Annotated in this window: 48 protein-coding genes (2 of these 48 only partly in view); 23 read left to right on the top strand and 25 right to left on the bottom strand. The window is 36.5% G+C overall.

Features of this window, described 5'->3' with window-relative positions:
* The 14 genes from DF185_RS06215 to DF185_RS06150 form a co-directional block, all read right to left on the bottom strand.
* On the bottom strand, positions 1-84 hold the beginning of the coding sequence (locus DF185_RS06215) for a V-type ATP synthase subunit D (protein ID WP_110359872.1). Its footprint begins 525 nt before the window's first position; only the first 84 of its 609 coding nucleotides appear in the window; its start codon is at positions 82-84; its stop codon lies beyond the left edge, outside the window.
* Positions 84-575: a hypothetical protein gene (locus tag DF185_RS06210; RefSeq protein WP_133249973.1), complete on the bottom strand. Its 492-nt coding sequence runs from the start codon at positions 573-575 to the stop codon at positions 84-86. The genes DF185_RS06215 and DF185_RS06210 overlap by 1 nt, the downstream gene beginning before the upstream one ends.
* Positions 576-586: 11 nt before the next feature.
* Positions 587-1,192 carry a hypothetical protein gene (locus DF185_RS06205; protein WP_110359870.1) on the bottom strand — a complete coding sequence of 202 codons (606 nt, stop codon included), beginning with the start codon at positions 1,190-1,192 and terminating at the stop codon, positions 587-589.
* A gap of 21 nt (positions 1,193-1,213) precedes the next feature.
* Positions 1,214-2,521, bottom strand: coding sequence for a V-type ATP synthase subunit B (locus DF185_RS06200; protein WP_110359869.1), 1,308 nt, complete (start codon positions 2,519-2,521; stop codon positions 1,214-1,216).
* A complete protein-coding gene (locus DF185_RS06195; protein ID WP_165835959.1) occupies positions 2,518-4,284 on the bottom strand; it encodes a V-type ATP synthase subunit A in 1,767 nt (588 codons plus the stop codon). The genes DF185_RS06200 and DF185_RS06195 overlap by 4 nt, the downstream gene beginning before the upstream one ends.
* A gap of 481 nt (positions 4,285-4,765) precedes the next feature.
* On the bottom strand, positions 4,766-6,562 hold the full coding sequence (locus tag DF185_RS06190; RefSeq protein WP_110359867.1) for an ABC transporter ATP-binding protein: 1,797 nt from the start codon (positions 6,560-6,562) through the stop codon (positions 4,766-4,768).
* Positions 6,563-6,759: 197 nt separating this feature from the next.
* Entirely contained in the window at positions 6,760-7,380 is a 621-nt protein-coding gene (locus DF185_RS06185; protein WP_110359866.1) for a hypothetical protein, read from the bottom strand.
* A 165-nt stretch (positions 7,381-7,545) separates the two neighbouring features.
* Positions 7,546-7,992 carry a CPBP family intramembrane glutamic endopeptidase gene (locus DF185_RS06180; protein WP_165835958.1) on the bottom strand — a complete coding sequence of 149 codons (447 nt, stop codon included), beginning with the start codon at positions 7,990-7,992 and terminating at the stop codon, positions 7,546-7,548.
* Positions 7,993-8,113: 121 nt separating this feature from the next.
* Complete coding sequence (locus tag DF185_RS06175) at positions 8,114-8,833, bottom strand: suppressor of fused domain protein (protein ID WP_110359864.1); 720 nt, start codon at positions 8,831-8,833, stop codon at positions 8,114-8,116.
* 189 nt (positions 8,834-9,022) lie between these two features.
* The gene (locus tag DF185_RS06170) at positions 9,023-9,538 is read right to left on the bottom strand and encodes a hypothetical protein (RefSeq protein ID WP_110359863.1); all 516 of its coding nucleotides are present in this window, start codon (positions 9,536-9,538) and stop codon (positions 9,023-9,025) included.
* A gap of 120 nt (positions 9,539-9,658) precedes the next feature.
* On the bottom strand, positions 9,659-10,264 hold the full coding sequence (locus tag DF185_RS06165) for an SUKH-4 family immunity protein (protein WP_110359862.1): 606 nt from the start codon (positions 10,262-10,264) through the stop codon (positions 9,659-9,661).
* Positions 10,265-10,531: 267 nt separating this feature from the next.
* A complete protein-coding gene (locus tag DF185_RS06160; protein ID WP_110359861.1) occupies positions 10,532-16,606 on the bottom strand; it encodes an NACHT domain-containing protein in 6,075 nt (2,024 codons plus the stop codon).
* A gap of 411 nt (positions 16,607-17,017) precedes the next feature.
* Positions 17,018-17,587: a hypothetical protein gene (locus tag DF185_RS06155; RefSeq protein ID WP_110359860.1), complete on the bottom strand. Its 570-nt coding sequence runs from the start codon at positions 17,585-17,587 to the stop codon at positions 17,018-17,020.
* Positions 17,588-18,303: 716 nt separating this feature from the next.
* Positions 18,304-20,346 (bottom strand): hypothetical protein, encoded by a 2,043-nt coding sequence (locus DF185_RS06150; RefSeq protein WP_207784592.1) that lies wholly within the window; start codon positions 20,344-20,346, stop codon positions 18,304-18,306.
* Between the two features lie 296 nt (positions 20,347-20,642).
* On the opposite strand from DF185_RS06150, the gene DF185_RS06145 reads away from it, so the two are divergent.
* From DF185_RS06145 to DF185_RS06060, 18 genes are all read left to right on the top strand, one after another.
* Entirely contained in the window at positions 20,643-21,350 is a 708-nt protein-coding gene (locus DF185_RS06145; protein WP_110359859.1) for a YebC/PmpR family DNA-binding transcriptional regulator, read from the top strand.
* A 238-nt stretch (positions 21,351-21,588) separates the two neighbouring features.
* Positions 21,589-22,362 carry an enoyl-CoA hydratase/isomerase family protein gene (locus DF185_RS06140; protein ID WP_110359858.1) on the top strand — a complete coding sequence of 258 codons (774 nt, stop codon included), beginning with the start codon at positions 21,589-21,591 and terminating at the stop codon, positions 22,360-22,362.
* A 133-nt stretch (positions 22,363-22,495) separates the two neighbouring features.
* Positions 22,496-23,824, top strand: a complete 1,329-nt coding sequence (locus DF185_RS06135; RefSeq protein ID WP_110359857.1) for a 3-hydroxyacyl-CoA dehydrogenase family protein — start codon at positions 22,496-22,498, stop codon at positions 23,822-23,824.
* Positions 23,825-23,845: 21 nt separating this feature from the next.
* Positions 23,846-25,090 (top strand): thiolase C-terminal domain-containing protein, encoded by a 1,245-nt coding sequence (locus DF185_RS06130; RefSeq protein ID WP_110359856.1) that lies wholly within the window; start codon positions 23,846-23,848, stop codon positions 25,088-25,090.
* 100 nt (positions 25,091-25,190) lie between these two features.
* Positions 25,191-26,330 (top strand): acyl-CoA dehydrogenase, encoded by a 1,140-nt coding sequence (locus DF185_RS06125; RefSeq protein ID WP_110359855.1) that lies wholly within the window; start codon positions 25,191-25,193, stop codon positions 26,328-26,330.
* A 68-nt stretch (positions 26,331-26,398) separates the two neighbouring features.
* Complete coding sequence (locus DF185_RS06120; RefSeq protein WP_110359854.1) at positions 26,399-27,148, top strand: electron transfer flavoprotein subunit beta/FixA family protein; 750 nt, start codon at positions 26,399-26,401, stop codon at positions 27,146-27,148.
* A 98-nt stretch (positions 27,149-27,246) separates the two neighbouring features.
* A complete protein-coding gene (locus DF185_RS06115) occupies positions 27,247-28,215 on the top strand; it encodes an electron transfer flavoprotein subunit alpha/FixB family protein (RefSeq protein WP_110359853.1) in 969 nt (322 codons plus the stop codon).
* Positions 28,216-28,237: 22 nt separating this feature from the next.
* A complete protein-coding gene (locus DF185_RS06110) occupies positions 28,238-29,500 on the top strand; it encodes a 4Fe-4S dicluster domain-containing protein (protein ID WP_110359852.1) in 1,263 nt (420 codons plus the stop codon).
* A 66-nt stretch (positions 29,501-29,566) separates the two neighbouring features.
* Positions 29,567-30,361, top strand: coding sequence for a (Fe-S)-binding protein (locus tag DF185_RS06105; RefSeq protein WP_110359851.1), 795 nt, complete (start codon positions 29,567-29,569; stop codon positions 30,359-30,361).
* A gap of 12 nt (positions 30,362-30,373) precedes the next feature.
* Positions 30,374-33,724, top strand: coding sequence for a methylmalonyl-CoA mutase family protein (locus tag DF185_RS06100; RefSeq protein ID WP_110359850.1), 3,351 nt, complete (start codon positions 30,374-30,376; stop codon positions 33,722-33,724).
* 54 nt (positions 33,725-33,778) lie between these two features.
* Complete coding sequence (locus DF185_RS06095) at positions 33,779-35,386, top strand: carboxyl transferase domain-containing protein (protein WP_110359849.1); 1,608 nt, start codon at positions 33,779-33,781, stop codon at positions 35,384-35,386.
* 42 nt (positions 35,387-35,428) lie between these two features.
* The gene (locus DF185_RS06090) at positions 35,429-36,229 is read left to right on the top strand and encodes an enoyl-CoA hydratase-related protein (RefSeq protein ID WP_110359848.1); all 801 of its coding nucleotides are present in this window, start codon (positions 35,429-35,431) and stop codon (positions 36,227-36,229) included.
* A 158-nt stretch (positions 36,230-36,387) separates the two neighbouring features.
* A complete protein-coding gene (locus DF185_RS06085; protein WP_110359847.1) occupies positions 36,388-38,367 on the top strand; it encodes an acetyl/propionyl/methylcrotonyl-CoA carboxylase subunit alpha in 1,980 nt (659 codons plus the stop codon).
* Positions 38,368-38,580: 213 nt separating this feature from the next.
* On the top strand, positions 38,581-38,745 hold the full coding sequence (locus DF185_RS23550; RefSeq protein WP_165835957.1) for a hypothetical protein: 165 nt from the start codon (positions 38,581-38,583) through the stop codon (positions 38,743-38,745).
* Between the two features lie 84 nt (positions 38,746-38,829).
* On the top strand, positions 38,830-40,647 hold the full coding sequence (locus DF185_RS06075; RefSeq protein ID WP_110359845.1) for an acyclic terpene utilization AtuA family protein: 1,818 nt from the start codon (positions 38,830-38,832) through the stop codon (positions 40,645-40,647).
* A gap of 137 nt (positions 40,648-40,784) precedes the next feature.
* On the top strand, positions 40,785-41,933 hold the full coding sequence (locus tag DF185_RS06070) for an acyl-CoA dehydrogenase family protein (protein WP_110359844.1): 1,149 nt from the start codon (positions 40,785-40,787) through the stop codon (positions 41,931-41,933).
* Between the two features lie 68 nt (positions 41,934-42,001).
* A complete protein-coding gene (buk, locus tag DF185_RS06065; RefSeq protein ID WP_110359843.1) occupies positions 42,002-43,078 on the top strand; it encodes a butyrate kinase in 1,077 nt (358 codons plus the stop codon).
* A 306-nt stretch (positions 43,079-43,384) separates the two neighbouring features.
* On the top strand, positions 43,385-44,437 hold the full coding sequence (locus tag DF185_RS06060; protein WP_110359842.1) for a hypothetical protein: 1,053 nt from the start codon (positions 43,385-43,387) through the stop codon (positions 44,435-44,437).
* Positions 44,438-44,505: 68 nt separating this feature from the next.
* Here DF185_RS06060 and DF185_RS06055 read toward each other — a convergent pair whose 3' ends face one another.
* From DF185_RS06055 to DF185_RS06020, 8 genes are all read right to left on the bottom strand, one after another.
* A complete protein-coding gene (locus tag DF185_RS06055) occupies positions 44,506-44,820 on the bottom strand; it encodes a heavy-metal-associated domain-containing protein (RefSeq protein ID WP_110359841.1) in 315 nt (104 codons plus the stop codon).
* A 39-nt stretch (positions 44,821-44,859) separates the two neighbouring features.
* Positions 44,860-47,085: a TonB-dependent receptor gene (locus DF185_RS06050; protein ID WP_110359840.1), complete on the bottom strand. Its 2,226-nt coding sequence runs from the start codon at positions 47,083-47,085 to the stop codon at positions 44,860-44,862.
* Between the two features lie 145 nt (positions 47,086-47,230).
* On the bottom strand, positions 47,231-47,674 hold the full coding sequence (locus tag DF185_RS06045) for a hypothetical protein (RefSeq protein ID WP_133249972.1): 444 nt from the start codon (positions 47,672-47,674) through the stop codon (positions 47,231-47,233).
* Between the two features lie 186 nt (positions 47,675-47,860).
* A complete protein-coding gene (locus tag DF185_RS06040) occupies positions 47,861-48,475 on the bottom strand; it encodes a cytochrome b/b6 domain-containing protein (protein WP_110359838.1) in 615 nt (204 codons plus the stop codon).
* Between the two features lie 2 nt (positions 48,476-48,477).
* Positions 48,478-49,410 (bottom strand): cytochrome c3 family protein, encoded by a 933-nt coding sequence (locus tag DF185_RS06035; protein ID WP_110359837.1) that lies wholly within the window; start codon positions 49,408-49,410, stop codon positions 48,478-48,480.
* A 95-nt stretch (positions 49,411-49,505) separates the two neighbouring features.
* Complete coding sequence (locus DF185_RS06030; RefSeq protein WP_110359836.1) at positions 49,506-49,910, bottom strand: c-type cytochrome; 405 nt, start codon at positions 49,908-49,910, stop codon at positions 49,506-49,508.
* A 25-nt stretch (positions 49,911-49,935) separates the two neighbouring features.
* Entirely contained in the window at positions 49,936-50,844 is a 909-nt protein-coding gene (locus DF185_RS06025; protein ID WP_110359835.1) for a DUF5777 family beta-barrel protein, read from the bottom strand.
* A gap of 12 nt (positions 50,845-50,856) precedes the next feature.
* On the bottom strand, positions 50,857-51,228 hold the full coding sequence (locus DF185_RS06020) for a hypothetical protein (protein WP_110359834.1): 372 nt from the start codon (positions 51,226-51,228) through the stop codon (positions 50,857-50,859).
* Positions 51,229-51,509: 281 nt separating this feature from the next.
* Between DF185_RS06020 and DF185_RS06015 the strand changes: the two genes are divergently transcribed.
* Positions 51,510-52,214 (top strand): Crp/Fnr family transcriptional regulator, encoded by a 705-nt coding sequence (locus tag DF185_RS06015; protein WP_110359833.1) that lies wholly within the window; start codon positions 51,510-51,512, stop codon positions 52,212-52,214.
* A 27-nt stretch (positions 52,215-52,241) separates the two neighbouring features.
* On the opposite strand, the gene DF185_RS06010 is transcribed toward DF185_RS06015, so the two are convergent.
* Positions 52,242-53,210, bottom strand: coding sequence for a CobW family GTP-binding protein (locus DF185_RS06010; protein WP_110359832.1), 969 nt, complete (start codon positions 53,208-53,210; stop codon positions 52,242-52,244).
* Between the two features lie 3 nt (positions 53,211-53,213).
* Positions 53,214-53,729, bottom strand: a complete 516-nt coding sequence (locus DF185_RS06005; protein WP_110359831.1) for a nitroreductase family protein — start codon at positions 53,727-53,729, stop codon at positions 53,214-53,216.
* 148 nt (positions 53,730-53,877) lie between these two features.
* Between DF185_RS06005 and DF185_RS06000 the strand changes: the two genes are divergently transcribed.
* Genes DF185_RS06000 through DF185_RS05990 form a run of 3 tightly spaced genes read left to right on the top strand, consistent with a single transcriptional unit; the run spans position 53,878 to position 56,363 of the window.
* On the top strand, positions 53,878-55,020 hold the full coding sequence (locus DF185_RS06000) for an MFS transporter (RefSeq protein ID WP_110359830.1): 1,143 nt from the start codon (positions 53,878-53,880) through the stop codon (positions 55,018-55,020).
* A complete protein-coding gene (locus tag DF185_RS05995) occupies positions 55,021-55,875 on the top strand; it encodes a hypothetical protein (RefSeq protein ID WP_110359829.1) in 855 nt (284 codons plus the stop codon).
* 2 nt (positions 55,876-55,877) lie between these two features.
* Positions 55,878-56,363: a YchJ family protein gene (locus DF185_RS05990; protein ID WP_110359828.1), complete on the top strand. Its 486-nt coding sequence runs from the start codon at positions 55,878-55,880 to the stop codon at positions 56,361-56,363.
* 165 nt (positions 56,364-56,528) lie between these two features.
* On the opposite strand, the gene DF185_RS05985 is transcribed toward DF185_RS05990, so the two are convergent.
* Complete coding sequence (locus DF185_RS05985) at positions 56,529-57,188, bottom strand: aspartate kinase (RefSeq protein WP_110359827.1); 660 nt, start codon at positions 57,186-57,188, stop codon at positions 56,529-56,531.
* 286 nt (positions 57,189-57,474) lie between these two features.
* Here DF185_RS05985 and dapA point away from each other — a divergent pair, with 286 nt between their 5' ends.
* Positions 57,475-57,671, top strand: partial view of a 4-hydroxy-tetrahydrodipicolinate synthase gene (gene dapA, locus DF185_RS05980; RefSeq protein WP_165835956.1) — the 5' portion only. It continues 718 nt past the right edge of the window; only the first 197 of its 915 coding nucleotides appear in the window; the start codon lies at positions 57,475-57,477; its stop codon lies off the right edge, out of view.

The raw sequence follows: 57,671 nt of genomic DNA, 5'->3' as shown, positions 1-57,671 counted from the left end.
GGGCAGCATCCTTAAGGAAACTTTTAAAATCTTTTTCTGACGAGCCTGCTCCGTTTTTGTATATTTAATTTTAATACCTGCCATTACGAATTGTCCTCCTTCATTTTTGGGTTAACCACACTTTCAAGCACCTGTCTGCCTTTTTCCACCTGAAATGATTCCAGCCTGCTCAAAATTTGTAGTTTGAGCTTGTAAATCAGAATCTCAGTAAAAGTGAAATTTTCTCCTGCCTCAAGAGAAGAAAGCTCGTCCCACTGCCATTTCATGATCGACTTTTCACACTCCAATGGATTTTTTGAAACCAGATCGTTTGATAGAATCATTAAGCCAGGTGTTCGATTCTCTGCTTTGGCTTTTCGGATTTCTTTAAGATCATCGCGGTACTGAAGCATAATTTTATCGAAGCCTTTCAAATCTTTATTGAAAGTATCCACTTCTTTAAAATCTAGACTTTCCAGCTTTTGAAATCTTCCCGAACCCAACTGTGCTTTGGCATCCGATAAAAATTCTTCCATTGTAATGGGAGGGTGTTGATCAAAACTTAAGGATGGCAGACTGCTTAATAAATAGATCATGTTTGCCATGATTATTCCTCCCCATTTTGTCTTAATAATTCTACTAAATCCTTATTCAATAGTGAGAACAGGCCATTTTCTATGTCTTGCGAGCTCACCACATACTGCATTCCCTTCTCCTTTTTTGGATGAATCTCAATTTTAGTCTCACTCGTTTGTAAAGGTTTTAGCTTAATCTCCTCCTGAAGCGATTGATCAATCAGGTAGTTTTCCATGTTTTGAGCAACTTGAGCGGGTACTGCTACCTCTTTATCACCGGGAATACTTTTAACAGCAGCATTCAATATTTCTTGTATGTATTGTTCCTGAGTGAATAAATTGTCACACTGTTTTCCAAATATCTCTTTTAGGTGTTCCAACACCGATACTTTTGTCGCTTCTACCATATCTCTAGAAGCTTGCTTTAAAGCAGCTTGGGTGTTTTGTTCTAAAAGGGCCGCATCGTTCTGCGCTTTTCTAAGTATATTATCTCTTTCTAATTTTGCAATTGAGATTAAATCATCAGCCTGTTGTTTTGCATTTTCAATGATTTGTTTCTTTTCCGATTCGCCAGCTTCAACTCCTTGTTCCTTTAGTTTTAAAACAATGCCTTCAAGATTTTCTATATTGTTGTTCATTTTTGAGATTTTTAGTTGATTTTACTTGTTCCAGTACTGATCGATTAGCTTTTTACTTAAGCCAGTTTCTGCTGCATCAAAGTGCTCACGCAAAATGTCCCAACACAGATCCAAAGCCTCCTCAAGTTGTAATGGTTTGCCAAATGGCTCTTCTACTTTCTCGATGAAATCTTTTCTATAGCGAAGTAATTTCTGAGAGAATGGATCGTTGGCAGCTCCAACTTCAGCTGCTTCATAAGCTTTTTCAGCCTCAGCCAAAAGAGAAGCCATGGCCGTCATAATGGCACGATGATCATTTCTGGTATCGCCATTTACTTGTTGTTTCAATCGTGATAGGGAACGGGCAAGTTTTAATTTTCCATTTTCAAGGAAGAACTGTCCCTCGGTAATGTATCCAGTGTTATCTGGTACAGGATCTTCAAGCGATTCCAAGGTTGTAGCTCCAATAATGGTGATGGAACCGGCGCCTTCGATATCGGCAGCAACCTCGTATCTTTTGGCCAGCTCAGAATATAAGGATCCCGGATATCCCTGAAGGGAAGGAATCATATCCTGATAGTTGGCAACATTTCTTAAAATGTTCGACCAGTTGGTCATATCGGTAAGCAAAACCAAAACATCTTTTCCTTGATCGGCAAATTCGCGGGCTACACTCAAGGCAACATCTGGCAACATCAAACCCTTGATCTGTGATTCACCCGCCAGATGCGAGAACATGATGGTTTTGTCCATATTACCTGACTTTGACAGCTCATTTTTAAAGTATTGGTATTCGTCGAACTTCAGGCCGATTCCTGCAAATATGATCACATCAGCCTTGGCACCTTGTGCAATCTGCGATAGTAGCTTGTTGTAAGGTTCGGTAGGACCAGCAAAAATTGGAATTTTCTGTGATTTTACCAGAGTGTTGAATACATCAATCATTGGAATACCTGTCCACAAAGCTTGCTTTGGCACCAATCGAACAGTTGGGTTCAGGGTATCCAAACGAGTAGACAATTGCTTCTCGTAAATGATTTCCGGACCACCATCGTTCACTTCTCCAATTCCATCGAATGATCTGCCAAGCATATTTTTCGAAAATCCTGCTGTTAGCGGACGTTCATGAATTCTGATTTTTGTTTTTGTACTTAAGCCTTGTGTACCATTAAATACCTGGAATCTTGTTGAATCTTCGCTAATGTTAATTGCTTTGGCAAAAGACAGACTTTGATTCGAATCTGCATTTAATAATTCAACCACATGATTCAATGCAACTCCCGGATTTCCTTCAACAGAAATCAAAGCTTTTCCAACCTCACTAATTTTATTTATCTCTTTTCTTATCATGATGCGTATTCTTCTTGTAAAATAAATTGATCGATTTTGATAGCTAGCGTTTCGATTTGTTCTTCATCTTGAGCATAAGTGTTCCATTCTTTCCACCATTGACGAAGATTATCAAACTTCGATTTAATCATCTCTTTCACCTCTTCGTCATCCATTCCTTCGGTTGAATATTGCATTGGTTGGTCAATCAATTTTTGAACTGCTTGATTGATAATTTGCAAACGTTCAGGTCGTGTACAGGCATCCAAATCATGAAATGCATCTTGTTGCAATACACAAAAATCTATGGTTTGTCCCTTTTGATACAACTCATATTTCTCAACAGGAACTTTTTTAAGGCCTATGGTACTAATGGTCTGATCAATTCCATTTGCTTCATTTAAAACTTGTAAAATCTTTTCTCGGTCTTCCCACGAGATAAAGCTGTCGTATACCGAAGTAGTATAAACCAAAGGATCAATTGCCGGATATTTCTTGGCATCAGCTCGGTCTTGCGATAATCCCCAGAATCCACCTGTTGCATCCATGGTTGCCTGGGTTACCGGTTCCTGAAAGTTACCCCCTGCAGGTGATACCGTTCCAATAAAGGTTAATGATCCTCCTGTTGCCGAATCAGCTCCAGCTCTTTGATACATTCCTTTGATCTGATCAGGAATATCCATTGGAAAAGCCTCTGGCCCTGGAATATCTCCCTGACGACCACTTCGTTCACGAAGAGCCTGTGCCCATCTCGAAGTAGAATCCGCCAATAGAATTACATTGTATCCCTGATAGCGGTAATATTCACCAACAGTTAAGGCAATAAATACACTAGCTTCACGAGCAGCAACCGGCATCGAACTGGTATTTCCAAATATGCACATTCGGTTCATCAAGGATTCTCCGGTTGATGGATCAGATAGCTCTGCAAAATCTTTAAACACCTCTACCGCTTCACCGGCACGTTCACCACAGGCAGCCATAATAATAATATCAGCTAAAGCATATTTACACAAAGAGTGTTGCATTACTGTTTTTCCTGCACCAAATGGTCCTGGATTACCTACAGTTCCTCCATAACTTACAGGAGCCAGTAAATCAATAACCCTTACACCAGTAGAAATGGTTTTATTGGGAATGGCTCTTTCCTGAAAGGGGATCGGGCTTTTTACTGCCTGTCTGAATACCAATTTTAATTCGTGTCGAGTGCCTTGTTCATCATTTATGACAGCCACTACCTCTTTGATATTAACCGCCTGTTTCTCTATAATGCTTTCTAAAACGCACTTGCCAATGGTGAATGGTACAAGAATTTTGTGTTCAAAGCGACCTTCCATAACCCATCCAATGGCATCTCCACCTTTTAAAGCATCACCAACTTTAGCACTAGGTGTAAACTCCCACAGTTTTTCTTCATCTAATGCTGGTGCTTTTAATCCTGGTTTCAGATAGGAATCCTGTTCACTTAAAGGATACAAAGAGTTTTGCAATCCATCCCAAATGCTGGTCAATAATCCCGGTCCTAGTAATACTGATAAAGCATCATGCTTGAATTCAACCTCATCGCCAATTTTTGCACCTGTTAAATCTTCAAATACTTGCATCTCTGCAATCCCTGCATCCTCTTTTTTAGGATCTGGGGTAATCTGTAATACCTCAGCTTGCAGCATTTTACCATCCACAGCTATTTCTGCGGTTTCTCCCATAATAACATCTCCATAGAATCGTGCTTTTACCAACGAATCTTGTATAGAGATTAGAGTTCCTGTTCGTTTATTCTTCATCATATTGGATTTGAAATAAATTTTCATTTATATTACATATCAAAATAGACTCAAATAGTTCGTTTGGTTCAAAAAATGAACAAAAAATGAACTTCCTTCTTTGAAGCATTTCAATTTTCAATAATGTTATACCTAGTTATTCTTGCTTACTGTATGGAGAAAGTGTGGGAGGAAATCTCTATAAGTAACTGTAAGCATTCTTACGTCGCCAATTGAATTTTGACATAGACAAATATAATTGGATAGATGAAATGGAGATAAAAATTACAATAAGTTTAGTACTTTTTCAGGCTTTTTAACATTTGTTATGGAATCATTCGAATCAGAAAAAAATGTTATGTGCAGATTATCAGATGCTAAATCGTTTGCGAGAATTTAAGAGGAATGAGTATTTATATAAAACAATTTTTAACACAACTAACTGGGGGATCACTTTAAATGACCTTGTTATAAGTAGAATGACTGCTAGAAAGTTCTTTGCCTATGAGGAGTACTGTAATTCAATTAACTTTTTGTATTGACCATTGGATAGCGTCATTAATTCCTCATGATTTCCTTTCTCTACAATTTTACCATGTTCCAGCACTACAATTTCATCAGCTTGTCTAACCGTCGACAGGCGGTGAGCAATAACAATAGAGGTTCTACCTTGCATCAGCTTTTCTAATGCTTCCTGTACCAATTGTTCCGATTCAGAATCCAGTGATGAGGTAGCTTCATCAAGAATCAGAATTTTAGGATCGTTCAAAATGGCGCGAGCTATGGCTATTCTTTGACGTTGACCGCCGGAAAGCTGAGTACCACGTTCACCAACAATGGTATCAAATTTTTCAGGAAAACGATCGATAAACTCGATAGCATTGGCCTTTTGTGCGGCTTCCAATATTTCCTGATCACTGGCATCGGGTTTTCCGTAGCCAATATTCTCCTTGATACTTCCTCCGAAAAGAAAAATATCCTGTGGCACCAGCGAAATCTGATTTCTTAAAGAAGATAAGGGATAAGCATGGCAATCGAGCTCATCGTAAAACAAACTATTGCCTGGTGGTTGATGCAACATTAAAAGGAGGGAAGCCAAGGTACTTTTACCAGCACCACTATGCCCAACCAAGGCCACCATTTGGTTGCTTCTAATCTCCAAATTGATATCATTCAAAACCTTTTGTTCCGAGCGGGAAGGATAGGCAAAACTTAAGTTTTTAAGCTGTATAGAGCCATTCATTTTGTATTTGGATTCGATCTCTTTGATCTCCTGAATTTCTTCCGGAACTTCATCGTATATTTTGAACAGATCCTCTGTTGCTCCAATAAATTTCTGGATATTGGTATATACATTGGCTAATCCACTGATGGTTCCGCCAACAAAAACCGAATAGATGACAAAGGAGAAGAGGTCTCCTGCAGCCATTTCTCCTGCCTGCAGCAATCTTGATCCCTGCCAAACCATAGCAGCAATGGCACCAAACAATCCCAAAATGATGAAAGAAGAAAAAGCGCCTCGATATTTCCCACGAGTCATACCCAAATCTGCAATTTCCAAAGTTTTCTTCTTGTAACGGGAAATCTCTAGAAATTCATTGGTAAAAGCCTTCACACTCTGTATGCCTTGCAGGGTTTCCTCAATAATGGTATTCGAATCGGCAACCTTGGTTTGCACTTCCTTGGAGAATTTACGGATAAATCGACCAAAGAACCTCGCGGCTATCATGGTAGGAGGGAGTGTAATCAGCATAAAGGCTGTAAGCTTGATGGAGATCACTGCCAATAGGATGATTCCACCCGTAATCACAATAATTTGTCGAATAAAATCGGCCAAGGTACTGGTCATGGTCTCCTGCAGTTGAATTACATCTGCCGAAATTCTGCTGTTCAGCTCACCAACTCTTCTGGTTTCGAAGAACTGTAAGGGTAGCTTAATCAAATGACGATAGCTGGCCTGACGCAATGCAGCTAAGGATTTTTCGGTAACATTTACAAAAAGCACAATACGGAAGTAGGCAAAGGTGGCTTGCACCACCAGGATAATCGCTATAAGAATAACCGTTTGGTTCAGGCTTTGTCCCAAAGTGGTACTGTTTCCCGTATTCACCAAATCGCCTAATAGTTTGGGAAAAGCCAGACTTGCCAAACTGGAACCTAACAAGAAAAACATCCCTAAAAAGTATTGGCCTCTGTAGGGTTTGATATATTTGTACAAGCGCAAAGCGCTGCTTAATCCGCTGCGGTTAATTTTTCCCTTAGGAACATTAGAGGTGTCGTTACTGTGTGATCTTGCCATTCTGTAGAATTACTGTTTGGTTTTATTCTTATACCATTTAAAAATTAAAATGTGCTGGTATAATGCCGATCCATATTCAAAGTGCTTTTAGAAGTGAAACGCTCTAAAGGCATATTTTGAATAGTTATCGGTATTAATAATACACAAAATAGATGAGATAATGTTTGGTTACAAGCTTTCTTTATTTGGGATTTGAGCTAATCACAAGTCGATTTCAGTCGTGTTCTTCCATTTTCCGTAACCATTTCATATCCATTGTCCAACATGGGTTGAAGACTTTTCCGACCCGTAAAGTGCCATAGCAAATAACCATACTGACATTGGTTAATTCGCTCCTGCTTGTATTCATTAAGCATTAATTCTTTTAGCTCTTTCCAATATTCTTTAGGTGAATGCACAAATATGATTAGGGGGTTAAACTCTGGATCGATAAAGTCTTTTTTATAATATTCTCTAATTCGTTTCACTCTTGGGAAAACATATTTCTTTGTAATTTCAATCATCCTCTCAGTACGCTCAGCATCCATAGGATTGATGTATTTTTTCCAAATGAGCCTCTTCACATCCTCCGATTCAAATTGTCGGGAAGAAATCTCTTCCATTTTCAAACTATCCCTTAGATTTTCTATTCTGTTGGTTTCCGACTTATCGAAAGTCTTGTAAATAGTATACTCGCGTAAAGTCTGGTCGTAGCCATACATAAACTCCATTTTCTCAACCAGGCTTACAATGTCTTTCTTCAATAGAGAATCTTTTACAGATTGTGAGTAGGTGAAATGACTTAAGAATAAAGCCAGAACCAAAAGTTTAAATTTCATTATCAATGTTTTTTTGTTTTATTAGTGATTTGTATCGTATTGCAAGCTCGCGCTCAATCTCATTGAGCTAACAGATTCTCATCCTTTTATTAGGGAATAGTGCGTTGAATAAGCCCCTTTAGGGGTTTGGGGTAATTTGGCAATGTTTATCAATATATCCCATCATTATAAGATTACCATTAAAGCGATCAGGTTTCTTGACGCATGAACAGCTGTTGTCATCCAAAAACTGGATTCTTTTCTTCTTTGAAACACCAAATAGGTTTTAGCAAGAAAGAATCCCATTGGTAAAACCATAAAGCTGTACCAAATACTATAGGAGTAATGAGCCAAGGAAAAAATCAGAGAAGAAACCCATAAGGCAATCAAATTGGAATGATTTCTTTTAAATACTTGAATCAATTTAATGGGTAACAACTGACACAGCAATGTTTCAATCAAAGGAGCCAAAATGATAACCGTAATGATCATTTCCAATAGTGAAGACTTCTCAAAATCGAATCCACCTATATCACTATCGCCAACACCTGCAAAATCAAGAACCAGTTTAATGGGAATGGTGAATACAATCCCCAACAAAGTGGTAGCTACGATGAATTTTATGGGTTTCAATCGTAGCCATTTAAAGTATAACAATTTGATTTGTCTATTGTAATTATTCATAGTTTATTGCCAGTATATTCCTGCCAAATCTAATAGTGTGTAATTGCCAATTTCGTAAACCTTGATTTCTTTAAAAAAGTCCAAGCCATTTCTTTTTCTTTGTTGTATTGGGTCTATGAATATCTAAGATATCTGTTACTCCATATTTGTCAAATCCATCGAATAAGGCTTCAACGCCTTTTCTCATTTTCAACTCAACTTCTTCGTTGTAAAGGGGAATTAAGGTGTAAAAATTAATCGATTTTTCTTTGAGCTTTAATTCATGAAAACCTTCACCAAATACAATAGTAGGGAGTAGGAGCATTGTGTTTAACTCGGTGTTTTCAGCAAATGGCACAGCCGGATCTCCATTGGGTAATGTATGTCCCCATCCCAACCAAGTGTCATATTCATGAGGAAATCTTGCCATAGATATCAACCATCTAATGGGCCAATAATTCTTTTCATCTTTAAAATCCTCTTCTGAAATTTTCCACTCTTCAGGCAAGCAAATGCTTAATTCGGCAAAGTCCGCATCTACCACATCTTCTGGAGTTGTCATGGGCTTGTCGCTCATTCCAGATGTAATCAAAGTATGAAATGGTCTTTCTTTTGTTGGCTTTACCCAATGTATATCAATATGAACCTGGTCCGAAATAATTTCGTGGAATACTGTTTCGATCTTCCCAACGTATTTTTCTATATGATTCGAGATTTCTTCGATAGAAGAATCTCCCGTTGCTGGTTCAAATTCTTTTGGTTGAACATTTTCGTATCTGTAAATGGGTGATCCCGATTCTGATTTTTCCATTGTTTTTTTAATTTGTTAAGGTAATGGCGTTATGTCTTGTCTCTCAGCTACCGCACGAAACGAAGTTCGATGAAATCAATCCTCTCATGTGGTTTTCTAAAAAGGAACGCGATAGAATCGTGTACCAGCGAGGGCTATGCTTTACAGTCCAGCCCTCAGATTTTGTTTTTTAGCTACGAATCAAAAACTTTAACCTTTAACGATACAGCTAGCATAGGTTTTGGTCTTTTCAATCTTTTTCTTTTTTAATGCCATGTCGTAGTATGATTCATCCTTTAGGTAAGTTCTGATGAATTTGATGCCCACTTCTTCAATTTGCTTCAGTTGTTCTTTGCTAATAGGATAGGTCATGGCAAAGCCCGAAAAGATTTGAGTGCCTGATACAAAGGACTGAGGAGTTGCATTTTTAACAGAAGTGAGTTCCATGATAGACTTATCACCCAATTTCAAATTCAATTTGCTTCCTTCAGGAATTAAAAAGGCCTGATCGCCAGGAATGTTTACATAGGATTCCAGTCTATACTCATCGCCTAATCTGTAAAAAGCAAAGGTGAAATAGAAATTATGCTTCTGCACGATTCTTCTTTCCACTTTCCCCGAAAATTCATCTACTTTTTCGTGAGTATACTTACACTTTTGTGCATTTGTAATTGTTGGAATTGAGAATAAAAGAAATGCGAAGAGCAATAAAAATTTTGTTTTCATAGTGTGTAGTTATGGGTTAGTAAATGTAATGTCTCTTGTTGTTAGGGCAAACTAATAGGGTAGTATAGCTTTGATCTTAACTGAATTGCATGATTAAACTGAGATTCTGTTATTGATTTGTTATTTTATTCTTTCTTTCAGTTCCTCAATTTCGAAATGCCATATACTTTCTCTATCAAAGATACTCTTGTCTATCTCCGATAGTTTATTAAAATATTTGTTAAAAAGCTTTACAGGTATATCTGCTTCATAAAATGTTTCAGCTAATGTTGATGAAAGCACACTCTTAGCGAACCGTTCTTGTTCTATTAAACATTTAGCCATTTTTTCAGTAGATGTGTTCACTAAATCCCATTCAAATTGACCAGATAATGTATAATCCATCAGTATCACTCTTATTTCACCAGAACTATTAATGCAAATAGGATTTCCACTCCCGTCAGAACCTATGCAGTAATGACTGTTATACTCGTTACCCATCGAATCCCAATCTTCTAAATCTAAATTATACATATCACACAACTGGGGTAGTTCTTTGAAAATGATATTGTCGTAATTGGTATTCGTAAAATTTAAACACATTGATGCATCTTTAGGAAGTCCGAACTCTGCTAAAAATTGCTTGTCACATTCAGGTATATTTTGGTTCAATATGTTTTTCAGTTCATATACAATGAATTGATTACAATAAATCTTCCATTCATCTTTATATTCTTCAAAATTCATTTGTTCTTTTTAATGATTGCTAACGGTCTGGTGTATGTGGCGTTGGGCATTTCAAGGCACTTCACTTTCAAACCGCTACTATCTTTATTAATTGTTCTCATGTTCAATTTATCACTAACTGCCCAATGACATATGACACATTGTTGTATGCCTGTGCTTTCTTTTCAATCAGCGTTGGAGCAGCCATACTCTTTGGCAAGTTTTGGCTTGTGTGTTTGCCTTGAGCGACTTGGCAATGTGTATGGATGTAAGCGTTGGGGCTCATCTTTAAATTCTTTTCGTATCAAATATTTGATTATCTATAAGAACAGAATCTTCATATTTTGATCGTTTTAATTTTTTTTGAAGAAACAAGTTTTGCTCGATTGATTTTATCTGTTCTAATCCCTCAACTGAAACTATAACCAACCAACCTTCCCCGACTTCTCCATCTTTACGAGGTGTCATCTGGATGTTCCCATTTGACCAATAAATTGATTCTGCCATTAATTCATCTTGAGAGTTTTTCCATGCAAATAATTTTGTAGGTTCAGGTTCCCATCCTAAATATCTTGCTAAATCAGGATTAAAAGCTATCCAATTAGATTTTAAATCAAATTGATTATACCTATGATCTCTAATTACAATAATAAAATGCCCTGCACCACTTAAGTCATGATAATTGCTGCTTAATTTGTGTAAAACAGAACCAAAAATATAACTATCTTCTTTATCAAACTCATCATTAATAGCAATCTGATACATATATTCTTCAGTTGGCGAACCCCAATCTAAATTTTTAACTTGATTGTATTCTCCTATAATCTTGAAGTTTTCATTATAGTCTAATAGTGTCTCGTTTAGCCTTTTCGAATCACTTATACGCTCCAACCAGTCATTGCCAACACCTCCAAAATCTCTTTCTTTAATCGTTTGAATGAATTCTGGTTTTTCTATTTCATCAAAAAATTGAACAGTATAATCATGTGATATTAAAAGATTTTGAATTCTCCTATCATTAATAGTTTCTGAATCGATTAATTCATTAGTGACATGCATTATTGCTCTTCGAGCAGTAATCACCCTAGGTCTTGGGTAAGAATATTTTAAATAAATCTCTTCTAAATGACTTCTCAGTTCCTTTTCGTACTCAACAGTCCATTCCTCTTCTTTACCGATTTCTTTCATGATAGAGTGAGCCCTATAAATAAGGTTGAATTCTTCAATCCCAGATTCTTCGGATAAAACTCTTATTAAAAACTCAAACGGTCTTATTAGGTCTCTTGGATCATTAATATCAACCTCTGGGAAATAGGGATGTGTCTCTTTTTTAATTCCTAGTTTTGTAGGTTCGGGAATTTCTAAAAAATATATGCTTCGTAGATTAATCCTTTTAGGGATAGGAACATCTTCTCCTAGTTCGCTAAGTATATGTTTCGAATATTTTCTTATTAGATAATCATTTGATAAGGCTAGGTCTTGAATTTTTGATTTGACTTCATAAATCATTGAAGAGTTTAATTCAGTTAATGCCATTATTACATCCATTGAAATGTAATCATCTAATCTACCATTTATTAATTGAGTCAAAGCATATTCATTGTTCTTATTAATAAATTTCGCTAGAAGTATAATCGATTGTTCCTTAATCAAGGAGACAGGACTCTCGGATAGGTACACTAAATAATTTACCAACGTTTCCAGAATTGGTTGCTTAGTTGACAAGAATGTTGGCAAATCCTCAACTGGTTTACTATTTGACATTAACCTCTGTAGATAACCATATATTTCATTCCATAGTTCTTCTTCATTATGGTTTTCATCTAGTAACGGAACTATGTCTTCAAGATGTTCGATATAAGAACTTGGATAATTTCCGCTTACCACGTCATGAGCAAATACTTCAAATGCTTTATCAGCAGAAAGTGTTGGGTTGATTTTTTTCAATGAATTAAAAGCATTGATTCTAGTACCACCATCATAATATTTAACCCATCCAGATTCACTAGATAATTCAATACTTTTGTTGGCTAGACTTGTGGCAAGGTCTGTAGCTCCTAGTTCAAAAGCAGCCTCGCTTAATTTGGCATAGAAGTCTGACTCTTTTCTTCCGAGTCTAGCTATATTGACAACTTCTTCAATTTGAGTTGAAGACAACAATGGAGTAATTTTTTCTATAACTTTTGACCAATTAAAAAATGAATTGGCTTGATCTTCTTCTTGAACAATTTTTTTGAAATCATCAAAAGTTACAATTTGTTCAAGAACTTTGCTTTCTTCAATTCTTTCGTGATTTTCTTTTAACACTAAGGTATTCGTAGAATGTGATGAACTATCTCTTTCTTTTTTTGTTGGAATTTTAAAAGCCGAATAATAATCTTCTATTCTTAATCCTTTTGATGAAAAGAAATCATCAATTTCAGTAAGCAAATAATATCTGTTTTCTTCGTATGCTTTAATATTTATAGCAGAAATTATTTTTTGAACATATTTCTCTAAAAACTTTTCCTCTAATACTTCATCTCCTTTAATCAAAATATGTTTAAGTAGAGAAGTGTCTGCAGATTCTGATAGAAGTAAGTGCAAATCAGTATATAACTGAATAATACTATCAAACTCCCCTTTAGTTTTAACTCGCTTGACAAAATATTCTATAAAAAGAGACATTGAATCTTTGAAGTCGATTAAGTCGTGATCCAATTGCCAGATTGTTTGTTCAAGACCATCATATAAGCTATGTTCAAATGTAACTTCTAATAATTCTTCAGAGGCGTTCCAATAGGCTCTGCCTTCAGTAGTCTCCTTTATATGATTTAAATGAGATAAGAACCATTTTATCCTTGCTGGTGCATTTGATGGATCCTTTAGATTTATTTTTCTTAGCCATGCAATCCATGTGCTGAATTGATAATCTTTTCTATAACCTACTCCTATTGATTCCTGAATAGCTTGTTTAAGCCATTTTTCACCTTCCTTCAATTCACCCAAAAGGAACCATACCTTTGAATGTGCCAAACACTCAGTTATACGACCATCTATATCATGATCATCTAACATGTAATCTTCCAAAGATCTTAACTGTACTACTGCTCTTTCAGTATCAAACCCATTATTCAAAAGGGATTTAATAATTTTCCGCTGGATGCTGGCACTCCAATATTTCGGGTTCTCTAGAAACTCATTAAACAAATAATCTCCCAAGTTATTTAAACTTTCAGAATCCAGTTCTGATACTGCGGAAATCAAAAAATCAAAATATTGCCCTTTTGATTGTGTAAGTTTATACCAATAATTGTTTCGGTGGGAAATCTCTTTATAATAAAATCGGACGATAGGATAAACTCTCCTTGTTATATCACCCGAGAATGTGTTTTTAAGAATTCCATCACTTAGAATTTGAGATGTAAGACATAGCATTCTTTCAAATTCCACTAACACTTCTTCATCAGTGCCTTGCTCAACAGATGGAATAGCAGAAGTAATTGAAACTCCTTTACTGCATAGGTTCAGTAATTTGTTCAGTTTGATTAATGGAATAAAAGCTTCTAAGGAATCATCATAGCCTAGTCGATCTTTATTACCTACATTTGATGGTTGTTGAACATCTTTGATCCAACTAAACGTTTCGTCAATATCTCTGGTGACTTTATATACCAAATCTGATATATATATTTTACCAATTGATTTGGTCTTTTCTTTTGTGAAATGAGTTGTCAATAATGATAGATATTGATTTGCACGACTACTATCATTTAAATCAAGACATTTTTCAATACCATACTGAAAAAGTTGGAATAGTGAATTTCTACCTTTTGAACTAGTAGTATCTATTTTTTCAATGACATTATTAAAATCATCCCATTTATTTTGATCTATTAAACTATAACCAAGATTAGCAAGTAACCTTAAAAATAGATCGGCTTCTTTTTCCTCAAATCTATTTTTTCGTGTGTTATTCTCAAAGCTTATATTTTCAATTTTCGATAAAATGTTTTCCGTTGTTTCAAAATGAGGAGATGTATATATCCATTCCTCCAAAGCGTCTCTTATTTCTTCATACCTATGTGAATCATCAATAGCTATCCCGGAATCTGTAATGATTTCTGGATAGGCTAAATTGAACAAAGTAACTCCTTCATATTTACAATCATATTCAATAAACAAGCGAGATGCCTTTAAGGCATAAGATGGGCTACAATGGAGAGTATTACCTGTTCTTAGGTAATCTCGTGCTATGTCAATTTTGTCTAAAATTAAGAGCTCTTCTGTAAATGATGCGGGATCAATATTAAACAGCCTTCTTTCAATTTCTGCTAATGAAAATAGATATCTTGTGAGAGTTTTTATATCCTTAGTTTGTCGGGCTATTTCAATTCCTAATTTTGCATCCTGTTTTATATCTTCTACTGGTCTGAAGTTTAACAACTGGTCTGTAAAACTATCTGGAGTAACTTCAGAAATAAACTTATCATATTCCTTTGCTTGAAAAAGATGGTGATTTTGTTTCCATGATTTCTCCACCTTTGATATTGCATAATAACCAGCAAGATGATTGTGATAAACAAGATTTTCTTTTGGATCAAATTCATCAGTTAAATAGTCTAATGAAGTGTAATGAAGAAGGAATTGCTTAAATGAATTATGAAAGAAAGACAAAGTTTTTTCTGTTTCATTAAAAAGGGCTCTAGCCTTTTCTTTGAATGATTTTAAAATACTTCGTTCAAATCCCCATTCTTGAATGAACTGAAGATTGATTGAGCCATTAATCCTTGCAATCAATCCCAAGAAATGAATCAAGCTATCATCTTGCTGGATTGGTTCCCATATTTTTTTATAGTAATTATCAATGCTGCCATCAATTACTTCAAAAGATTCAATTGTATCGTCAATAGAATCGGTTGTATTGATTTTTCCAATTAAGTAAGATAAGTATAGTGGATGTCCTTGTGATTTTTCAAATATTTGCAGCTTTTGAGAGCTACTAAGTTGAATTGAAGAATCAAGAGCATCAATGTATTTATGGACCTCTTCCTTTTTAAGTGAATCAATTTGAACTGTTCTGTCTCCTTTCTGAAATTCAGTTTTAATCTCTTGTTGAATGTCTTCAAGTTCGTACGATTGACTTCCCAAAATAATGAAAACCCCTTCTGGGAGAGAAGAAGGCAAAGGCAGTTCTCGCAAGAAACTATTCGTTGTTGATTTGTATTCTCTAGGCACATGATCTAAACCATCAATTATTATTATGGTTGATTGACCGCCTGCTATATAGTCTTGTCCAATTGCTCTTAATTGCTCATTGAATACTTCTTTCAAAAAAAGTAAATCTTTATATGGAAGTATGTTTCTTTTATATATTCCTGCTTCTTTTAATTGAAAAACTAAATCAAAGAAGAGATGAGTAGCATTTCCCCTTTCATAAAAGTTTAAATGAGAAGATGGATTGACAAAATCAAAAGCATAATATCTTACTATTCGTGTTTTTAAACCTTTGGACCATTGATTCAATAAGGTAGATTTACCAGAACCTGGACCACCTTGTAAAAACAGATATCCGTTTTCGTATTCAGCTAGTTTTGAATTTAATAAATCAATTGTCGATTGAATAGGTTGGTATCTTTGTCTATCAACTATTAATTCGTGATTGAAAATAGTTTTAAATCTGTCAAACCAACCTAATTCGTTAATTATTTCTTGGCGATTAAATTCAACTACTCTTTCAGGACTTGCAACTTTTTCAATAATAAATCGACTAATCTGCTGAAGGTCATCATCTTCTTTAGAGTATTTAATATTACTTACACTAAACTGTTTTTGTTTGTAGTCGGATTGAAAATCAAAACAAATTATAAATTCTTTAAATTCAGATTCATTAAGATTTGAGATTTTTTTGAGATCCTCAAGAATCGGTTTCCACTTATCATCAATTGATTGATTCGACTTGATTTTTAACCAAACTTCAGAAATAAAATCCACAAATGAGCCAATTTTAGTTTCTCCATCCTTCAAACTATCATGGGAGGAAGTCGGTTTGTTAGTGATTAAATGAGGAATTATTTTTTTCCCAGGATTATCTTTTTTTAAATTTTTCCAACTAGTAGTAATTAGTGGTAAAAGGTCGGTAAAATTTGCAAATGATATATTCGCATCAGCAATAGTCCATTTTACTTGATAAGCATGAATCTCTGAAAATGTAGAATATTGGATATCATCAAGTTTTTCAGCTTTGGGATCTGCAATTCTTATCCATTCAAGTTTTTTATTTACCAGATTCAAATATACGAACCAAGCGAACTCATCAAATTGAGGCAAATAACCTCCCATTGCTGCTCTTTCTCCACTTGCTGATACTATTTCTTTATTCATTTGTTAATTGTCTTTTTATTGGGCGTTGGCTAAAAAATAGCTCTTTTGGTTTTTTAAGCGTTTGGTGTGTGTCGGCAAAAACCAAATGTGCTATTTGTGCGTTGGCTTTTTTGCATGGCATACAACTTCTTTATATATGCACTGGTGCACATATTTTTCTTATCTCAAATTAAAAAGGTGCACAATACTGACCTATATGGGGTGTATTGTGCACCTTTTATAAAATCGATTGGTAATTTACAAAACAATAATATTTATTCAAAGGAATGCATAATCTAATTTATAGTATAATCTGTAGAGTGCGTCAATTTGCTTATGATACCTGAGGGAAGTATCAATTATAATATCTCAAAAATCGATCTTGGTAAATGGCAATTCCTGTTGGCTGGAGCTTTTATTTCGTAAGCAGAATTAATCCAGTACAACTTCCTTAGCCATTTCATTTTCGGGATAATCAAAAGCCTTTACAACTATTTTATTTCCTTTGTATTCCGAGTTGGCTACATTGGCAGCATAATGCCATTTGCCATTTTCATCATATTCATAGGCTTGGCCTTTTTCAGTTAAGTTTCCATCACTGCTATAAATTTCAAGCTCAACACGCTTCACCTTAAAATCATCTAATGCAATAATTTCAATGATATCCCCAATTTCACCATGATAACTCCTGGTACTTACTTTTTCAATAGTAGGAGGGTGAAAATAATCCGATACCGCCAAGTTATAGCCGCTATATATCCCTTTTTCCTTAGCTACCTTATTGTATTCTTCCATCAATTCAGGATTGTGCTTTTGTATGTTCGCATATAGGGTGGCCTTTTTAAATCGGTCTTTTTGTTGCTCTTGTGCAATGGATCGTTTCCCCGAAAAATGAGCTGCTACCGATAAAATGGTCTTTCCTTTACGTTGTCTAAACACAAGGTTTTTTCCTAATTTTCCACTCAAGCCCGTTGTGATTAAATTTCTTTTTACAATAGCCATATTTCCTGTTTTTTTGTTATAATCAATTTCTAGATGTTGGGTGTCAGCGTTCAAATAATCCTGACTAACACACTCATATACATGACAAAGGTCTCAATGAAATCATAAAATGTCAACAGTCAGACTTTAGCACCAACAAAATTCCAAATGAATATTCATCAACACAACGAGCAATCTAATTAAACAATAACATCCTCCTAAGTGGACTGTTTATACCTGTGCTACTTCTTCGCTATTCCTTCGCTATTTCTGTACTATACCTATGGTGTTTTTAGTGTAACATAAATACATACAAAAGAAGAGGTGAATATGTTAATGAATTATAGTTTTGAAAACCAAAGGAATAATGCTTTGTTTATTTTCATTCTAAATAAATGTCCACCGAAAGAAACTACCTGTTTAAATCACCTCACCTCAACCCTTTACTTGAGGTGAGGAAGTAGTGCAAAGAAAAATTTAGGATCGTTATTTATTTGCACTGCATTCCCCTTCTCATTAAGGAGAAGGGGTTAGGGGATGAGGTAATTAATATTGCAAATCGGTGTAACAATAGCCCAATCACCTCACCTCAATCCTCTCCTTGAGGAGAGGAAGTTGTGCAAAGAATAGCTCTTTAGGAGAAAGATAGAATGAGGTGTTAATAAAGAAAAAGGCCATCCCTTTCGAGATGACCTTCAATTCTATAATGTCAATGGCCAAAAGCCATCACTAATATCTTACTTTAATTCTTGTAATGCCTCTTTAGCCGCATTCAACAATGGCTCAGCCGATAAATCGTTACCGGTAGCCTCAACCATCCATTGGTTAGGAGTTAAACGACCTTGCTTAAAGATACGATCAACCTCAGCAGGGAAGCTTCTTCCTTTTAATTGTTGCTCCAATTGGAACTCAATTACATTACCAAATGCATAGTTCGATAGGTACAACGGACTGTTCAACATGTGCGAGTAAACAGCCAAAATTGGTTGATCTTTCACACCATAAACAGGAGCGTAGAACTCGTTCCAAACCGCTTTCGCGATATCCATGGTAGCATCGCGCAATTCAGCAGCAGTAGCATCAGGATTAGCATACAACCATCTCCACATGCGAATGTCTACCAACGAAACACCCATAATTTCGTAAGCACTCCAGAAAAGATCCAATTTCTTTAAAGCTTCTTTTTGTGGGGTATCATCTTTAACGTCCAATAGCAACATATCTCGCTTCTGGAAGATAAATGCCAATGCCTCGGTAAATGCAGTGTTAGGAACACCATTCATTACAAAGTTGTCAACATCATATAGCGAGATGGTTTGCTCAACATTGTGTCCAAACTCGTGGATCGCGATGTTGTAACCCTTGTAATCCATACCTTTTGCTCCAATTCTGGTACGCAAGTGTGCTTTCTGACCTTTGGCAGCACCACCCCAAGCATGACCTGAACCTCTTGCAGGATCAACAGCAATTCTGTCTGCCAACCACTGAGCTCTTTCCTTGTCGTAACCCAATTTTACCAATAGGTTAGCCAAATCAGCTTCCAATGCAGCAGCATTAGGATACAAACCTCTGGTTTGTGCATCTAGTTTCGACTCATCCATTCCGCTACGAGCCTTGAAACCATCGTACCAAATATCGAATGGCTGTAACTTACGACCCAATCTCTTCTGGATTAGTTTACCTACTTTTTTGGTCTCCTCAGAGCTTAAGAATGCAGAGAAAATCTTTTCAGTTGCTTCCGCAGATATCTCTTTTGCACCATCGTATTGTCTCTTGATGAAAGTGTTCTGATCTGGATAGTAAGGATCGATCGCTTTGTTTGCGTGGAAGTTATTCAGGATTTGCTGATATCTTTCGTTTGGTTCCGGAGTTGCATCAACAGCTTTCCCAGCCTTGTAAACCACGTTTGTGTATGGATCCCATTCGAAATCACCCGAGTTGATTACCTTTTCAGGGATTTCCTGAGAGATGATTCTCTTCATCACCTGGTAAATCATCTTTTGCTTGTCTAAACCATCTTTTTTGTTGGCATAGTTGGCTTTGATTTCATCACGAAGGTTCCAATGAGAAAGCAATACCTTATCTTCAGGGAAGAAACGGTTTCCTTTCTTATCAGTAAGATGACCTACATAAATATTGTAGTCTGCGATGTACACATCAGAACCTGCAGCAGCTGTTCCGGCTGCTTGTAACAATTCCGAAGGAACTCTAGCAGTAAAGTAATCACCCAAACGAGCGTATGCCCATTCTTCGCGAGTCCAGTTTTTAGCATTGGCTTCTTTCTCAGCCAGGCTAAACGATGGAAAGTTCAATGCAATGGTGAAAGCAATTTTGTTGTTGTAGAAATCGTTCATCCAGTGCGAACCAACGCTGTAAGCACCAAAAGCATTGTCGATAGGGTGCTGCTCGAAGGTATTCAAATGAACAGGCTCCAATAAATCCAGAGTAATTTTGTTGAAGTGTCCTGTGATGATCTCAAGGTTTCTTGAAATTTTTTGGAACACAACTTCTTTTTCCGCCTTATTGGCGATATAGCTTTTCTTACAGAAGTTCTTAAAATCTGCTTCTGTTCCGTCGCTCATGCGCCAAAGACTCGCAGCGTGTTTTACGCCTTTCTCAAGTAAAGCTTTATCCAAACAATTGGCGCTCAACTCCTCAATAGTCGATTTGATGGTTTCGGCAGTAATGTTAGAGGTTTCTGCCTTCTTTTCTGCAATAACTTGATTAGTAGTTGATACTAAAGTTAAAAATGCAGCACAAAGAATAAAAATTTTCTTCATTGATTTAGGTTTTGTTATCTAATACTATTTTAATGCAACAATATCGTTAGTATTATGCCGATAGATTTCTAAAGGGGCAGTGCGAGAGAAACGAAGCAATGTGACATTTTAGAAACAAATCGGTATAATTATTGAATTAACAGGGCTAAGATAAGAAATCGCTCACCCGTAAACAATGAGCAATCTCAGTTTAAACTTTGTGTATAGTGTTACAAATTGAGCAATAAAAATTCCAGATTCGTTTCACAGATTGAATTACATGTGTTATTTTTGCGGAAAAATTTTATACATAAATTATGGGAAGAGCATTCGAATTTAGAAAAGCGCGTAAAATGAAGCGTTGGGATAAGATGGCCAAAGCCTTTACCCGAATTGGGAAGGATATTGTTATTGCAGTAAAAGAAGGTGGCCCTGATCCGTCAACTAATGCTCGTTTGCGTGCGGTTATTCAAAATGCTAAGGCAGCAAACATGCCTAAGGATAATGTTGAGCGTGCCATTAAGAAAGCTTCTTCAAAGGAGCAGAAGGATTTCAAAGAGATTGTTTACGAAGGATACGCACCACATGGTATCGCTATTCTTGTTGAAACAGCAACTGATAATCATACCAGAACAGTAGCAGATGTTCGTTCATACTTTAACAAATGCAAAGGTAGTTTAGGTACTGCTGGTAGCGTTGAATTTATGTTCGAGCGCAAGTGTCACTTCAAAATTGAAAATAAAGAATACGATATCGAAGAATTAGAATTCGAATTGATCGATCTTGGAGTAGAAGAAGTATTTGCAGAAGAAGATGGTGTTATGCTTTATGGCGAGTTTACTGATTTCGGTAAAATTCAAGCTTACCTTGAAGAGAATGACATGACTGTGATTTCATCTGGTTTCGAAAGAATTCCAATGGATACCAAAGAGTTGCCTGAAGATCAGGTGGCTGATGTTGAAAAGTTATTGGAAAAGTTAGAAGATAACGATGATGTACAAAACGTATATCACAACATGGCTTAAGTAAAGAAAGTTTATTTCTTATTATAGTTAACCCGGTTCAAACTTGAATCGGGTTTTTTATTTTAAAAAGTCATTAAAAGAATAAGAGGTCTTTTTTTGATTTTTTTAATATCTCTAAAGCCCTGTAAATCTAGGTGGTGTAGGCTAATTGGTTGAATGCATGATAAATTAGCTTTTGAGAGTTAAGAGTTTTTATTATATTTAAATATGTAGATGAAAAAAAGTCTTACTCACACCTATGAAGTACAATTATTTAAAATTTGAAAAAAGAGATAGAATTGGGATTCTAACTCTTGATCGTCCTAAAGCCTTAAATGCCTTAAATGAAGAGGTTTTTAAGGATTTAACTTGCTTTTTGGAAAGCGAGAATGTGAATGACATTCGAGTGTTAATCATTACTGGAGAAGGTAAAGCCTTTATTGCTGGAGCTGATATCAAGGCCATGCAGGAATACTCTCCACAAAATGCCTACGATTTTTCTGAAACAGGCAAACGAGTATTCGATCTGATTGCGAATTTGGAAATTCCCGTAATTGCAGCCATTAATGGATTTGCTCTTGGGGGAGGATTGGAATTGGCATTAGCTTGTGATATTAGAGTTGCAAGTGAAAAAGCCCGCTTGGGTTTGCCTGAGGTCAACCTGGGATTGATTCCTGGATTTAATGGAACGCAACGTTTGCCTAGATTGGTTGGAGCTGGTAATGCCATGTATTTAATGATGCTTGGAGAAGGAATAACAGCTCAGGAAGCTTACAACCTGGGAGTTGTTCAGAAACTATCTGAACCAGATCTGGTTCTGGAAGATACCATAAAACTTGCTGAAAAGATTGCGGGTAAAAGTCCGAATGCATTGCGCCTTGTAAAAGAGATGGTACGTGAAGGACTAGAGCTGAATAGCAAAGATGCAGGTAAAATGGAATCGAAAGAGTTCGGTAGATTGTTCAAGGAAGATCAAAAAGAACGCGAAGAGGGAGTTAATGCCTTCTTGGAGAAGCGTCAGCCTAATTGGTAACATTCAATTTTAGTGGGGAAGCTTATCGCCGTAAAGGGGATTTGTAGGTAGTGATGATGGGTTTTTAAAGTTGACTCAATTGGGTGAATTACACCATGAACTGATTAAGAAAATTAAATAAAACAATAAACGTATGGATTTAGTCCCTAAAATGAAAAATGTGAGTGTATTGGGAGCTGCTGGTAAAATGGGTAGTGGAATTCTGGTATTACTTTCATTCGAAATGGCCAAGTTGAAAATTGGCAAAAAATCAAACGAACAATTTGTATTAAATGCGATTGATGTATCGCAGCCTGCTTTGGTAAACTTATTAGGCTATGTTAGATCTCAGTTGCTGAAACATGCAGAAAAGAATATTGTAGAGCTACGTGACTGGTATGCCGATAAGGAAAATCTTGTTGACAATGAAGATGTCATCAATCAATTTGTTGAAGATGTGATGGCTATGATTCAAACTTCTACCAGAATTGAAACTACTTATGAATCGGAGTTGATTTTTGAGGCAATTAAGGAAGACAAAAACCTTAAGGTTAAATTGTTCTCTCAAATCAAACAAAATAATCCAAATGCTTGGTTCCTTACCAATACTTCTTCTATTCCAATTGGAGAGATTGAAAAGGAAGCTGGCTTGAATGGAGATATCGTTGGATACCATTTCTATAACCCTCCTGTAATTCAGAAATTATTGGAAATCATCAAGTGTGATAATACGGGAGATGAATTGAATGAATTCTCGATTGCATTGGCAAAATCGATGCGTAAAATTATCGTTCCATCGAAAGATGTTGCTGGTTTTATTGGTAATGGTCACTTCATGCGCGATGCTTTGTATGCTTTAAATCAAGCTCAAAAATTGGCGGAGACTGAAGGATGGGCAAAAGCTTTCTTCATGATCGATACCATTAGTAGAGATTTATTGGTTCGCCCAATGGGTATCTTCCAGTTAATCGATTACGTTGGAGTGGATGTTACCAAATTTATTTTGGCCAGCATGCAGCCTTCTTTCCCAAATGAAACTTTATCGCATAGTGTATTAAATGAACTGTTTGATAGAGAAGTGAAGGGTGGACAGTATGCTGATGGATCACAAAAGGATGGTGTTTTCAAATATCAAAAAGGCAGAATCACACACGTATATGATTTTGGTACTGGAAAATATGTTTCTAAAGAAGATATTGAAATGGATTGTGCAGCAAAAATGGGTGAGTTGCCAACATTGAAAATCTACTGGAAAACAGTTGTGAGAGATAAGAACAAGGCTGAATATTTGGAGAAATTCTTCAAGGAACTACATCAAATTGATAGTGTAGGGGCAAACCTTGCAGTAGCATACGGACAGAACTCTAAGGCAATCGGTCAAATGCTGGTTGATACAGAGGTTGCAGCTTCAGCTGATGATGTAAATACAGTATTGGAAACAGGATTTTTCCATGCTTACGGGCCAATTAACGATTATTTCTAAAAAGTACTAACAAACACAACAATGAAAGCTTTACGCAAAAAAGTATATATGGTAGCTGGTTACAATACAGTTTCAATGGGAACCGGCCGAAAAGAGTTTCACCCGAAAAAGCCACGTCCTGATTTGGAGCATTACATCAAGGAAGCTGGACAGGCTACATTGAAAATGATTGGTGGTGCTGAAAAGGTAGATGAAGGAGTAATTGGAAACTTTATGGCATCTCGATTTAACAAGCAGGCCAATTTACCAGCATTTTTACCAATGATTGATGAAGGTTTGAAGAACAAACCTGCCATTAGTGTTGAAGGAGCCTGTGCTTCAGGTGGCTTGGCATTGGCTAGTGGAATAAAATCGATTTTGGCTGAAACTGCAGATGTTGTTTTGGCTGTTGGTTTCGAGGTGCAGAACACCATGAAAGCCATGTATGGTGCCGATGTGTTGGCAGGTGCTGGCTGGATGAAGACCAGAAAAGATGGTCATGCTTATTTCTTCCCAGGTGTATTTAGTAATAGAGCAGGAGCTTATTACGAAAAGTTTGGTAAGGAAAAGACCAGGGAAGCTATGGCAAAGTGGTATTGCAATGCCATCGAAAATGCTCGTTTATGCGAAACGGCTCAGGAATTCCATAATAAAAGCAAGGATCTTGAGGGAACGGCAAAAATGCCATTGAACCCTAAGAAGTTTGTTGATCATCTGAACTATTCCGATTGTTCAAAAGTTTCTGACGGAGCATCAGCAATCGCGATTGTATCAGAAGAAGGTTTGAAGAATGTTGGAATTGATCCAAAGGATGCAGTGGAAATTGTAGGTATTGGTCAGGCTGCTTCTGATATCACTCAAGAACCTGAGAACATGACTTGTTTGACTACTATGAAGGCTGCTGCTGCCAAAGCTATGGAAATGGCTGGCATTACAGTGGATCAGATTGGAACGGTTGAAGTTCATGACTGTTTCTCAATTGCTGGTATCATGGGTGCTGAAGCCATTGGTTTTGCAGAAGAAGGCAAGGGTGTAGATTTTGTATTGGAAGGACATACATCACGCTGTGGTAAGGTGCCATTTAATACAACAGGTGGTCTTATTGGTTGGGGACACCCAACAGGAGCTACCGGAGTGCATCAGGCAGTTACAATTTGGGAACAATTAACAGGTAAAGCTGGCGATGCTCAAATTGAAATGAAAGAAGACAGACCTTACGGTATGACCGTAAATATGGGGGGAGATGATAAATCTCTTGTGGCAATTGTTTACAAGAGAGGAGAGTAGAAATTAAAAAGAATAAAATGAAGTAGAAATAATACAAATCAGCTAATGGCCAAAAGCTAACGGCTATTGGCTGATTTAATCACACCTAAAAACAAACACTATGAATTTTGAATTCACCGAAGAACAATTGATGATTCGAGATGCGGCTCGGGATTTTGCTCAAAGAGAATTGTTACCTGGAGTAATTGAACGAGACGAAAAAGCGATATATCCAACTGAGCAAGTAAAGAAGCTTGGAGAACTTGGTTTTCTTGGAATGTTGGTTGGTCTTGATTATGATGGAGGAGGAATGGATACCATTTCTTATGTATTGGCCATGGAAGAAATTTCTAAGATTGACTCATCGGTTTCTGTAATCATGTCGGTGAATAATTCATTGGTTTGTTGGGGGGTTGAAAAGTATGGAACCGAAGAGCAGAAGCAAAAATATTTAAAGCCAATGGCTCGTGGAGAGAAGATTGGTGCTTTCCTTTTATCAGAACCTGAAGCGGGATCGGATGCTACATCTCAGCGTACCACCGCTGTTGATATGGGAGATCATTATTTGCTAAACGGAACAAAAAATTGGATTACAAGTGGGAAATCTGCTTCTACCTATATTGTAATCGCTCAAACTCACCCTGAATTAAAGCACAGGGGAATAAATGCATTAATTGTGGAAGCAGATTCGGAAGGAATCTCGGTTGGACCACATGAGAACAAGATGGGAATGCGTGCATCCGACACCCATTCGGTAATGTTCAACAATGTAAAAGTGCCAAAGGAGAATTTACTGGGAGAAGAAGGATTCGGATTCAAATTCGCAATGAAATCCCTTGAAGGAGGAAGAATTGGTATTGCATCTCAGGCATTGGGAATTGCTTCGGGAGCCTATGAGTTGGCACTGAAATATGCTCAGGAAAGAAAAACATTCGGAAAAGAAATTATAAACCACCAGGCAATTGCCTTCAAACTAGCGGATATGGCTACGGAAATTGAGGCTGCTCGTTTTTTCTGCTTAAAAGCGGCTTGGCTGAAAGATCAGGGTAAACCATACGGACATGCAAGTGCAATGGCTAAACTATATGCGGCCGAAACAGCTATGAAAGTTACTACGGAAGCAGTTCAGATTCATGGCGGATATGGCTATGTGAAAGAATATCATGTTGAAAGATTGATGAGAGATGCCAAGTTAACGCAGATCTATGAAGGAACTTCAGAAATTCAAAAGATTGTAATTTCAAGAGGTTTGGTGGATTAAAAATTTGAAAAAATAAAAGAGAAAGGAATCTGCTATTTCTCTTATCTCATATATAAAAATGATCGCTTATGAAAATATTAGTATGTATAAGTAATGTTCCAGATACAACCACTAAAGTTAAATTTAAAGAGGGAGACAGCCTGTTTGATGACTCTGGTGTACAGTGGATCATTAATCCTTGGGATGAGTTGGCATTGACTCGTGCCATGGAACTAAAGGAAGATGCTGGTAATTCAGTGAATGAAATATGTGTAATCCACGTTGGGGGTGCAAGTGCAGATGCGACTTTAAGAAAAGCTTTAGCTATTGGTGCTGACAAAGCAGTAAGAATTGATGCATGTCCTGCAGATGCTTATCATGTAGCGGGGCAAATTGCAGAATATCTAAAGGAGAATCCATTTGATATCATCTTTAGTGGTATTGAATCGAGCGATTATAATGGATCCTCTGTTGGAGCCATGATTGCAGAGTTTATGGATTATCCGGGAATTTCATCAGTTACTTCAGTGAACCTAGATGATGATGACATTCAAGTAAATCGTGCAATTCCAGGAGGAAAGCAAGTAATTAAAACTGAAACTCCATTTGTTGCAGTTGTACAAAAAGGGATTGCCAATGAACCAAGGATTCCATCTATGCGTGGTATCATGATGGCACGTAAGAAGCCTCTAGAGGTAAAACCAGCTGCAGAACTGGAAGTCTTAACTGAATCGATAAAGTTTGAATTGCCACAAGAAAAAGGGGCATGTAAAATGATTGATTCAGAATCAACAGAACAACTGGTTGATTTACTAAAGAATGAAGCAAAAGTGCTTTAATAAAAAAAAGAAAAGGGTCTGAGAATGACTGCATTGATTTATAGTAAATGCTTTCACCTCAAATCTAAAACTAAGTAGTAACATTTAAAACTTAGCCTATGTCTGTAATTGCATTTGCCAAGAATTGGAATGGAAAATTTAAGAATTCCACCTTTGAATTGGTTTCATATACAAAAGCTTTAGCGAATCAGCTAAATACAAATATGGTAGTTCTTTCTATTGGAGAGGTTGCCGAAGAAGAATTAAAACTATTAGGAAACTATGGTGCAGATAAAGTTCTCACCGTTAGTGATCCGCAACTGAATACTTTAACGAGTAGAGCTTATGCAGATATTGTTGCAAAGGCAGCAGACTCTGTGGGAGCTGAAGTAATTGTTTTGTCTGATAACAACAGTGGAAAAGCAATTGCTCCTAGAGTATCAGTTAAATTAAAAGCAGGACTTGTAGCTGCCGTGCAAGAATTACCGGTTTCGTTAGAACCATTTGTGGTGAAGAAAAGAGTTTTCTCAGGAAAAGCATTTGGACATGTTCAAATCAAATCTGATAAAAAGATACTTACCATTGCGAAAAACTGTTTTGGCTTGGTAAAAAATCCTTGTGATATCACTATTGAAGAGTTTGCGGTAGATATTGATACAAACTTGTTTAAAGTAAAGATTGTTGAAGAGGAAGAGCAAAAAGATAAAGTGATTCTATCTGATGCGGATGTTGTGGTTTCTGCAGGTAGAGGAATGCGTAGTCCTGAAAATTGGGCGCCTGTTGAAGAATTAGCCGAAGTATTGGGCGCTGCAACTGCTTGTTCTCGTCCCGTTTCTGATGAAGGGTGGCGTGGACATGAAGAGCATGTTGGTCAAACTGGAAAAGTGATTGCTCCAAACTTGTATATTGCTGCAGGTATATCTGGTGCAATTCAGCATGTTGCAGGTATTAGTCGAAGCAAGTGCATTGTTGCGATTAATACAGATCCTGAGGCACCAATATTCAGTGTAGCCGATTATGGTATTGTTGGAGATGTGATGGATGTATTACCAAGATTAACGGAGGCTTTTAGGAATTCAAAATCATAAATAAAGACTAACTCTAAAAACAATGACAAAACAGATCCTCTTCATTATTTCATTGGCAATTACCTTGGGTGTTTTTGCCTGGTCGGTGAAACGATTATGGGCTTTCTTTAAACTGACTAAGCCATCGTATCCGATCAAGAACATAGGAGCCAGAATTTCACACACCTTGGATGTGGCTTTTGGCCAAACCAAAATCTTCAGAAAGCCTGTAATTGGTTTAATGCATGCTCTTGTGTTTTGGGGATTTCTGGTAATTACTCTGGGAAGTATTGAGATTGTGATTGATGGAGCGTTTGGATTGGAGCGATCATTTGCTTTTACCGGCTGGTTTTATGATTTTGTAATGGCCTCGGGTGATGTATTTGCATTGCTAATCGTTGTCTTTATAGTAGCTTTTAGCTTAAGAAGAAGTATTCTTCGGATTAAGCGATTTACAGGAGTTGAGATGTCATCCAAATCCTATTGGGATGCACAAATAGCCTTGTCTTTTATTGGTTTATTAATGCTTTCTTTATTGGCGTTTAATGTAGGATATATTAGTAATCATCTCAATGGATACGAAGGAGTTTATCCAGTATCAGCAGCAATTGTAAATCTGGTTAATTTGGATTTAGGATGGTTGCAGGAACCAGGTTGGTGGATACACATATTACTGATTTTTGTATTTGCAAATTATCTTCCATATTCTAAGCATTTTCATGTGTTTCTTTCAGTTCCGAATGTATTTCTTGCCAATCTTGAGCCACTTACCAAATATCCAAATCTGGAAAGTATTACAAAAGAAGTTAAGCTAATGCTAGATCCAGAAGCTGCTTATGATGAAAGTGAAGAAGTAGCAAGGTTTGGTGTAAAGGATGTAGAGGATGTAAGCTGGAAAAATTATATGGACTCCTTGGCTTGTACGCAATGTGGCCGTTGTACGGATGTTTGTCCTGCCAATATCACAGGGAAACTATTATCTCCTAGAAAAATATTTGTGGATTTACGAAAGCGAATGGATGAAAAAGGTCCGGTTGCCATTAAAGGAGAAGATGACGGCAAGTCCTTGTTGAGAGATTACATTACCGAAGAGGAACTTTGGGCTTGTACAACTTGTAATGCATGTGCCCAGGAATGTCCAATTGATATCAGTCATCCAAATTTAATTATGGATATGAGAAGGTATCTGGTGATGGAAGAAGCAGCAGCGCCTGCAGAATTGAATACCATGTTTACCAATATTGAAAACAATGGTGCACCATGGCAATTTTCTCCTGAAGATCGCCTGAAATGGACAGAAGGTTAGAAAATATTCAATGATATTACTGTAGAGACGCAAGGCTTTGCGTCTCTAACAAAAAAAATATATTAAATGACAGATAAAAAACTACATGTACCGGTAATGGCCGACTTGGCGGCTAAAGGAGAAAGACCGGAATATCTCTACTGGGTTGGATGTGCAGGAGCTTTTGATGATAGATATCAAAAGGTGGCACGTGCATTTGCCAAAATATTAAATCACCTGGAGGTGAGCTATGCTGTTCTTGGGAAAGAAGAAAGTTGTACGGGAGATGCTGCGAAGCGTGCAGGCAATGAGATGCTATTCCAGATGCAAGCCATGCAAAATATTGAGGTATTAAACGGGTATGAAGTGGATAAAATCATTTGTACTTGCCCACACTGTTATAATACGCTGAAGAATGAATATCCAGAATTAGGTGGGAATTACAATGTAATCAACTATACAGAGTTCTTGGATGAGATGATTCAGGCTGGGAAGTTGAAATTGGAAAATAATCCATTTAAGGGTGAATCGATCACTTATCATGATCCTTGTTATTTAGGAAGAGGAAATAAGATTTATGACGCACCTAGAAATGTGGTTAAGGCTGTGTTTGGTGATGTGAAAGAATTGAAGAGATCCAGAAGTTTCGGATTGTGTTGTGGTGCTGGTGGAGCACAAATGTTTAAGGAGGCTGAAAAGGGAAATAAGGAAGTAAACATAGAACGAACAGAGGAAATTATAGAAAGAAAAGTGGATAAGGTGGCTTCGGCCTGTCCATTCTGCATGACCATGTTGACAGATGGTATCAAATTAAAAAATAAGGAATCTGAGCTTCAGAATTTAGATGTTGCTGAAATTATAGAGAAAGCACTTGAATTGTAGAAATTAAGTATCATGAACACACCTGCCACATACAAACTGAAAAATGCTGTAAGAATAGTTACTGCTACATCACTATTTGATGGTCATGATGCCTCAATAAACATCATGCGCAGAATCATTCAGGCTTCTGGTGCAGAGGTCATCCACCTTGGGCACAATCGTTCTGCAGAAGAGATTGTTGATTGTGCCATTCAGGAAGATGCTCAGGCTATTGCAATCAGCTCTTATCAAGGGGGGCATATTGAGTTTTTCAAGTACATGTATGACTTGTTGCAGGAGAAAAATGCTGGACACATTCAGATATTTGGAGGTGGCGGTGGTGTAATTCTACCTGAAGAAATTAAAGAGTTGGAAGCCTACGGTATTGCAGGTCTATATTCTCCAGATGATGGAAGAAATCTTGGCTTGCAAGGGATGATTAATGAAGTTTTGGAGCAGTCAGATTATCAACTGAATAAGATTGATTTGCCCAAGATAGAAGAAATTTCCTTCTCTGATATCAATACTTTGGCTCGTTTAATAAGTTTGGCAGAGCATGATGAAATTCAAGGATCTGATTTGTATTTGAAGTTAAAGAACAATGCAAAAATTAATCAAACTCCGGTTGTTGGAATTACAGGAACAGGTGGTGCGGGTAAATCATCCCTGACCGATGAATTAATTCGAAGATTTCAGATCGATTATCCAAATTTGAAATTGGCCATCCTTTCTGTTGATCCGTCGCGAAAGAAGAGTGGTGGAGCCTTATTGGGTGATAGAATCCGAATGAATGCCATCCACAATTCCAATATTTATCTGAGATCATTAGCAACGAGAAGGGCAAATCTGGCTTTATCGAAGCATGTGGATGATGCTTTGATGATTATGAAAGCGGCTGATTTTGACTGTATCTTTTTAGAAAGTTCAGGCATTGGACAATCGGATACTGAAATTGTGGATTACAGCGATGTGAAACTTTATGTAATGACGCCTGAATTTGGTGCAGCTACTCAATTGGAAAAGATTGATATGCTTGATTTTGCTGATCTTGTTGCCATCAATAAATTCGACAAACAAGGAGCTCAGGATGCATTAAGAGATGTAAAAAAGCAATATCAACGCAATCATATGCTCTTTGATCAGGATCCAGAAGAAATGCCTGTGTTTGGTACGGTTGCATCTCAATTTAATGATCATGGGGTTAACGATTTATACCATGCTTTAATCAATTTCCTTGGGAAACAAGGGATGAAGCAGTTTGAGATCAACGGAAAGCCATTATTAGAGGCAAGTAAGAAGATTGAAATCGTTCCTCCTTCAAGAGTTCGTTACTTATCTGATATTTCGGAGACAGTTCGAAAATACAACCGAAAAGTGGAAGATCAGGCCGAAATAGCGGATCAGTTATATGCTTTAAGAAAGTCCTCTAATTTGGTGGATGATGAAATTGCCCAAAGAACAATTGAAAAAGAATTTACCAAACTTTCAACAGATTTTAAGCATCAGGATATTGTAGATGGTTGGGCGGAAAAAGTAAGAAGATACAAGGAAGATATTTTCAAATATAAAGTAAGAGGAAAGGAAATTTGTGTAGAAACCCACGCCGAAACCTTGTCTCACAATAGAATACCAAAGATTGTTTTGCCTGACTATAAAAGCTGGGGCGATATTGTAAAATGGTCTTTGAAAGAGAATGTGCCAGGTGAATTCCCTTATGCAGCTGGTGTATTTCCATTTAAAAGAGAGGGAGAAGATCCAACCAGAATGTTTGCAGGCGAAGGAGCTCCGGAACGCACCAATAAACGATTCCATTATTTGGCAATGGGACAACCTGCGGTTCGTTTATCAACAGCATTCGATTCGGTAACCCTATATGGAGCTGATCCAGATATTCGTCCAGATATTTACGGAAAAGTTGGCAATTCAGGGGTTTCAATTGCTTCACTAGATGATGCGAAAAAACTCTATTCTGGTTTCGACTTGGTAGATTCCAAAACATCCGTATCCATGACCATTAATGGTCCGGCACCAATGTTAGTCGGATATTTTATGAATGTTGCCATTGATCAGCAATGTGAGAAATACATTCGTGAAAATGGATTGGAAGATGAGATCGAGGCTAAAATTCAGGAAATTTATAAGGAAAAGGAGAGAGTACAATACATCGGAGATCTTCCGGAAGGAAATAATGGATTGGGATTGATGTTGCTTGGTGTAACAGGTGATCAGGTTCTTCCAAAGGAAGTCTATGAAAAGATAAAAGCCGAAACAATTTGTAAAGTCCGCGGAACGGTTCAAGCAGATATGCTAAAGGAAGACCAGGCGCAAAATACATGTATTTTCTCAATAGATTTTGCATTGAAGATGATGGGAGATATTCAGGAATATTTTATCCAGAATCAGGTAAGGAATTTCTACTCGGTTTCTATTTCAGGTTATCACATTGCTGAAGCAGGAGCCAATCCAATTAGTCAGTTGGGATTTACCTTGGCAAACGGTTTTACCTTGGTTGAATATTACATTTCGAGAGGAATGAATGTAGATGATTTTGCACCTAACTTGTCATTCTTCTTCTCCAATGGAATGGACCCGGAGTATACAGTAATTGGTCGTGTAGCTCGAATCATCTGGGCCAAAGCCATGAAGTACCTGTACAAGGCCAATGAGCGCTCTCAGAAATTGAAATATCATATTCAAACTTCAGGAAGATCACTTCATGCGCAGGAAATTGAGTTCAACGATATTCGTACAACTTTGCAAGCGCTTACAGGAATTTACGACAATTGCAATTCACTTCATACCAATGCTTACGATGAGGCCATAACCACACCAACTGAAGAATCGGTTCGCAGAGCAATGGCCATTCAGTTGATTATTAACAATGAATTGGGATTGGCAAAGAATCAAAATCCACTGCAGGGGGCATTTATTATCGATGAGTTGACAGAATTAGTTGAAGAGGCAGTAATGATGGAATTCGATAGACTTACCGAGCGTGGAGGTGTGTTGGGCGCTATGGAAACCATGTATCAGCGTAGTAAAATCCAGTCAGAATCATTGCATTACGAGAGTTTGAAGCACAATGGAAAGCTACCAATTATTGGTGTGAATACCTTCTTAAGTTCTGTTGGTTCCCCAACGGTCCAACCGAAAGAAGTGATTCGTTCAGATGAATCAGAGAAAGAAAATCAGGTAAGGTTCAAAGAAATGGTTCAGGAGAATCATAAGGAACAAGCAGAATTAGCTCTATGCAGATTAAAAGAAACTGCTTTAAAGAATGAGAATATATTTGCTGAGTTAATGGAGGTTTGTAAGTATTGCACATTGGGACAAATTACCAATGCCTTGTACGAAGTAGGCGGCCAATATAGACGTAACATGTAAATTATATAAGTAGAGACGCAAGGCCTTGCGTCTCTACTATAAATCTATAATAAATTGAAAACAATAAAATCAAAAATAAACACCAAATCCGAAGACTTTATTAAGAATAAAGAGTCTTATAATCTCTTGATGAATGAGTATCGCGATCGTTTAAACTCTGTGTTGAATGGAGTGGATGAAAAAGCACGCGAAAGACATTTAAAAAGAGGGAAGTTATTGGTACGTGACAGAATTGAACTTCTTTTAGACAAGAATACACCTTTTCTTGAGTTATCCGCAATGGCTGCTTGTGATCAGTATGAGAATCAGTTTCCATCTGCTGGAATTGTAACCGGGATTGGAGTGGTTCATGGACGTGAATGTGTGATAGTTGCCAATGATGCTACGGTAAAAGGGGGAACTTACATTAAAGAGACCATTAAAAAGCACATTCGTGCACAGGAAGTAGCTATGGAAAATCAATTGCCATGTATCTATATGGTGGATTCTGGTGGTGTGTTTCTTCCGGAGCAGTCGAAAGTGTTTCCTGATAAATATGATTTTGGTCGATTTTTCTTTAATCAATCAAAGATGTCAGCTAAAGGGATTCCACAAATCTCCATTGTAATGGGATCCTGTACTGCTGGAGGAGCTTATGTCCCTGCCATGAGCGACGAAACCATTATTGTGAAGGGACAAGGGACCATTTTTATTGGAGGACCTCCTTTGGTAAAGGCGGCAACGGGTGAGGAAGTAAGTGCAGAAGAATTAGGAGGCGCAGAAATTCATACTTCCGTTTCTGGTGTTGCTGATCATTTGGCAGAAGATGATCGACACGCCATACAGATTTGCAGGGATATTTTCGAATCGATGCCTAAAGTGCAAAAATATCCTCTAGAGCGAGAAGGATTTAAAGAACCACAATATCCAGCTGAAGATTTGTATGGATTGGCTCCTTTAGATTTGAAAAAGCCTATTGATGCCAGAGAGATAATTGCTCGTATTGTTGATGATAGCTCTTTTCAGGAATTTAAGGAGCGATATGCGCCTACCATTGTTACCGGATTTGCCAAAATCATGGGTTATCCTGTTGGGATTATCGCTAACAATGGAATCATTTTTTCTGAGACTTCATTAAAGGCAGCTCATTTTATTGAGTTGTGTAGTTTCCGTAAGATCCCTTTGGTATTTCTACAGAATATCACAGGTTTTATGGTGGGTAAGGAATATGAACACAAAGGAATAGCACGAGATGGTGCCAAAATGGTTCATGCCGTTGCCAATGCTCAGGTTCCCAAGTTTACAGTGATCGTTGGAGGATCGTTTGGAGCAGGGAATTATGCCATGGCTGGTCGTGCCTACGAACCTCGCTTGTTGTTCATGTGGCCTAATGCAAAAATATCTGTAATGGGTGGCGAACAGGCTGCAGGAGTATTGGTTCAGGTGAAAGAACAACAACTGAAGAAACAAGGAAAAGAATTCGATGCTGAAGAAAGAATTACTTTGCGTGAAAAGATTCTTAAAAAATATGAGGAAGAAGGATCTGCATATTTCAGTACCTCACGATTGTGGGATGATGGAATTATCGATCCAGCCGACACGCGAAAAGTGCTTGCCATGGGAATTGCAGCATCCTTGAACAAAGAATTTGGAGAACCAGATTTTGGAGTATTTAGAATGTAATGAATAGCCCTGATATTTATATCAGGGATTAAAATGAATCATATGAAACAATTTCAAACCATAGAATTAAGCATCGATAACAAAATTGGAACGATTACCTTGAATCGTCCGGATATCCACAATGCATTCAACGAAACCATGATTGCAGAGATAATTGAATGCTTTGAAGAAATTGAGAAATTAGATTATAAAACAGTTCGGGTAGTGATTTTACGGGGCAAAGGGAAATCGTTTTGTGCAGGAGCTGACTTGAACTGGATGAAGGGAGTTGCAAATTATTCATACGAGGAAAACTACCTGGAAAGCTACAAGTTATCCATGTGTTTCAATGCAGTGTATTCTTGCAAATTCCCAACCATTGCAATGGTTCATGGGGCTGCAATTGGAGGGGCAAATGGTTTGCTGGCTGCTTGCGATTTTGTATTGGCACACAGAGATACGGTCTTTTCTCTAAGCGAGGTAAAGATTGGAATTGTACCAGCCTGTATTTCTCCATACGTAATTAAGCGTGTTGGTGAATACAAATCAAAAGAATTGATGCTAACAGGAATGCGCTTTAATGGCAAAGAAGCGCAGCAAGCTGGTTTGGCGAATTGGTCACACGGAGAAAAGAAATTAAAGTCGAAGTTATCTGATTTGATTTCCAAGCTAAAAACCAGTGGTCCTGTTGCAGTATCAACATGTAAGCAATTGATATATGATGTGGAAAATCAATGGACACATGAAGAAGCCATGGAGAACACTGCCAAAATGATTGCTGATTTGCGTCAATCTGAGGAAGGACAAGAAGGAATGAGTTCATTTTTGGAAAAGCGCAAACCAAATTGGACTGAAGACAATTAATAATGAGTAATTGAAAATAGTAAAATGATTCTGGCTTTATCCCAGAAGAATTCGAAAATATATCAGATAAATCTTTAAGAACAAATAGAATTCAAAGAATGAAATCGAAATAAAGGCTTATTGATAATTGCTCATTATTAATTACTAATTGATTAAGCATGTATTACAAACGAATATTAATAGCAAACCGTGGTGAGATTGCCTTAAGGGTGATAAAGACCGCAAAGAATCTGGGAATACACACAGTAGCACTTTATTCAGAACAGGATAGAGATGCAGAGCATGTATTGCAGGCTGATGAGGCTTTTCCTTTAAAAGGCATGGGTTTGCAGGAAACTTATTTAAATGCTCAGCAGATTGTGGAGGTGGCTCAAAAAGCAAAAGCAGATGCCATTCATCCTGGCTATGGATTCTTGGCTGAGAATGCTGAGTTTTCGAAGCTTTGTGCGGATTCGGGAATCGATTTTGTTGGTCCTGATGCAAAAGCCATTGAATTGATGGGCAATAAGGTAAATGCGCGAGAGTTTGCCAAATCCATTGGTGTGCCTGTATTGGAAGGGGTTGTTGGTGATCATGAAACCTTACTGGAGGCGAGCAAGAGCTTGAAATTTCCACTATTGATAAAGGCTGCAGCAGGTGGTGGAGGTAAAGGAATGCGCATTGTTCATGAACCTAAGGATATGGAAGCCGCCTTGGAATCAACATCGCGCGAAGCAGCCAGTTATTTTGGCGATGGAGCAGTGTTGATTGAAAGATATATTGAGAATCCAAGACATATTGAAGTTCAGGTTTTGGCCGATAAACATGGCAACGTTATTCATTTGTTCGAAAGAGAATGTTCCATTCAAAGGCGATTCCAGAAAGTGATTGAGGAAGCACCTTCGCCAACATTAACACCTGAGTTAAGACAGAAAATGGGTGAAACAGCTGTATTGCTGGCTCAAAAAATGAATTATAGCAATGCGGGAACGGTAGAGTTTTTGGTAGATGAGGATTTGAACTTCTACTTTTTAGAAATGAATACCCGAATTCAGGTGGAACATCCGGTAACAGAAATGATTACTGGTATTGATCTGGTTGAACAACAATTGTTGGTTGCATCGGGAAGAAATTTGCCATTGAAACAGGATCAGATTCAACTAAAAGGTCATGCCATTGAGGCAAGGATTTATGCCGAAGATCCGGAGAAAGATTTTATTCCTTCGCCTGGAGAGATCAGCTTTTATAATCCTCCAAGATTATTCGAAGGAAGACTTAGGTTAGATTCGGCCATAACGGGTCCTTGTGTGATTCATCCTGATTTTGATCCGATGATTGCAAAATTGGTGGTTTGGGATGAAAATCGTGATTTGGCTATTGAGCGTTTGCATTTGGCATTGCACGATTATCAGATACATGGTATCAAAAACAATATCATGTACCTACATACACTTTTAAATACCGATGCTTTCAAGCAGAATAAGATTTCAACTCATTTTTGCCAGCATCATGCCGATGAACTGAATCAAATCATGCTCAAAGAAAAGGAAGATGTGCCTTCTTTCCTGTTCCATATCAGCTTTGCTTTGTTCGAGTTGCGTCCTAAAACGTCTGACTCTGTGTGGGATCATATTGGCTATTGGCGCTTGAATGGAACAAGACTTCGGGTATTGGATGAAGATACTATTGATGTTGAAATTCTGGAGCAGAATCCTTACCGTATACAGATAGGAGAAAGCAAATATGCTTTGGAGAATCTTCAGATGGATGAGAATTACATGACTTTTGAATATGAAAGTACGAGATATCGATTTTATCGATCGAAAAATTCGGATGGAAAGAGTTTTGTGAGTTGCAGGGGAATTGTGCGTCAATTGGAGCGCTGGTCCGAGATTCAGGCAAAACCGGTTGGATCATCAACAGAAAGTTCTGGTGCAAGCGATGGAAGAATTCTGTCGCCAATGCCGGGCAAAATTGTGAAGGTGGAAGCACAAGCAGGGCAATCTGTTTCAAAGGGTGAAGTATTGCTTATTGTAGAGGCCATGAAAATGGAAAACAGCATATTGGCTCCTTTCGAAGGAAAAATTGAAAAGGTGTTTGTTGAAGAGGGTGAGCAGGTAATGAATGAAACCGAGTTGATTCGTTTATCAGCGAACTAGAGTTTTGCTTCGGAATATGAAGAGGATGATTCATAAGGAAGAGAGAATGATTCATAAGGAAGAGAGAATGATTCAGTAGGCACAACGAATGATTCAGGATGTACAGAGGATCGCTCAAAGAGATGGTAGAATAATTCAGAAGGCAAAGAGTTTGATTCAGAGCTATCCGAGTTCAATTCAATGGACAGGAAGAATCATTCAGAAGCTTCGCAGATGAATTCAGTGGACTTAGAATCCGATTCAGAAGAGTTGGAGAAAGATTCAGTAGACAGGGAGGGGAATTCAATGGACTTGGAATTGAATTCAGTAGACATGGAACTCGTTTCAATAGATTTTAAATCTGATTCAGTAGACTTGAGTTTGATTTCAAAAGGATAGATAATCAAATAGATAAATATAGAGGTTGACTAAATGTAGTCGAATCGATAAAAGATGGAATACTAAATACTAAAACATACCAAAATGAAGACCAAAATCAGAATTGCAAATGCCGGAGGTTTCTGGGGAGATGATCTGGGAGTATTGCGCCGACAACTGGAAGGTGGTGAGGTAGATTATATCTCGTCCGATTTTTTAGCTGAAGTTACCATGAGTATTCTTCGAAAACAGCAGCTAAAGAACGAAGCCTTGGGATATGTTACTGATTTTGTCGATCAGATTGTAGATGTTGCTGATTTGATGAAATCAAAAGGCGTTCGAATGATAACCAATGCAGGAGGTATCAACCCAATTGCTTGTGCCAAAAAGATTTTATCGGAATTGGAAAAGAAAGGTATTTCCTTAAAAATTGCGGTGGTTGATGGTGATAATATTGTTGATCGTATAGATGAGTTTTATCCGGCGAAAGCCAATTTTAAGAATATGGATTCGGGTGATGATTTCGAATCGATTATCAAGAATATTCAAAGTGCCAATGTGTATTTGGGTGTGCCTCCATTGCTTAAGGCTTTGGAAAGTGGAGCCGATTTGATTTTGGCAGGTCGTGTTACCGACACTTCGGTTACCATGGCGCCAATGATTTATGAATTGGGCTGGAAATTGAACGATTGGGACAAGCTGGCAGCAGGTTTGGTGGCTGGCCATATCATCGAGTGTGGAGCGCAGTCGACTGGTGGAAACTTTACCGATTGGCAAAAGGTGGAACGTTGGGATAATATGGGTTACCCAATAGTTGAAATGAACCAAAATGGTGATTTTACTGTCTATAAACATGAGAACACAGGTGGTTTAATAAGTGTAGATACCATTCGTGAACAATTGGTATACGAAATGGGAAATCCCGATCAATACATCAGTCCGGATGTGGTTGCCGATTTTACACGTCTGAAGCTGGAGGAATTGGAAGACAATAGAGTATTGGTGAGTGGGGCTAAAGGATATCCGTCTACTCCTTACCTGAAAGTATCAATGGCCTACGAAGATGGTTATAAAGCAACAAGTTCTATTGTAATAAGCGGAGGTAGAGTGTTGAATAAGGCACAGGAGTTTGAAAAGATTTTCTGGGACCGATTGGATACGGATTTCTTGAAGAAAAATACGGAGTTTGTTGGATACAATGCCTGTCATCAGCATTTGGCGGAGCATATCGACCCTAACGAAATTCTACTTCGATTATCGGTTTATGATACTGATGTGGATAAAATCAGAGATTTTTCTATGAGTATTGCTCCTCTGATTTTGAGTGGTCCTCCAGGCGTTGCCGTAACGGGTGGACGAGCTAGAATGCAACAGGTAATTACCTATTGGCCAACATTGATACCAAAAGAATGCATCACATCAAACGTTCATGTTCTGAATGAGAAGGGTGAGGTGATAGAATCTACCGAAATAGGCTCAGTTCTTGGCTATGAGGAAGAATTACAGGCCTTAGAATCTGTTGAGCATACCGAATATGTTGATCCTTCATGGGAAGATGATCGATTGATAACGGTTGCTTTGCGTGATATCTGTTTGGGTCGCTCTGGTGATAAGGGAGATACCGTAAATATTGGAGTTTTGGCTCGATCAGAAGAGATTTATCAATACTTAAAGCATGATTTGACAGCCGAAAAGCTTTCGGAGATGTTTTTTGGAATGGTGAAGGGTAGAATACATCGATATGAGATTGATAATTTATTGGCATTAAACTTTCTATTGGAAGAATCGCTTGATGGCGGTGGAACAAAATCCTTAATGATTGATGCACAGGGGAAAACATTTGCAACGGCACTTTTAAATCAGGAAATCATGATTCCTGAAAAATTACTTTCGTCAATGATGAAGGCTGAATCACAAAAATAATGAATGAAAGTACCCAATTATATTGGGATAGTTAAGAATTGTTATTAACTTAAATAGTGTGAAATATAACTAGGTAAGACAGTTTTGATAAATAAATTTGAGTTCTTACCTGGTATTTTTTAATTAGTACATAGAAAATGAATTTCGAATTAAACGAAGAACATAATATCATAAGAAAAGCTGTTCGTGACTTTGCGGAACGGGAAATTAAGCCATTGGCACAAGAGCTAGATGAGAAGGAGGAGTTTTCTTTCGAACTAACGAAGAAAATGGGAGAGATGGGATTGTTTGGAATGTTTCTTCCCGAAAAATATGGTGGAGAAGAATCAGATTATCTTTCTTACATTATTGCTGTTGAAGAAATAGCAAGAGTTGATGGATCGCATGCAGCTACATTGGCTGCTCATAATTCATTGGGCATTGGACCATTGTATATGTTTGGAAGCGAGGAGCAGAAAATGAAGTATTTGCCATCGCTTTGTAGTGGAGAAGAGTTATGGGCTTTTGGATTGACCGAGCCTGATGCAGGATCGGATTCTCGAGGATCAAAGACTTTTGCTAAAGACAATGGTGTGAATTGGGAAATTAATGGTTCCAAAATCTTTATAACCAATGGATCTACATCGATGTGTTCTGGGGTAACAGTTCAGGCAGTTACAAGTATTAATGGAGATAAAAAGGAATTTTCAACCTTTATTGTAGAAAAGGATACACCAGGATGGTCGTCGAGAGCTATGCACGGAAAATTAATGTGGAGAGCTTCAGATACTGCTGAAATGTTTTTTGATACCTGTTGTATTCCGAAGGAAAATATGCTCGGAGAACGCGGTATGGGATCAAAAATCATGTTGAAAACATTGGATTCAGGAAGATTGTCGATTGCTGCGATGGGATTGGGCTTGGCTCAAGGTGCTTTTGAAATGGCTTTGCAGTATTCAAAGGAAAGAAAGCAATTTGGAAAACCAATTGGTAAGTTTCAAGCCATTTCATTTAAGTTGGCTGATATGGCTACCAAAATTGAATTGGCAAGGAATCTTTTATACAAGGCATGTTGGTTAAAAGATAATGGAAAACCTTTTGCCAAAGAGGCTGCAATGTCCAAATTATACTGTTCTGAAATCGCTAAGGAGGTAGCTGATGAGGCAGTTCAAATTCACGGAGGATATGGATTGATGAAAGAATATTCGGTGGAACGTTTTTATAGAGATCAGAGATTGTTACAAATTGGCGAAGGAACTTCGGAAATTCAACGATTGGTGATATCAAGATACATTATGGATGAATAAATAGAATTGAATATACAAGCTGCAAACTCTAACCATTTGCAGCTTGCTTAACCCAAAATACCAACAATATGAGTAGAGAACTAATTCTGGCATTGAATCCTAGAATGCAATTTACCCGAATTGCAGTTTATAGGATGAATACAACTGTTTTTCTAAAAAAGATAAATCATAAACCTGAAGACTTTAATGGCTTCGATCGTTATGTGGATCAAGCTGCTTTACGTGCTAAAATCATCCTGGATGAGCTAAAAAGTAATGATATCAGGATTGATGACATCGCAGTTGTTATTGGGCGTGGTGGTTTGCTTAAGCCAGTTAAATCTGGAGTTTATAAAGTAAACGATTCCATGGTAAAAGATTTATCAAGTTGTGAATACGGCGATGATGTGGTGAATTTAGGCGGTCTTTTAGCCAATACAATTGCATCTGAATTAAGCAATGCTGACGCATTTATTGCTGACCCTGTAGTTGTTGACGAGCTTGAAGATATTGCACGAATTACGGGGCGTCCAGAATTCAAGAAGAAATCTATCTTCCATGCATTAAATCAAAAAATTGCAGCAAGAAAATATGCGAAGAGTGTTTACAAGAAATATGAAGAAATGAATATTATTGTGGCGCATTTAGGTGGTGGAATTAGTATTGGTGCTCACCGAAAGGGAAGAGTTATAGATGCTAACCAGGCTTATGATGGTGATGGACCATTCTCACCAATCCGTAGTGGAAGTTTACCAATGGGGGATGTGATTAGAGAATGTTTCTCTGGAAAGTACACACAGGAAGAAATGTTGAACAAGCAGACTGGTAAAGGAGGATTGTTTGCTCATTTTAATACCTATAGTGGCTATGATGTTTGCAAAATGAGGGATGCAGGTGATGCGAAGGCAACAGAAGTTTTGGCTGCCATGGCTTACCAGGTTTCTAAATCAATTGCATCCATGTATGCCGTATTCGATGGAGAACCTGTGGATGCTATTATTATTACAGGTGGGCTGGCAAAAGATGAGCAATTTGTAAAAGAGATAAAAACTCGTGTAGATAAAATTGCACCTGTTTCTATCCAGCCGGGGGCAGAGGTTCTGGGAGCGCTTTCCTATTATGGGAAAATGATACTTAGAAAAGAAACAGAGATACTTGAATATTAAAAGAAAAAGCCGACAGATGTCGGCTTTTTTTATGGCAAAAAATCAAGCTAATTTCTACAGAATTATGCAACTATAATGGACAAATTATTTGTTGCCGATAAAAATCGATTCACACAAGATAAATGTCGATTATAATAACCTGTTTCTCGTACTTTTAATGGAGTAAAACTCTTTATTCTGGGGTGTAAATCTCGCTGAGCAATTATTGATAAGCTTTTTACATTGGTATATATTTAATAGTGATAAGAGTAGGGCTCTTATTCACTCTATTGTAAACCAAAAGTATTAACCTTATATTCTGGAATTATGAAAAAAGCTCGCTTATTTTTTCAACTGGTAGGAATTGGAATCTTCACAATTTCGTTAGTAATTGTTGGTTGTACCAAAGATGGACCAATGGGACCTGCTGGCGCTGATGGTAAAGATGGTGTAGACGGAATAGACGGCCAGGATGGAACAACATCTTGTTTAGCTTGTCACAATACTACTGTTGAAACCACGGTAAATGCACAATATGAATCATCAACTCATGGTGGAAGCCAAAATTTCTATCCTGGAAGTCCATTGGTTTCTGAATATGCTGGCGCAAGAAATGATTGTGCTAAATGTCACTCTCACGAAGGATTTTTGGAAACACAAAAAACTGGAAGAGACACGACAGCAGCTAATATTCCTATTCCAACAAATATAACTTGTAATACTTGTCATGAATCTCATGCAAGTTTTGACTTTGAAACAGACGGACAGGATTACGCATTAAGAACCGCTATTCCTGTAGCATTATTGATTGATAAAAATTCGACTATAGACTTTGGAAATACGAGTAATTTATGTGCTAATTGTCATCAACCTAGAACAGGTCCAACAGTACCTGATGGAGATGGTAACTTCGAAATTACAAGTTTCCGTTATGGTCCTCATCATTCACCTCAGGCTACTATGGTTGCAGGTATTGCTGGTTATGAAACTCTAACTGGTGAATATCCAACTGCAGGAACATCAACACATGCAACTGCAGGATCTTGTATTTTATGTCATATGGTTGAAAAAGACAATGTATCTTCTCATGACTGGGTTCCAACAATTGAATCTTGTACTGAATGCCATACCTCTTTAACTACATTTGATTATAACGGATTCCAAACAAAAATTCAAGGAATGCTAGATGAGCTTAAAGCTGATTTGACTAATGCAGGATTACTTGATGCGGAAGGAACTACAATTGTAGGAACATATCCAGCAGAACATGCAGGGGCATTATACAATTACAAAACGATATTAGAAGATCAAAGTTTAGGTGTTCATAATCCTAGATATACAGAAGCGTTATTAGAAGCTTCATTAGCAATTTTTGATTAATTACATCCTAAATAATGTAAAAAAAGGGCGAATGATCATTCGCCCTTTTTTATATCTAGTTATTCAGATTAAGCTTTAATTTCTTCAACCTTAAACTTCAACTTTTCAAGAGCTTTTTTCAAGTTCTCCTTGCTTGTTTTATCTGTTTTATATGAAATGGTAACCTTTTGTGCTTTAAAGTCAACATCTAACTTCTTAACACCTTTTTCGAAAGGAATATTCTTTTCAATCTTGCCAGCACATCCCATGCAATCCATTTCTACTTTAAAAACAACAGTTTCAACTTTTTTATCGCTTTTATTCGCTGCGTAAGATAAAGTAGATGTAATTACAATGCTTAATACCAATAGAGTGCTTTTAAAAATTTTAGATAAATTCTTCATTTGTTTAATTTTTATTGTTTTAGATATATTAGTGTTTGTTTATTCAATTGTTAATCGTAATCCTACATAGAATTTTCTTTCCTGGATTGGTCCCCATATCATCGAAGCGTCGAAATAATCTCCAAAAGGATCAGTAGCTCCAATTATTGGATTCTTTTGAGTATAGTTTCCAATATTTTCAGCTCCAACATATATTTCCCAGATTTTAAATCTCTTGGTTATTTGAGCATTCATTAATGCATAAACAGGAGATTTTTCACGTCTTTGGTGTTGTTCTGGATTCGCTTTTGTTGAAGGAATCCTCATATCACCATTAAACTGAGTTGTGAAATCAAACTGCCACTTGTTAAAGTTTGTAGCGTAAGATGTTGTTATCAAACCTTTAAAACGATTTACATATGGAACTTTTTGGAATTGATTGTTAATGTCAGCTTTAACATCAGAAAAACGAATGGCTGTTGTTACATCAAATCTGTCAACAGGCGCAAATTTTAATTCAACTTGGTAGTTGTTAGCCCATGATTTACCATCCAAATTATAAAATCTTACTTTATCAACGCTATGGTCTAAATCTGTTATAATCTGATTATCGAACACAGTTCTATAGAAATCAGCCGAAAGTGTAAACCCTCTATCAAATAAATCAAAATATTGAGTTAAGCTTAAACCGAAGTTCCACGCTTTTTCCTGTTTTAGATCTTCAGCAATTTCTAAAGATCTGCTAGAGGCCAATAAGAAGCTGTTTTCAGCAATTGGATTTGAAGTTCTTCTACCACTACCAATAGCCAAACGTGCCGTCGTTTTAGGTGCAAATTGATATCTAAAATGTAAGCGAGGAGTTACAAATCCACCATAAATGTTGTGATCATCATAGCGTAATCCGGTTTGTAATGTGATGTTATCATTAGGTAACCAAGTATATTCCACGTAGGCACCTGTTACTTTCTCTGTTCTGTCTGTTCCCAGGTTATCTATGCTCAAATAATCTTTAAAATCATCATATACATAGGATAAACCAGCAGTATATTTATGCTTTAAATTACCGATATAGGATTGAAACAGAAGATTAGCGTAGAAATACTTTTGTTCTGCATCGTAATTTCTTAAGCCGTAAAAGGAGTTTTGTTCATGTGATGCAAAGTTTGTGATTAAAGCAAAACTTCTATCATCGTCATTTGGCATGATATAGCCAAATTTCGCAAAAGCTTCGTACCTTCTGGTATCAATGTTAATTCGATAAGCATTGTTTAAATCATTAGGTTGATCCTTTTTAAATCCCTTTTGCCCACCAATTCTTTGTTCATCGATAAATTTAGCTCCGAATTGTACTTTAAAGAATTCACTAGCATCCCAATTCCAGCGATTTATGAAATTGTACTGAGTTACCATTGGATCGTCAAGAAACATGTCATGGTTGTGATCAATTTCTCGATCATTATCTTGTCCATGAGCTAAAATTGCCGTACTAAGCTTAGGTGATAATTTTGCAGAAGCTATCATGTTTACCTCTGCCATTCCCATACTGTTTGCAAAAGTATTTAAATAGAATTTTGGCGCAGACTGAGGTCTCATGTAATTGATATTAATCTGACCAGTAATGGATTCATAACCGTTGATTACCGAACCTACACCTTTCGAAACCTGAATGGATTCCATCCATGGCCCAGGAACATATACCATACCGTATACAGAAGCTAATCCTTTAAAGTTTGGATTCTTTTCTGTCATCATTTCGATGTATTTTCCTGTTAAACCAAGAAGTTTAATGGACTTTGCACCTGTTGCCGCATCTGCATATGATACATCAACCGAAGCATTGGTTTCGAAACTTTCCGAAAGATTACAACAGGCGGCTTTACAAAGTTCTGCGCCTGTAATGCTTTGAGATTGAATCGGATTGTCTCTATCCAAAATGGTCCCTAGTTTTCTTTCAGAAACAACAACTTCGTTCAATTCAATATTCGGATATAATTCAATTAATAATTCTTGATTATTGTAATCATCGATATTGATTTCTTTTGTTTTATACCCTACGAATTGAACTACCAGTGTTTTAGAATCATTGATAATATCAATCGTGAAGTTACCATCCATATTGGCAGCGGTACCAATGCTGGTGTTTTTCCAAAATATCGAAGCTCCCGCTAAAGGAATTGCTTCTCCCGAATCTTGCTTTTCAACAATTTTACCCTTTATCACTGTACCCTTTGCCATTGACAAAAATGGTACAAATAAGAGCATGAGTGTTATTATTTTAATCTTCATGATAAAAATAAATTAATACTATGCAGCTGAAATTGTATACAATACAGCTTTATCTATTTTATGTGTTTTGAAATTATTGCACGCGAAATGCTACACAATGATAATTTGCTTATCATTATGCATTTGTGAAGTGGCAATTATGGGATCAACACAGGAAAGTGCACAGTTTGCACCTGTCTACTTGAATAAAGTCATCAGGATATTCATCAATATAACTACACTTGGTATTGGTAGTAATTGAATCAGAAATTGTGCAAAAAGAATTTGTGAAAAGAAGCAAAGTCTCAAGAGCTATAGGAGCTTTGCTTGTTTCAATTAATATTGTATTAGGATCGGTTTTTAGATAAACCAGATTGTAATCGCAACAAAGAACGGAACTACATTCTGAAGTTTCGGGATGATGTTTTTTATTATGATCATGCTCGCTACAACAGCAATTACAGTCAACGTGGTCAATACAATCAGCATCTACAGTAAAATGAATTTTAGAATGCTCGCAAGAAAAACAACTGTGCTTAATAAAGTGCACACCACAGAATCCTGTTAGGTAAACCCCTAAAAGAACCAATGTGATAATATTGCGAATCATTTTTTTCATTTTCTGGATGTAAAAATAGATACTTTTTTTTAATCCTATACGATATTAAGACAGTTAAAGATTGAAAATGGGTGAAAGGATAGTGAAAAATTTTGTTAAAATACTGTTAATGGGTTAATACACAGTAAAAAACAGACACGAAAAATGTGTCTGTTCCAACTATATGAGATTTAGTTATTAATGCCAGCCAGTTATCATACTTCTAAAATTACTTATAATAGAATTTCCAATGGTACAAACATAGATGTGAATGAATAAAAACAATGACAAAACAAATCCAATTATAGCATGTAACAGTGCAGTCACCAATAATCCGCTAACTCCAAATAATTGAGGTATAATGATTTCTGGGAATAGCATTGCCATACCACTGGCTATGATTATGGGGAATCCAATGTACATTGCCGTAGAGTAAATAAATCGTTGCAGAGGATTGAATTTATTTTCTAATGAAATTGGAAATGGAGGATCTTGTTTTTTAAACATTCCAAACAAGTAAAATACCGATTGATCGTATAACCTCTTGAATAAACCTTTGGTTTTCATTTTATATTGTTTCCCATTGGAAGTAAATAAGTTTCCAAAAATAAATAAGAGGTAATTAATACTTAATGCAATTCCACAAATGTTATGCAATTGAACCGATAATTCGAATGATATTAAGAATGGATTTTCTGGATTAGAGTATTGCATACTTATACCCGTAAGCAATAGTATAATAAAAAGTGCAGCATTTAACCAATGCCAAATTCTAATCCATAAAGGATACAAATATAGTTTCTCGTTTGCCATAGTTATTTGCTTTTAAAAATTCGAAAAATAGTGTGAGTGAATATTCCTATTAATACTAATCCGAATATCACTACACTTAAAATATTAAGGTATTTGTTTCGGTTTGCACCAATTACATAGGAATCATTAATAATTACAGCATTTAAAAAACCACTTCCTTTTCTCGATTCAAGGCTTTTGTAGCGATATAAACTAGCCATAAGGTGTGAGTTTGCTGAGTGACATGAGGTGCACTCTCTTATTGCACTATCTTTTGGCATTACAACATGACTAACTAAAAGACTATCGGAAAGTTGCGTATGACATTCAATACATCTCACGTTTTTGAAGTGAAGTTCCTGATTTGGAAGCCATTCATGAGATTTAAGGATGTTTATATTTTCTCTCTCGGTTAATAATTCATATTTGCTTACATCTGCATGGCAGGATAGACAAATATTGTTGTCGTAACTTACAGTCTCACTGATTTTTTCTCCTATGCGAGCTTGAGTTTTATATGTATGTGGATTGTGACAACTCCAACAGGTAAAAGCATCTGGAGATCGATTGTAGTGCATGCTTTCATAAAATGCTTCTTCAATTGCTTCGAAATGAAATTTGGCGTATTCAGGATCACCTGCATGACAATCATTACATGCATACATCAATTCCATTCTTAGATTGCCCGAATGTGGGAACGTTTCATATTCAGGAGAATGACAATCAGTACATTTAAACATACCGTGATTCGATTGTTGGTAGGCTAGGGTATCAATCATTCGGTTCGAACACATGGATTCCTTAATTTCCATACCAAAATCTTCATTCATGTACTTGTAAGTGCGATGAGCATGACATTTAAGGCATGAATGATTTTTATTGACTTCTTTTTGGGCATATAAGCTGAAAGAAAGCAATAAACACATACATCCCAATAATAATTTTGATGGTTTCATAAAGATTAGGCTTATAGGTTTTTGCTGATTGAGTAATATGACTAAAAAAGGGTATTATTTATTTTTAATACCCTTTAATAACTCGAGATGCTATATCATTTTTTGAAAGTTCTCATGTAATTTATTACAGCCCATTGGTCTTTTTTACTTGGAATTTTCTTTTCATAATTTGGCATTTCATCTCGACCAATTATCGATTTGTAATACAATTCACCATCACTTTGAGCATGGAACTCTGCTGAAGTAAAATCTCCAGGGAAGGTTTTAAGTCTTGCTGCTTTTGGTCCATCTCCTAATCCAGTATTTCCATGACATGAGCGACAATGTTTCATGTAAACCATTTTGCCTTTGTTTATGCTAGCCTTGTCATTTGCTAAAGGGTTTTCCATTTTTTTATATTCTGCTGGAATTTCCCAAGGACCTGCCTTTTTTTGTTGAACAGTGAATGAAAAGGCAAACAATGCAATGGCAACTAAGATAAAAATCTTGAATGTTTTCATAATTAAATGTTTTTAATGAGGGATGTTAGAATCTAACCAGTATGTTGAATCCGAATAGAAAATCCCCATCATCTATTTTATTTTTGTTATATAGTGTATTCCTTTGTGGAGTAATTCCCTCATAGTTCGACATAAATACTTGGAATACATGAGTACTAGTACCAATTTCTATACCAAATGATAGATTCGCCTCCGGATCGTTCTGATCTGAAGTATATTCTCTCATATCATCGATGTTTAAAGGATGATCGTACTCAAAAAATATCGACATTGATGGGCTCACTCTTGCACGACCTGCCAAAGAAAGAGCAACTTTATCATGTTCAACCAATGAATCTGTTTTATTGAAATGAGTAAAACTTGGTCCAAACTGTAGAGAGAAATTGTCGTTAAATTTATGAGCTACCAAAAGTTGAGAGAAGTATGATAATCTATCCGAGAATTTATAGTCATTTCCAAAAACTGATTTGTCTTGAGAGTTGATTGCCAAATTTCCATATAGTGCAACAGAAACAGGAATAGAGTTTGATTCTGTTTGAGTTAGAAAACGATACTTACCATGAAATTCCTGTAATTTAAATTCTTTGGTATAACCATAACCAATCATAATTTTTTCGGTGATACCATAATTTAAACCCATTCTGATATTTGAAGTTGCATAAATTCCGAAAACATCTTCTAATCCATTTTCAATAAGACCAAAACGATGTTGGATATGCATTTCGAATTCACCAGCAAATGGAGTCGCTACAGTTTGAGTTTCTGCAAGTAAACCAGTTTCAAATGTCCCACTTACCGGTTCATTTGCAAATTCATCAGTTTGTGCATTTACATTTAGTACATTCCCTAAAATTAGTAAAATAACAAACAGTCCGGTAATAGATCCGAATATGCTAAGTTTCTTAGCTTTTTTGTGAATATATTTTGTACGCATAGTCTGTAGTTTTTAGTCGTTGTTAGCACCTCTGGTTATCCATTCAAGTATTAGTTGTTTTTCATTTGCTGATGCTCTTGTACTATGAGATCCTTCTAGTAGAATTGTATAAATTTCACTATTTGAAGGGTTTTCATTATTAATGTAACCACCGTTTACAAGTGAATTATAAGCATTAGATGCTCTTAAATCAGGATCGATACCTCCATCGTGACATTGTGTACAATTAGATGTGAAAATTGGAATAATGTCGTCGCTAAAGCTTACTTCCTGTTCCGGTGGAATAACAACTTCGTCAAACTCAACTGTGTCGTACTCACAAGAGACAAAGCAGAGCAGTGTCGCTAAAATCGTTATAAGATGTACAAATTTGCTCTTTTGCATAGTATTAAGATTTTAGATTATGAACTGTTTTTGGTTAATAAGGGCTTTTCACTCTCTTTTAAAGGTAAAGATTTGCAATGTGTACAGCTATTCTGGGGTGGCGAGATATCTTTCGAGAGAAAAAGGAATTTATCTAATTCAAATCGACATTTATCAGCAAATAACTAGGCTTATAACTGTTATTTTTTTATCTTTAGAAGAGAGCATATCAAGCTGAATTGTGTAATAAGATGTTTGATTGCTAAAAACAGAGTAAATACCCCTAAACCTCTACCTCCATTATGGCAAAATTTAGCAGAACCGACAATTGTAAGAATTGCGTTGATTGCAACAAAAAAATCCCCTTATTTCAACTACTTTCGCAATCAGAATTAACCGATCTTAATACCAGTAGATTTGAAGTGAAATTCAAAGCTGGAGAAACCATTTTCAAGCAAGGAACCTCTGCAACACATTTGCTGATTATAACTTCTGGATTGGCAAAGTTTTATGTTGAAGGTGTGCAGGAAAGGCAATTAATTATAAGGATTGTAAAACCTTGGGAAGTTGTTGGACAAGCCTCTTTGTACTTTGATAATCGTCACCACTATTCGGTAGCAGCATTGGTAGATTGTACGGCTTGTTTTATTGAAATAGAATCATTTAAAAAAATGATTCGACAAAACTCGGCTTTTGCTGAAGAGTTTATTACTCAATGTACGCAAAAAGGTGTTTTTTCTTATGAGAAAATGGTCAGTCTATCGCAAAAACAAATGCACGGTAGAATTGCAGATGGAATTTTATACCTTTCTAAAAAAATATATGAAAGCAATCAGTTTTCATTGCATTTATCACGACAAGATATAGCAGATTTAACCGGAATGTCGAAAGATAGTGCGATTCGAATACTTAAAGAATTTCACCACGAAGGAATTATAGAATTGGATGGAAGAAATCTTAATGTATTAAACTCAGAACAACTGGAACGAATTAGTGAAACAGGATAAAAAATGAGAGCCTAAGCTCTCGTTTTTTTATGCTTTTAAATCTAAAAGGTTTTTCTTAATGATTTCCTGATTAAGATCTTTTCCAATAATTACAATTTTTGATTCTCGTTTTTCATCCTGATTCCAGGCTTTTCCAACCGTTGCTTGAATTTGGGTGTGAACAGACTGTAGAATAATTCTATTGTCAACGCCTGCTAAATTCAAAATTCCTTTTACACGATATATGGTATCCTGATTAAATTGCAGAAATGCATCTAACCACATGCCTATTTTCATTTGATCTAATGGCTCATCACATATAAATAACATGTTTTGTATTCCATGATTATTTTCTGATGAATTGCCTTTCATATTGGTTTCTAAACCAAATATGTGCTGAAAAATCTTTTCTGGTTTGTATGAGAATTGATCAAGAAGCTGATGATTTCCTAATTTAGAAAATTCACTTTGAATGATTTTTGCATGTTGATTTTGCTTTTTTATCAATTTTAAAATTGATTCGGCTTCTTCCTCATTTACCAAATCTAATTTGTTGAGAAGAATGATATCAGCAACAGCTATTTGTTTCGAAAGTACACTTTCGCTTTTCAAATCTGAATTTGCATTTTTAGCATCTACAAGACAAATTACACTGTCGAGTTCAAATTGATTTTTGATGATGGGATCACTGATAAAAGAAGCCAAAATACTTCCGGGATCGGCAATACCAGTAGTTTCAATTAGCAGATGATTGAAATCATGCTTTGACTCAACCAATTTTTGAAGTACAACGAATAATTCTTGGTTTAAATTACAGCAGATGCATCCATTGCTTAATTCGAAAATATCTTCGGATTGAATATTTTCAACAAGAGTTGAATCAATGTTCTCTTCACCAAATTCGTTTTCTATAATTGCAAACTTTTTATCCGAGTATTCAGCAATTAAATTATTGAGTAAACTTGTTTTTCCAGCTCCTAAAAAGCCTGTGATAACGGTTACGGGTATCTTACTCATCCTTTAAAATTTTTCCCAATGTACAATCTCATCCAAAGCTTTACGCTTTTTTACAGGAATCTTATCATCGTTTGGATAACCTAGTGATAAGATTGCAATGGGTTCAATGTGTTCTGGCAATTGAAAGAACTCTTTGCATTTTTTCACATAGAAATTACAAATCCAACAAGTTCCCAATCCCAATTCTGTAGCTTGTAAAGTCATGTGATCAATTGCAATTGCTGCATCAATATTGGTATGATCTTTACCATCTTCCTTTCTTTTCCATGCTGTGTTGTGATCGCCACAAACAATAATGTAAACCGGAGCTTCTTTAAACCAATCTCTGTGGTAGATTTCGGAAAATTTAGCATGATTCTCAGGTTCACGTACCACTATAAAATGCCAAGGTTGATTATTTACAGCTGATGGTGCGAGTTGACCCGCTTCCAGTATTTTAATTAATTTTTCTTCCTCTACTTCTTTTTGTTGGTATGAGCGAACCGAGTAACGGTTTTCTATAATTGTTCTTAAATCCATGTATTGTAGGTTTGATTTGAATACAAAATTGAGAATTATTTAAAAAGAAGAAAAGAGAACTTGAAAGAATCTATTCTATGTGCCAAGAAACACTCGAATTAATAAGCATTTTAGTAACTTTGCCACTCATTTTTATAGAGAGGTTAGAATGACCAAAGATTTGAAGAAAAATATCATGTACCAGTATTTAATGTTGCTGGTAATAGCCGCAACAGCTGGGCATCAAGGGTGGAGAACTCTGTTTAATAACTTGGCAGTTGACGAAGTTGGAATTAATGGATTTCAAGTTGGTATCATTCAATCGGTAAGGGAAATTCCTGGTTTCTTGGCTTTATTGGTGGTTTACCTACTTTTTGTAATAAAAGAACATAAACTTTCTGCAATTTCAGTTTTATTTGTCGGTATTGGTGTTGCATGTACAGGCTTTTTTCCAAGCTTTTGGGGATTGGTTTTTACTACCTTAATAATGTCGGTAGGATTTCACTATTTCGAAACCACCAACAAGTCTTTAACCTTACAATATTTCTCTCTTGAGGATTCTCCTATGGTATTTGCCAAGCAAAAGAGCTGGACGGCAGTAGCCAATGTCAGTATGGGAGCATTTATATACGGAATTGCCCATTTGATGTCACTTCAGGCGAGTTTTATTTTGATTGGAATTGTTGTTTTTGCATTAGGTATTTGGGCTTTGTTTTGGAATCCTGCAGATAAAAATATTATTCCTCAGAATAAAGGAATGGTATTGCGAAAAAGATATTGGCTGTTTTATGTACTTAATTTCTTAAGTGGTGCGAGAAGACAGATTTTTGTGGTTTTTGCAGTATTTATGCTTGTTGAAAAATACAGTTATTCAGTGCAGGATATCGCAGTTTTATTTGTGGTGAATAATATCATTACCTACTTTATTTCGCCATATATTGCAAAGGGAATCAATAAATTTGGAGAGCGAAAAATGTTATCGGCAGAGTATATTAGCTTGATATTTGTTTTCCTTGGCTATGCTTTTATCGATAATGCTTGGGTTGTTGCAGGCCTATACATCATCGATCATATATTCTTTGGTTTTTCAATGGGAATTAATACTTATTTTCAGAAAACCGGAGATCAAAAAGATATTGCACCATCCATGGCGGTTGGGTTCACCATTAATCACATTTCGGCAGTTGTAATTCCTGTGTTAGGGGGAATGCTCTGGATGATTGACAGACACATACCTTTTTTGGCCGGAGCAGTATTAAGTGTAATATCCTTAGGATTTGTTCAATTAATAAAAGTAAAAAAATCAATATAAATGCAGACTAATAAAGAAATATATCAGGCTCTTATTGAATCGTATAATAAAGGTATTCAAGAGAAGAATCCAAGTTTAATCAGAGAGTTTTTGGCTGATAATTCAGTGGAGAATTTGAAAGATGATGCAGCATACTATTTGGAAATACTACAATTGCGTGCAGGCGCATTTTCTTTATTCGGAGAATTGAAAGAAGCAGTAGAGGAATATGGAAAAGGTTATTCTTCGTGTTCTAAAAATGGGAAATGGGTTTATGGATTAAATTGGGCCTTGCAATTTATGGCCGAGTTTTCGTTTAAAAGAGGCGATGAAAAGATTATAGACGCCATGAGCGAAGGTGTAAAAGTTTTGGATCAGGCTATTCAGGACTTACCAGAAGACAAATACCAAGAGTTTTATCACCTGTGTTTGATAAATGTTAAGGCATTTATGTTGCTAACATCAGGAAAGAGGGAAGAGGCATTAGCAATATTCAATGATTGCAAGTTTACACCAATTCCAATTCCTGAATACAATGATAAGGAATCTTTACAAATGCTATTTGCCAACTTTACAAAAGGATTTGCTGTTGCCATAGAGCTTAAAAACCTTGATTTGTTGATGAATCTAATGAAAGTAATTTCTATTGATGATCAGGTTTTATACAGTAATGCTGGTTTGTTTAGAGTTTTTTACGAAACCTTAGTATGTGCATTTGATATGCGAGCAGAATTCATTACCGAATTCAATGCAATGTTTAAAATTAAGGATGCTCTTACTACATTGACTCCTGAGTTTTCAAAATTCTTGGGATTAATTGGCGAACAGGATTTCGATAAACTGGATGAATTCTTTCAAGGATTCGATAAAAAATAGTTATGAGTTTACCTTGTTATTGTGGCAAATCAAATTTTTACGAGGAGTGCTGTGGAACTATTCACTCTGGAAATAAAAAAGCTGAAACTGCCGAAGAATTAATGCGAAGTCGTTATTCTGCATTTGTAATTGCAGATATCGCTTATATTTTGAAGACCTACTCATCGAAGACTCGTCCGGTAAATCAAGCGGAAGAGATTTTAGATTGGGCTAAATCGGTAGAATGGCAACGATTAGAAGTTGTAAATACCATTAAGGGTAATTCAACAGATAATAATGGACATGTTGAGTTCAAAGCTTATTATAAGGAGGAAGGAATAGATCAGTGTTTACACGAAAAATCATTCTTCGAAAAGGAGAATGAGCAATGGGTATATGTTTCTGGGGAATATCCTAAAGAAATAAAACCAAAGCTGCCAAATAGAAATGATCCATGCTATTGCGGCAGTGGAAAGAAATTTAAGAAATGCTGTTTTGGTAAAATTTAGGGGAATATACCTCTGTTAAGAAAGCTGCGAAAGCCTTGTATTTGAAAAGAAAACTCCAAATACAAGGCTTTCGTAGTTTTTGAAACCAAGGAAGTTTACTGATTGTAAATGACTGTTTCAAAAACGAGAGTAACGCAGTATTTGGAGTTTTCTTACAAAGACTAATTAATTATTTCCCATGTTTTTTAGAACTGAAAATGTTTTATCAATATCTGAATCGTGAACCACTAAAGTAAATTCATTAGTCGTTGATACTACTTCTTCGATATTTATTCCTGCCCAGGCAATATTTTTAAGAATAAAATAATAGAATCCCAATTGCTGAGCATTTGTAGCAGGAAGTTTTAATGTTACTGAAGATAGTCTTTCACTTTTGGCAACTAGTTCTTCGCCAGTAAATGCTTCTTCTACTTTTTCTTGTAAGGATCCGGAAACTACCAGGTTTGATTCAAAAACACCTTGTACCATGGTGTAGAAAAATTCCTGATTTGGACCAATGGAACGCAAAAGTTCTGTGTGCTTTTCAATTAAAGTATTAGAATTTTTATAGGTGAAATCAACCAAATTAGAGCGTACAATAATGTCACCTACATTGGTAATTACATCTTTTAAGCCAGGATTGATTTTAACCTCAAGGTTTGGAGCCAATCTGTTTAAAGCCATAATTATTGCACCTATTTTTACAGGTTTTTTTACGGTATCTTCAACTTGATTCTGTATTTTGCGCGCTAAAGAAGAAACGTTAATTAATCCTTCGACCAATGCCTCTGCCAAAAATGGTTGAGTACTCACAATTTTCTCTACAACTTGTGGAATTGTTATCATGTTTCTTGATATTTGTTGAATTTCCTCACAAAGATGTTGAAATTATCACAAAACGTGGAATTTTTGAATAAATTTTCTAAAAATTTTATTGATTTATTTACTGCATCTATATTTGCTCACGTAAACCACAACCCTACATTAACCAAGTAGGATTTTAATCAAGGAGAATAATACCGGTAATCTTTTGAGGGAAGGTTTCTAATTTGGATTATCTGATTTCAGAAGTTTATCGGGATTATTTTAAATGCTCTTTTAACTGTATAAAAGAATTAAAGTAAAAATGAGAATGAATTGGCAAGGATCAATTGTAGCGATTGTAACACCTTTTAACGAAAATGGAAGTGTTGATTACAGAGCTTTAGGTGATTTGATTGAATTTCATATTGAAAATCAATCGGATGGAATCGTAGTTTGTGGAACCACAGGTGAAGCAGCAACATTATCTAAAGAAGAATATTCTGAGGTTATCAAATTCGTTATTGA

Origin of the sequence: Marinifilum breve (assembly GCF_003202155.1) — a bacterium.
Lineage (GTDB): Bacteria > Bacteroidota > Bacteroidia > Bacteroidales > Marinifilaceae > Marinifilum > Marinifilum breve.
This window is presented reverse-complemented; position numbering and strand designations above follow the sequence as displayed.

Bases quoted from the DNA above. Each gene is read 5' to 3' on its own strand.
- DF185_RS06130 (WP_110359856.1), top strand. From the start codon at position 23,846: ATGAAAGCTTTACGCAAAAAAGTATATATGGTAGCTGGTTACAATACA.
- DF185_RS06195 (WP_165835959.1), bottom strand. From the start codon at position 4,284: ATGAAGAATAAACGAACAGGAACTCTAATCTCTATACAAGATTCGTTG.
- DF185_RS06010 (WP_110359832.1), bottom strand. From the start codon at position 53,210: ATGAGTAAGATACCCGTAACCGTTATCACAGGCTTTTTAGGAGCTGGA.
- DF185_RS06055 (WP_110359841.1), bottom strand. From the start codon at position 44,820: ATGAAGAATTTATCTAAAATTTTTAAAAGCACTCTATTGGTATTAAGC.
- DF185_RS06025 (WP_110359835.1), bottom strand. From the start codon at position 50,844: ATGCGTACAAAATATATTCACAAAAAAGCTAAGAAACTTAGCATATTC.
- DF185_RS06190 (WP_110359867.1), bottom strand. From the start codon at position 6,562: ATGGCAAGATCACACAGTAACGACACCTCTAATGTTCCTAAGGGAAAA.
- DF185_RS06020 (WP_110359834.1), bottom strand. From the start codon at position 51,228: ATGCAAAAGAGCAAATTTGTACATCTTATAACGATTTTAGCGACACTG.
- DF185_RS06000 (WP_110359830.1), top strand. From the start codon at position 53,878: ATGACCAAAGATTTGAAGAAAAATATCATGTACCAGTATTTAATGTTG.
- DF185_RS06005 (WP_110359831.1), bottom strand. From the start codon at position 53,729: ATGGATTTAAGAACAATTATAGAAAACCGTTACTCGGTTCGCTCATAC.
- DF185_RS06040 (WP_110359838.1), bottom strand. From the start codon at position 48,475: ATGGCAAACGAGAAACTATATTTGTATCCTTTATGGATTAGAATTTGG.
- DF185_RS06045 (WP_133249972.1), bottom strand. From the start codon at position 47,674: ATGATTCGCAATATTATCACATTGGTTCTTTTAGGGGTTTACCTAACA.
- DF185_RS23550 (WP_165835957.1), top strand. From the start codon at position 38,581: ATGAATTCAGTGGACTTAGAATCCGATTCAGAAGAGTTGGAGAAAGAT.
- DF185_RS06140 (WP_110359858.1), top strand. From the start codon at position 21,589: ATGAAGTACAATTATTTAAAATTTGAAAAAAGAGATAGAATTGGGATT.
- DF185_RS06145 (WP_110359859.1), top strand. From the start codon at position 20,643: ATGGGAAGAGCATTCGAATTTAGAAAAGCGCGTAAAATGAAGCGTTGG.
- DF185_RS06200 (WP_110359869.1), bottom strand. From the start codon at position 2,521: ATGATAAGAAAAGAGATAAATAAAATTAGTGAGGTTGGAAAAGCTTTG.
- DF185_RS06035 (WP_110359837.1), bottom strand. From the start codon at position 49,410: ATGAAACCATCAAAATTATTATTGGGATGTATGTGTTTATTGCTTTCT.
- DF185_RS06110 (WP_110359852.1), top strand. From the start codon at position 28,238: ATGACAAAACAGATCCTCTTCATTATTTCATTGGCAATTACCTTGGGT.
- DF185_RS06135 (WP_110359857.1), top strand. From the start codon at position 22,496: ATGGATTTAGTCCCTAAAATGAAAAATGTGAGTGTATTGGGAGCTGCT.
- DF185_RS05990 (WP_110359828.1), top strand. From the start codon at position 55,878: ATGAGTTTACCTTGTTATTGTGGCAAATCAAATTTTTACGAGGAGTGC.
- DF185_RS06015 (WP_110359833.1), top strand. From the start codon at position 51,510: ATGGCAAAATTTAGCAGAACCGACAATTGTAAGAATTGCGTTGATTGC.
- DF185_RS06125 (WP_110359855.1), top strand. From the start codon at position 25,191: ATGAATTTTGAATTCACCGAAGAACAATTGATGATTCGAGATGCGGCT.
- DF185_RS05995 (WP_110359829.1), top strand. From the start codon at position 55,021: ATGCAGACTAATAAAGAAATATATCAGGCTCTTATTGAATCGTATAAT.
- DF185_RS06105 (WP_110359851.1), top strand. From the start codon at position 29,567: ATGACAGATAAAAAACTACATGTACCGGTAATGGCCGACTTGGCGGCT.
- DF185_RS06150 (WP_207784592.1), bottom strand. From the start codon at position 20,346: ATGAAGAAAATTTTTATTCTTTGTGCTGCATTTTTAACTTTAGTATCA.
- DF185_RS06175 (WP_110359864.1), bottom strand. From the start codon at position 8,833: ATGGAAAAATCAGAATCGGGATCACCCATTTACAGATACGAAAATGTT.
- buk (WP_110359843.1), top strand. From the start codon at position 42,002: ATGAGTAGAGAACTAATTCTGGCATTGAATCCTAGAATGCAATTTACC.
- DF185_RS06075 (WP_110359845.1), top strand. From the start codon at position 38,830: ATGAAGACCAAAATCAGAATTGCAAATGCCGGAGGTTTCTGGGGAGAT.
- DF185_RS06165 (WP_110359862.1), bottom strand. From the start codon at position 10,264: ATGAATTTTGAAGAATATAAAGATGAATGGAAGATTTATTGTAATCAA.
- DF185_RS06100 (WP_110359850.1), top strand. From the start codon at position 30,374: ATGAACACACCTGCCACATACAAACTGAAAAATGCTGTAAGAATAGTT.
- DF185_RS05985 (WP_110359827.1), bottom strand. From the start codon at position 57,188: ATGATAACAATTCCACAAGTTGTAGAGAAAATTGTGAGTACTCAACCA.
- DF185_RS06210 (WP_133249973.1), bottom strand. From the start codon at position 575: ATGATCTATTTATTAAGCAGTCTGCCATCCTTAAGTTTTGATCAACAC.
- DF185_RS06160 (WP_110359861.1), bottom strand. From the start codon at position 16,606: ATGAATAAAGAAATAGTATCAGCAAGTGGAGAAAGAGCAGCAATGGGA.
- DF185_RS06185 (WP_110359866.1), bottom strand. From the start codon at position 7,380: ATGAAATTTAAACTTTTGGTTCTGGCTTTATTCTTAAGTCATTTCACC.
- DF185_RS06115 (WP_110359853.1), top strand. From the start codon at position 27,247: ATGTCTGTAATTGCATTTGCCAAGAATTGGAATGGAAAATTTAAGAAT.
- DF185_RS06060 (WP_110359842.1), top strand. From the start codon at position 43,385: ATGAAAAAAGCTCGCTTATTTTTTCAACTGGTAGGAATTGGAATCTTC.
- DF185_RS06155 (WP_110359860.1), bottom strand. From the start codon at position 17,587: ATGGCTATTGTAAAAAGAAATTTAATCACAACGGGCTTGAGTGGAAAA.
- DF185_RS06085 (WP_110359847.1), top strand. From the start codon at position 36,388: ATGTATTACAAACGAATATTAATAGCAAACCGTGGTGAGATTGCCTTA.
- DF185_RS06050 (WP_110359840.1), bottom strand. From the start codon at position 47,085: ATGAAGATTAAAATAATAACACTCATGCTCTTATTTGTACCATTTTTG.
- DF185_RS06170 (WP_110359863.1), bottom strand. From the start codon at position 9,538: ATGAAAACAAAATTTTTATTGCTCTTCGCATTTCTTTTATTCTCAATT.
- DF185_RS06205 (WP_110359870.1), bottom strand. From the start codon at position 1,192: ATGAACAACAATATAGAAAATCTTGAAGGCATTGTTTTAAAACTAAAG.
- DF185_RS06090 (WP_110359848.1), top strand. From the start codon at position 35,429: ATGAAACAATTTCAAACCATAGAATTAAGCATCGATAACAAAATTGGA.
- DF185_RS06070 (WP_110359844.1), top strand. From the start codon at position 40,785: ATGAATTTCGAATTAAACGAAGAACATAATATCATAAGAAAAGCTGTT.
- DF185_RS06030 (WP_110359836.1), bottom strand. From the start codon at position 49,910: ATGAAAACATTCAAGATTTTTATCTTAGTTGCCATTGCATTGTTTGCC.
- DF185_RS06120 (WP_110359854.1), top strand. From the start codon at position 26,399: ATGAAAATATTAGTATGTATAAGTAATGTTCCAGATACAACCACTAAA.